51 protein-coding genes, 1 tRNA gene and 1 rRNA gene are annotated in these 54,135 nt (G+C 74.8%); 43 read left to right on the top strand and 10 right to left on the bottom strand.

The genetic code is table 11. The features are described 5' to 3' along the window. Positions 1 to 9: 9 nt before the first annotated feature. A 5S ribosomal RNA gene (gene rrf / locus ACI791_RS17235) occupies positions 10 to 126 on the top strand. A gap of 71 nt (positions 127 to 197) precedes the next feature. On the opposite strand, the gene ACI791_RS17240 is transcribed toward rrf, so the two are convergent. Continuing rightward, positions 198 to 1,748 carry a hypothetical protein gene (locus ACI791_RS17240; protein ID WP_456587159.1) on the bottom strand — a complete coding sequence of 517 codons (1,551 nt, stop codon included), beginning with the start codon at positions 1,746 to 1,748 and terminating at the stop codon, positions 198 to 200. A gap of 57 nt (positions 1,749 to 1,805) precedes the next feature. Here ACI791_RS17240 and ACI791_RS17245 point away from each other — a divergent pair, with 57 nt between their 5' ends. After that, positions 1,806 to 2,546 carry a hypothetical protein gene (locus ACI791_RS17245; RefSeq protein WP_456587160.1) on the top strand — a complete coding sequence of 247 codons (741 nt, stop codon included), beginning with the start codon at positions 1,806 to 1,808 and terminating at the stop codon, positions 2,544 to 2,546. A 99-nt stretch (positions 2,547 to 2,645) separates the two neighbouring features. Beyond that, the gene (locus ACI791_RS17250) at positions 2,646 to 3,005 is read left to right on the top strand and encodes a single-stranded DNA-binding protein (protein ID WP_456587161.1); all 360 of its coding nucleotides are present in this window, start codon (positions 2,646 to 2,648) and stop codon (positions 3,003 to 3,005) included. A gap of 17 nt (positions 3,006 to 3,022) precedes the next feature. On the opposite strand, the gene ACI791_RS17255 is transcribed toward ACI791_RS17250, so the two are convergent. Then, positions 3,023 to 4,333, bottom strand: a complete 1,311-nt coding sequence (locus ACI791_RS17255; protein WP_456587162.1) for a DUF1015 domain-containing protein — start codon at positions 4,331 to 4,333, stop codon at positions 3,023 to 3,025. Between the two features lie 108 nt (positions 4,334 to 4,441). On the opposite strand from ACI791_RS17255, the gene ACI791_RS17260 reads away from it, so the two are divergent. Then, a complete protein-coding gene (locus ACI791_RS17260) occupies positions 4,442 to 4,867 on the top strand; it encodes a tetratricopeptide repeat protein (RefSeq protein ID WP_456587163.1) in 426 nt (141 codons plus the stop codon). Beyond that, the gene (locus ACI791_RS17265; RefSeq protein WP_456587164.1) at positions 4,864 to 5,979 is read left to right on the top strand and encodes an HAD-IIA family hydrolase; all 1,116 of its coding nucleotides are present in this window, start codon (positions 4,864 to 4,866) and stop codon (positions 5,977 to 5,979) included. The genes ACI791_RS17260 and ACI791_RS17265 overlap by 4 nt, the downstream gene beginning before the upstream one ends. 10 nt (positions 5,980 to 5,989) lie before the next feature. Here the strand turns inward: ACI791_RS17265 and ACI791_RS17270 are convergent, their stop codons facing one another. Then, positions 5,990 to 6,307 (bottom strand): alkyl sulfatase C-terminal domain-containing protein, encoded by a 318-nt coding sequence (locus tag ACI791_RS17270; RefSeq protein WP_347060569.1) that lies wholly within the window; start codon positions 6,305 to 6,307, stop codon positions 5,990 to 5,992. A 199-nt stretch (positions 6,308 to 6,506) separates the two neighbouring features. Between ACI791_RS17270 and ACI791_RS17275 the strand changes: the two genes are divergently transcribed. The 5 genes from ACI791_RS17275 to ACI791_RS17295 all read left to right on the top strand — a co-directional run bounded on the left by ACI791_RS17275 (position 6,507) and on the right by ACI791_RS17295 (position 11,160). Beyond that, positions 6,507 to 6,779, top strand: coding sequence for a hypothetical protein (locus ACI791_RS17275; RefSeq protein ID WP_456587165.1), 273 nt, complete (start codon positions 6,507 to 6,509; stop codon positions 6,777 to 6,779). After that, the gene (locus ACI791_RS17280) at positions 6,779 to 7,576 is read left to right on the top strand and encodes a TlyA family RNA methyltransferase (RefSeq protein WP_347060571.1); all 798 of its coding nucleotides are present in this window, start codon (positions 6,779 to 6,781) and stop codon (positions 7,574 to 7,576) included. Before ACI791_RS17275 ends, ACI791_RS17280 begins: the two co-directional genes overlap by 1 nt. Beyond that, complete coding sequence (locus ACI791_RS17285) at positions 7,573 to 8,625, top strand: NAD kinase (RefSeq protein ID WP_347060572.1); 1,053 nt, start codon at positions 7,573 to 7,575, stop codon at positions 8,623 to 8,625. The genes ACI791_RS17280 and ACI791_RS17285 overlap by 4 nt, the downstream gene beginning before the upstream one ends. Beyond that, on the top strand, positions 8,600 to 10,378 hold the full coding sequence (gene recN, locus ACI791_RS17290) for a DNA repair protein RecN (RefSeq protein ID WP_456587166.1): 1,779 nt from the start codon (positions 8,600 to 8,602) through the stop codon (positions 10,376 to 10,378). The genes ACI791_RS17285 and recN overlap by 26 nt, the downstream gene beginning before the upstream one ends. 65 nt (positions 10,379 to 10,443) lie before the next feature. Beyond that, complete coding sequence (locus ACI791_RS17295; RefSeq protein ID WP_456587167.1) at positions 10,444 to 11,160, top strand: methylase; 717 nt, start codon at positions 10,444 to 10,446, stop codon at positions 11,158 to 11,160. A 144-nt stretch (positions 11,161 to 11,304) separates the two neighbouring features. Here the strand turns inward: ACI791_RS17295 and ACI791_RS17300 are convergent, their stop codons facing one another. Then, positions 11,305 to 12,288, bottom strand: coding sequence for a TetR/AcrR family transcriptional regulator (locus ACI791_RS17300; protein WP_456587168.1), 984 nt, complete (start codon positions 12,286 to 12,288; stop codon positions 11,305 to 11,307). 164 nt (positions 12,289 to 12,452) lie between these two features. Here ACI791_RS17300 and steA point away from each other — a divergent pair, with 164 nt between their 5' ends. The 19 genes from steA to ACI791_RS17395 all read left to right on the top strand — a co-directional run bounded on the left by steA (position 12,453) and on the right by ACI791_RS17395 (position 32,352). Beyond that, entirely contained in the window at positions 12,453 to 13,640 is a 1,188-nt protein-coding gene (gene steA, locus ACI791_RS17305) for a putative cytokinetic ring protein SteA (RefSeq protein ID WP_347060576.1), read from the top strand. Beyond that, positions 13,637 to 14,584 (top strand): copper transporter, encoded by a 948-nt coding sequence (locus ACI791_RS17310; RefSeq protein WP_456587169.1) that lies wholly within the window; start codon positions 13,637 to 13,639, stop codon positions 14,582 to 14,584. Before steA ends, ACI791_RS17310 begins: the two co-directional genes overlap by 4 nt. Further along, positions 14,581 to 15,420 (top strand): hypothetical protein, encoded by an 840-nt coding sequence (locus ACI791_RS17315; protein WP_456587170.1) that lies wholly within the window; start codon positions 14,581 to 14,583, stop codon positions 15,418 to 15,420. The genes ACI791_RS17310 and ACI791_RS17315 overlap by 4 nt, the downstream gene beginning before the upstream one ends. Then, the gene (gene murJ / locus ACI791_RS17320) at positions 15,417 to 17,042 is read left to right on the top strand and encodes a murein biosynthesis integral membrane protein MurJ (protein WP_456587171.1); all 1,626 of its coding nucleotides are present in this window, start codon (positions 15,417 to 15,419) and stop codon (positions 17,040 to 17,042) included. The genes ACI791_RS17315 and murJ overlap by 4 nt, the downstream gene beginning before the upstream one ends. Then, complete coding sequence (locus tag ACI791_RS17325) at positions 17,035 to 18,180, top strand: glycosyltransferase family 4 protein (protein ID WP_456587172.1); 1,146 nt, start codon at positions 17,035 to 17,037, stop codon at positions 18,178 to 18,180. Before murJ ends, ACI791_RS17325 begins: the two co-directional genes overlap by 8 nt. Beyond that, on the top strand, positions 18,177 to 20,567 hold the full coding sequence (locus ACI791_RS17330; protein WP_456587173.1) for a hypothetical protein: 2,391 nt from the start codon (positions 18,177 to 18,179) through the stop codon (positions 20,565 to 20,567). The genes ACI791_RS17325 and ACI791_RS17330 overlap by 4 nt, the downstream gene beginning before the upstream one ends. Beyond that, positions 20,542 to 22,266 (top strand): CTP synthase, encoded by a 1,725-nt coding sequence (locus ACI791_RS17335; protein WP_347060584.1) that lies wholly within the window; start codon positions 20,542 to 20,544, stop codon positions 22,264 to 22,266. The genes ACI791_RS17330 and ACI791_RS17335 overlap by 26 nt, the downstream gene beginning before the upstream one ends. 2 nt (positions 22,267 to 22,268) lie before the next feature. Then, on the top strand, positions 22,269 to 22,877 hold the full coding sequence (locus ACI791_RS17340; protein ID WP_456587174.1) for an NUDIX domain-containing protein: 609 nt from the start codon (positions 22,269 to 22,271) through the stop codon (positions 22,875 to 22,877). A 210-nt stretch (positions 22,878 to 23,087) separates the two neighbouring features. Then, positions 23,088 to 24,203: an alanine dehydrogenase gene (gene ald, locus ACI791_RS17345; protein WP_456587175.1), complete on the top strand. Its 1,116-nt coding sequence runs from the start codon at positions 23,088 to 23,090 to the stop codon at positions 24,201 to 24,203. Positions 24,204 to 24,211: 8 nt separating this feature from the next. Continuing rightward, positions 24,212 to 25,153, top strand: coding sequence for a site-specific tyrosine recombinase XerD (locus tag ACI791_RS17350; protein ID WP_456587197.1), 942 nt, complete (start codon positions 24,212 to 24,214; stop codon positions 25,151 to 25,153). A 212-nt stretch (positions 25,154 to 25,365) separates the two neighbouring features. Then, positions 25,366 to 26,271, top strand: a complete 906-nt coding sequence (locus tag ACI791_RS17355; RefSeq protein WP_347060587.1) for a ParA family protein — start codon at positions 25,366 to 25,368, stop codon at positions 26,269 to 26,271. A 76-nt stretch (positions 26,272 to 26,347) separates the two neighbouring features. After that, on the top strand, positions 26,348 to 26,860 hold the full coding sequence (locus ACI791_RS17360) for a hypothetical protein (protein ID WP_456587176.1): 513 nt from the start codon (positions 26,348 to 26,350) through the stop codon (positions 26,858 to 26,860). Between the two features lie 25 nt (positions 26,861 to 26,885). Beyond that, positions 26,886 to 27,728 carry a segregation and condensation protein A gene (locus tag ACI791_RS17365; protein ID WP_456587177.1) on the top strand — a complete coding sequence of 281 codons (843 nt, stop codon included), beginning with the start codon at positions 26,886 to 26,888 and terminating at the stop codon, positions 27,726 to 27,728. Next, positions 27,725 to 28,543, top strand: coding sequence for an SMC-Scp complex subunit ScpB (gene scpB, locus ACI791_RS17370; RefSeq protein WP_456587178.1), 819 nt, complete (start codon positions 27,725 to 27,727; stop codon positions 28,541 to 28,543). Before ACI791_RS17365 ends, scpB begins: the two co-directional genes overlap by 4 nt. Positions 28,544 to 28,571: 28 nt before the next feature. Then, positions 28,572 to 29,417 carry a pseudouridine synthase gene (locus ACI791_RS17375; RefSeq protein ID WP_456587179.1) on the top strand — a complete coding sequence of 282 codons (846 nt, stop codon included), beginning with the start codon at positions 28,572 to 28,574 and terminating at the stop codon, positions 29,415 to 29,417. A 282-nt stretch (positions 29,418 to 29,699) separates the two neighbouring features. Then, a complete protein-coding gene (aroH, locus tag ACI791_RS17380; RefSeq protein WP_347060595.1) occupies positions 29,700 to 30,062 on the top strand; it encodes a chorismate mutase in 363 nt (120 codons plus the stop codon). Between the two features lie 94 nt (positions 30,063 to 30,156). Further along, positions 30,157 to 30,846, top strand: coding sequence for a (d)CMP kinase (cmk, locus tag ACI791_RS17385; RefSeq protein ID WP_456587180.1), 690 nt, complete (start codon positions 30,157 to 30,159; stop codon positions 30,844 to 30,846). Then, positions 30,843 to 32,189, top strand: a complete 1,347-nt coding sequence (der, locus tag ACI791_RS17390; protein WP_456587181.1) for a ribosome biogenesis GTPase Der — start codon at positions 30,843 to 30,845, stop codon at positions 32,187 to 32,189. The genes cmk and der overlap by 4 nt, the downstream gene beginning before the upstream one ends. A gap of 89 nt (positions 32,190 to 32,278) precedes the next feature. Then, positions 32,279 to 32,352: transfer RNA gene (locus tag ACI791_RS17395), tRNA-Pro, on the top strand. A 341-nt stretch (positions 32,353 to 32,693) separates the two neighbouring features. On the opposite strand, the gene ACI791_RS17400 is transcribed toward ACI791_RS17395, so the two are convergent. Then, positions 32,694 to 33,662 carry a M48 family metalloprotease gene (locus ACI791_RS17400; protein ID WP_456587182.1) on the bottom strand — a complete coding sequence of 323 codons (969 nt, stop codon included), beginning with the start codon at positions 33,660 to 33,662 and terminating at the stop codon, positions 32,694 to 32,696. Between the two features lie 419 nt (positions 33,663 to 34,081). On the opposite strand from ACI791_RS17400, the gene ACI791_RS17405 reads away from it, so the two are divergent. Then, positions 34,082 to 34,942 (top strand): S1C family serine protease, encoded by an 861-nt coding sequence (locus ACI791_RS17405; protein WP_456587183.1) that lies wholly within the window; start codon positions 34,082 to 34,084, stop codon positions 34,940 to 34,942. A gap of 371 nt (positions 34,943 to 35,313) precedes the next feature. Here the strand turns inward: ACI791_RS17405 and ACI791_RS17410 are convergent, their stop codons facing one another. Both ACI791_RS17410 and ACI791_RS17415 read right to left on the bottom strand, forming a co-directional pair. Beyond that, positions 35,314 to 37,875 carry an HAD-IC family P-type ATPase gene (locus ACI791_RS17410; protein ID WP_456587184.1) on the bottom strand — a complete coding sequence of 854 codons (2,562 nt, stop codon included), beginning with the start codon at positions 37,873 to 37,875 and terminating at the stop codon, positions 35,314 to 35,316. 356 nt (positions 37,876 to 38,231) lie between these two features. Continuing rightward, positions 38,232 to 38,432, bottom strand: a complete 201-nt coding sequence (locus tag ACI791_RS17415) for a hypothetical protein (protein WP_456587185.1) — start codon at positions 38,430 to 38,432, stop codon at positions 38,232 to 38,234. Between the two features lie 56 nt (positions 38,433 to 38,488). Here ACI791_RS17415 and ACI791_RS17420 point away from each other — a divergent pair, with 56 nt between their 5' ends. The 12 genes from ACI791_RS17420 to gcvP all read left to right on the top strand — a co-directional run bounded on the left by ACI791_RS17420 (position 38,489) and on the right by gcvP (position 50,627). Then, positions 38,489 to 39,016 carry a DUF2243 domain-containing protein gene (locus tag ACI791_RS17420; RefSeq protein WP_456587186.1) on the top strand — a complete coding sequence of 176 codons (528 nt, stop codon included), beginning with the start codon at positions 38,489 to 38,491 and terminating at the stop codon, positions 39,014 to 39,016. Positions 39,017 to 39,157: 141 nt separating this feature from the next. Further along, complete coding sequence (locus tag ACI791_RS17425) at positions 39,158 to 41,239, top strand: elongation factor G-like protein EF-G2 (RefSeq protein WP_456587187.1); 2,082 nt, start codon at positions 39,158 to 39,160, stop codon at positions 41,237 to 41,239. A gap of 121 nt (positions 41,240 to 41,360) precedes the next feature. Further along, positions 41,361 to 42,029, top strand: a complete 669-nt coding sequence (locus tag ACI791_RS17430; protein ID WP_456587188.1) for a CDP-alcohol phosphatidyltransferase family protein — start codon at positions 41,361 to 41,363, stop codon at positions 42,027 to 42,029. 23 nt (positions 42,030 to 42,052) lie between these two features. Next, positions 42,053 to 42,928 (top strand): DUF881 domain-containing protein, encoded by an 876-nt coding sequence (locus ACI791_RS17435; RefSeq protein ID WP_456587198.1) that lies wholly within the window; start codon positions 42,053 to 42,055, stop codon positions 42,926 to 42,928. 4 nt (positions 42,929 to 42,932) lie between these two features. Then, the gene (locus ACI791_RS17440; protein WP_041775731.1) at positions 42,933 to 43,265 is read left to right on the top strand and encodes a small basic family protein; all 333 of its coding nucleotides are present in this window, start codon (positions 42,933 to 42,935) and stop codon (positions 43,263 to 43,265) included. After that, entirely contained in the window at positions 43,262 to 44,023 is a 762-nt protein-coding gene (locus ACI791_RS17445) for a DUF881 domain-containing protein (RefSeq protein ID WP_456587189.1), read from the top strand. Before ACI791_RS17440 ends, ACI791_RS17445 begins: the two co-directional genes overlap by 4 nt. A 56-nt stretch (positions 44,024 to 44,079) precedes the next feature. Then, complete coding sequence (gene gcvH / locus ACI791_RS17450; RefSeq protein ID WP_456587190.1) at positions 44,080 to 44,484, top strand: glycine cleavage system protein GcvH; 405 nt, start codon at positions 44,080 to 44,082, stop codon at positions 44,482 to 44,484. A 262-nt stretch (positions 44,485 to 44,746) separates the two neighbouring features. Further along, positions 44,747 to 45,262: an oxoglutarate dehydrogenase inhibitor Odhl gene (gene odhI / locus ACI791_RS17455; RefSeq protein WP_347060622.1), complete on the top strand. Its 516-nt coding sequence runs from the start codon at positions 44,747 to 44,749 to the stop codon at positions 45,260 to 45,262. A gap of 76 nt (positions 45,263 to 45,338) precedes the next feature. After that, positions 45,339 to 46,073, top strand: coding sequence for a transcriptional regulator FtsR (gene ftsR / locus ACI791_RS17460; protein ID WP_456587191.1), 735 nt, complete (start codon positions 45,339 to 45,341; stop codon positions 46,071 to 46,073). A 114-nt stretch (positions 46,074 to 46,187) separates the two neighbouring features. Then, entirely contained in the window at positions 46,188 to 46,679 is a 492-nt protein-coding gene (locus ACI791_RS17465) for a bifunctional nuclease family protein (protein ID WP_456587192.1), read from the top strand. Between the two features lie 236 nt (positions 46,680 to 46,915). Next, positions 46,916 to 47,491 (top strand): MerR family transcriptional regulator, encoded by a 576-nt coding sequence (locus ACI791_RS17470; protein ID WP_347060626.1) that lies wholly within the window; start codon positions 46,916 to 46,918, stop codon positions 47,489 to 47,491. A 109-nt stretch (positions 47,492 to 47,600) separates the two neighbouring features. After that, positions 47,601 to 50,627, top strand: a complete 3,027-nt coding sequence (gene gcvP, locus ACI791_RS17475; RefSeq protein WP_456587193.1) for an aminomethyl-transferring glycine dehydrogenase — start codon at positions 47,601 to 47,603, stop codon at positions 50,625 to 50,627. A gap of 93 nt (positions 50,628 to 50,720) precedes the next feature. Here the strand turns inward: gcvP and ACI791_RS17480 are convergent, their stop codons facing one another. Continuing rightward, entirely contained in the window at positions 50,721 to 50,924 is a 204-nt protein-coding gene (locus ACI791_RS17480; RefSeq protein WP_347060628.1) for a DUF5999 family protein, read from the bottom strand. Positions 50,925 to 51,128: 204 nt separating this feature from the next. After that, positions 51,129 to 52,091: a type I pantothenate kinase gene (gene coaA / locus ACI791_RS17485; protein WP_456587194.1), complete on the bottom strand. Its 963-nt coding sequence runs from the start codon at positions 52,089 to 52,091 to the stop codon at positions 51,129 to 51,131. Positions 52,092 to 52,204: 113 nt separating this feature from the next. Between coaA and ACI791_RS17490 the strand changes: the two genes are divergently transcribed. Then, complete coding sequence (locus ACI791_RS17490; RefSeq protein ID WP_456587195.1) at positions 52,205 to 53,017, top strand: GNAT family N-acetyltransferase; 813 nt, start codon at positions 52,205 to 52,207, stop codon at positions 53,015 to 53,017. A 15-nt stretch (positions 53,018 to 53,032) separates the two neighbouring features. On the opposite strand, the gene ACI791_RS17495 is transcribed toward ACI791_RS17490, so the two are convergent. After that, positions 53,033 to 53,947, bottom strand: a complete 915-nt coding sequence (locus ACI791_RS17495) for a serine hydrolase (protein ID WP_456587196.1) — start codon at positions 53,945 to 53,947, stop codon at positions 53,033 to 53,035. Positions 53,948 to 54,135: the final 188 nt, after the last annotated feature.

The raw sequence follows: 54,135 nt of genomic DNA on the forward strand, positions 1-54,135 counted from the left end.
TCACAGAGTTACGGCGGCCATGGCGAGAGGGAAACGCCCGGTCACATTCCGAACCCGGAAGCTAAGCCTTTCAGCGCCGATGGTACTGCCCTGGAGACGGGGTGGGAGAGTAGGACGCCGCCGGACATACTTCACCGAACGGGGGTCAGAGCTAGCGCTCTGGCCCCCGTTCGCTATTCCCATTCCGCCGCGAGCCGTCATGGCTGTGTGCGGCGCCAGCGAAGAGGTACCCAGGACACATGACTTCTCCGCGACGCGGTTCCGGCGACGGAGGACCGGCTTCCCGCGGCTCCCGCCCCGAGGGCAACCGCGGCTCCGGCGGCGCCGGCCAGCGCGGCGGTTCGCAGGGTGACCGTCCTCGTGGGGATTGGCAGGACCGGCGCCCGCAGGGTGATCGTCCGCAGCGGCCGCAGGGTGACCGTCCTCGTGGGGATTGGCAGGACCGGCGCCCGCAGGGTGATCGTCCGCAGCGGCCGCAGGGTGACCGTCCGCGTGGGGATTGGCAGGACCGGCGCCCGCAGGGTGATCGTCCGCAGCGGCCGCAGGGTGACCGTCCGCGTGGGGATTGGCAGGACCGGCGCCCGCAGGGTGATCGTCCGCAGCGGCCGCAGGGTGACCGTCCGCGCGGGGATTGGCAGGACCGGCGCCCGCAGGGTGATCGTCCGCAGCGGCCGCAGGGTGACCGTCCGCGCGGTGATTGGCAGGACCGGCGCCCGCAGGGTGATCGTCCGCAGCGGCCGCAGGGCGAGCGTCCGCGCGGGGATTGGCAGGACCGGCGCCCGCAGGGTGATCGTCCGCAGCGGCCGCAGGGTGACCGTCCGCGCGGTGATTGGCAGGACCGGCGCCCGCAGGGTGATCGTCCGCAGCGGCCGCAGGGCGAGCGTCCGCGCGGTGATTGGCAGGACCGGCGCCCGCAGGGTGATCGTCCGCAGCGGCCGCAGGGTGACCGTCCGCGCGGTGATTGGCAGGACCGGCGCCCGCAGGGTGATCGTCCGCAGCGGCCGCAGGGTGACCGTCCGCGCGGTGATTGGCAGGACCGGCGCCCGCAGGGTGATCGTCCGCAGCGGCCGCAGGGCGAGCGTCCGCGCGGTGATTGGCAGGATCGCCGTCCGCAGGGTGATCGTCCGCAGCGGCCGCAGGGTGACCGTCCGCGCGGTGATTGGCAGGACCGGCGCCCGCAGGGTGATCGTCCGCAGCGGCCGCAGGGCGAGCGTCCGCGCGGTGATTGGCAGGATCGCCGTCCGCAGGGTGATCGTCCGCAGCGGCCGCAGGGTGACCGTCCTCGTGGGGATTGGCAGGATCGCCGTCCGCAGGGTGATCGTCCGCAGCGGCCGCAGGGTGAGCGTCCTCGTGGGGATTGGCAGGATCGCCGTCCGCAGGGTGATCGTCCGCAGCGCCCGCAGGGTGACCGTCCTCGCGGGGATTGGCAGGATCGCCGTCCGCAGGGTGATCGTCCGCAGCGCCCGCAGGGTGACCGTCCTCGCGGGGATTGGCAGGACCGCCGTCCCCAGGGTGATCGGCCGCAGGGCGGCTGGCAGGGCCGTCGTCCATCGGGAGACGTTCCGGACCGGCGCCCGCCGGTGCCCGCCGGGCCGGAGATTCCCGAGTGGGCTGACCCGCGGGAACTGGACCCTGCGATCCGGGCCGCCTTGCGCGGACTGGACCCGCGTAACTCCGCGAAGGTCGCCGGCCACCTCGTCGTCGCCGGGACGCTCGTGGACGAGGACCCGGAGACCGCGCTCGCGCATGCCCGAGCAGCGCGCGACCGAGCTTCGCGCCTGGCCGTTGTCCGGGAGGCCGTCGGTGTGGCGGCGTACCACGCCGGTGACTTCGCCGAGGCGGCCAGGGAGCTGCGCGCCTACCGCCGGATGAGCGGGGACCAGGGATACCGGGCGGTGCTCGCGGACTGCGAGCGCGCGCTCGGCCGACCGGAGGTCGCCATCCGACTGGTCAACGAGGCCCTCAGCGAAGGTGTGGACGTGGCCGAAGAGGTCGAACTGCGACTGGTCGAGGCCGGTGCGCGGCAGGACCTCGGCGAGGACGCGGCGGCCCGGCTGGTCCTCGAGGCGGCCCTCGGTGGCCGTCCACAGCCTGCGGACCTCCGCGCTGGCGACGGGGGACGGCTCCGCCTCGCGGCTGCGTACGCCGAGCTCCTCGCCGCCCAGGGGGAGACCGAGCGCGCCGGCGCGTGGCTCGGCGTCATCGCGGAGATCGACCCCGAGTTGGCCGGTGAGGACCTCGGCGTCGAGTTCAGCGAGCTCGACGACGAGGAGGACCTCGAGTTGGACGACGACCGAGGCGAGGACGTCGGACGCCAGGTGTCCGAGCAGGAGTCCGAGCCTGAGGCGGCTGCTCTGGTCGGCGTCGGCGACGACGCCGAAGATTTCGATGACGTCGAGGAAGAGATCGACGCCCCGGGGGAGGGCCGCCCGAACTTCGACGAGGAGGTCGAGGCGGAGGTCGCCGAGCTGCTGGGCGAGCGCGACGACGTGGACGCGGACGGGGCCTCGAGCCCCGGGTCCGGGGAGACCGTCCCCGAGCACTGATCTCCGACAGGACGACCGCGGCCGTCCACACGCCGGCCCGGCGTCCACAGATCGCCACGACGAACTCCCGTCGGCACGGCGAGCCGACAGGCTTCGGCCATGACCGTGGCTGTGATCGATCGCAATGACGTGGTCCTGGGGGGGGGGGTGTCCGCCCCCGCAGAACTCCGAACCCTCCTCAGCGGTGACACGCTCCTCACCTTCCGCCTGGTGGTGCGCAGACCCGCCCCGAGGGTGCGGGGGCAGTCGGTGGACGTGCTCACCTGCATCACCTACGACCGCAGCCTGCAGCGACGGATCGCCGTGTGGCAGCCCGGTGACGTCGTCGAGGTCGAGGGCGCCCTGCAGCGGCGGTTCTGGCGGACCGGGTCGGGCACGGCCTCGGTGTGCGAGGTGAACTGCCGGCGCGGGCGCAAGATCCCACGGTCGGCCGCGCGCGTGGCGGAGGAGACCGCGTGACCGAGGCCGGGTGCCGGTCAGTCGGGCAGCGGACGCAGCACCAGACCGGTTCTGGGCTTCGGCACGAAGAGGGTCGACTTCCGGGGCATACGCGCGCCGGCCCGTGCGACGGCGGCGACGTCGGTCGGCGAGGGGGCCCGGAGCAGCACTGCCACGCCGGCCCGGTCGAGGGCCGTCCGCACGGCCTCGTCGAGGCTGTGCGCGATGAGGACGGAGTCCACCGTGTCGGGGCGACCCCACAGGTGCCCGACCAATCCGTGGTGAGCCAGCACCACGTCCAGGTTCCGCCAGGCGGGTGGGGCCTCCGCCGGCACCGCGGCCCGGATTTCGGGAGCCGCAGCGGTCAACCGCACCAGCCGGACGCCGTCGCTGAGGAGGATGCCTCGCTCCGCAGGATCGCCGAGCCAGGTGCGCGCGGCCGCGACGACGGACTCCGTGCCCGCGCCGCTCACCGGCAGCTCGGCGGCGACGAAACCGCGCCCGGCGGCGACGACGGCGCTGTCGAAGGGAAGTGCGGGAACCACCCGGTGGATCGGGTCCACCCGGAGGCCGCCCCCGCCCATCGGGGTGACCAGTGCGAGGACGGCGTCGGTACCCGAGGCGCACCGCTGGGCCCGGGCATTGGCGCGCGCGGCGGCGAAGCGGTGGTGGCCGTCGGCGATGACGGCCTGTGTCCGGTTCAGCGCCGAGGAGACCGCCTCGATGGTCGCCACGTCGGGCACGCGCCAGAGCCGGTGCACCACCCCGTCGTCGTCCCGGAGCTCCAGCGTGCCCGGCGTCCGGCGCACGGCCTCCGTCGCCCGGGACACCGCCGGCTCGGGATCGTGCGCCAGCACGATCGGCTCCAGGTCGGTCCGCGTCGCAGCCAGCAGCGCGCGCCGTTCCTCAACGGCCGCGGGATAGGTGTCCTCGTGCGGGAGGACGGCGGTCGAATCCGCCGGCGGCAGGGTGACGGCACCCAGCCAGCCCAGTGTGGCCGCCCCGCCGTCGGCCGGCTGCAGTTCGTACAACCACAGCGCGGGCAGCTCATCGCGCACGAGGACCCCCTCGGCCTCCCACGCCTGCAGGGTCCAGGCAGCCAGGTCCGCGGAGTCTCTGCGCCCACCCTGACCGGCGTCGGGTCCCGGCAGAATCAGGCGGACGACGTTGTGCGGGTCCGCATCGGCCAGCAGGTCCCGGCCGGCGGGCGTCACCAGGTCGTAAGCTGGCGAGCTGACGCGCGCTAGGTAACCGGAGGCGCGCTGCCGATACGTCAGTGCCCGGAACGGCCGGACGTCCAGCCCCGGGGCCGGTCGAGGGCTCCGGGGACCTGCCGAGGACGAGAGCACGACGAGAACTGTAGGAGCGGCGGCGCACGCCGCGGACGGCCGCTGGTGCTGAGCGGGACGAGCCGGTGTGCGTGGCCGACGGTGGAGCGGTCCAGGAAGGGAGCAGCGTTGCCCGAGGCCAGTTGTCCGGCGGAAGGTGCCGGGGCCCGCGACACGCCCAGCGGGGGCGTCTACGAGTGGTACCGCCGGGGCCTGGAGCTGCTGGCGGACCGGCATCCGGACGCTGCGGCCACCCTGCTGGCACGTGCCGCCGAGGCCGAGCCCGGCTCCCGCAGCATCAGGGAGGCGCTCGCACGCGCCCAGTACGACGCGCACCGCTACCGCGAGGCGATCACCAGTTTCGCGAGCCTCATCGCGACCAACCCGACCGACGACTACGCCCAGTTCGGTCTCGGCCTCGCCGCCAGCCGAGCCGGGGACCTCGCGCTCGCCGTCGAGCACCTCGCGCTCGCGGTGGCCATGCGGCCGGACTCGGCCCACTACGCGCGGGCGCTGCGCGAGGTGCGCGCCCGCCAGACCCGGGAGTCGGTATGACCGGACCAGCCCCCGCACGGCTGATGGCCGGCCTCGCCCTCGGCTGCCCGGAGCCACTCGCCCGGCGGTACGACGTGGCGCTGCTGGACCTCGACGGCGTCGTCTACCTCGGTCCCGACGCCGTTCCGGGCGTGCCGGCGGCGCTGGCCGCCGTGCGTTCCGCCGGCATGCGACTGGGCTTCGTCACGAACAACGCGGCCCGCACCCCCGAGGAGGTCGCCGACCACCTGACCGAGCTGCAGGTCCCGGCCGAGCCGACCGACGTCATCACCAGCTCCCAGGCGGCGGCGACCGTGGTCGCCGGGCTCCTCGGCGCCGGGGCGCGGGTGCTCCCGATCGGCGGCCCGGGGGTCGCGGCCGCTCTCGCGGCTGCCGGCCTCGCCGTCGTCGACAGTGCCGACGACCGACCGGACGCGGTGGTGCAGGGCTACGGCCGGGAGGTGGGCTGGGCCCAGCTCGCCGAAGCCGTGGTCGCCGTCCGCGACGGTGCCCGGCACGTGGCCACGAACGCCGACGCCAGCATCCCCTCGCCCCGCGGCCCGCTCCCGGGCAACGGCGCCATGGTCTCGGTGGTCCGGGGGGTCACCGGCCAGGAGCCGCTGGTGACCGGGAAGCCGGACCCCGCCATGCACGCCGAGTGCGTCCGGCGCACGGGTGCCCGGAGCCCGCTCGTCGTCGGCGACCGGCTGGACACCGACATCGAGGGAGCTCGACGTGCCGGGGCGGCCAGCCTGCTGGTGTTCTCCGGCGTCACCGACCCGTCGACGCTGCTCGCGGCGGGACCGCGCCACCGACCCGACCTCCTGGCGGCCGACTGCACCGGCCTGCTGCACGCCCATCCGCCGGTGACCGCGGAGGGGGCGGCCTGGCGGTGCGGCGGCTGGACCGTCCGGTCGGTCGAGGGCGGCCACGGGCTGGAGCTCGCCGGTCCCGACGGCGACGTGCCTGCTGCGGACGGGGAGTCCGACGGGCTGGACGGCCTGCGGGCGCTCTGCGTCGCCCACTGGGCCGCACATCCCGACGACGGCGCGCCGGTGCGCGTGGTCGGCACCGGCCGGGCGGCGGCCGACCTGGCGGCGAGCTGGGGCCTCGCGGCGCCGGAGGGCAGCTGACCTGCCGCCGTCAGAGCAGCTTGCGCAACCGCAGCAGGTCGCGCAGTCCCGCCTCCAGCTTCACCCGGCCGCTGGCCCACGCCGAGCCGAACGACAGCCGGCCGTCGGTCAGGGCCACCAGGTCGTCGCTGGTCATGGTCAGCCTGATGTCGGCCTTGGGAACAGCCGGCCCGTCGGGAACCGAGTGCAGATTGCGGACGGCACCGGAGCTCAGCCGGCCGAGCACCACCTGGTCCAGGTCGGTGAGCCGGCAGGAGAGGCTGCGGTCCAGCCCCGCGGCAGCCGGGTTAGCGGCGAGGTCGCCGAGGATCCCGGTCAGGGCGGTCATGCACTGATCCATCGTGGCCACGCGGGCAGGTCTCCCCTGGGGTCGGCGGCGGGCGGTCGTCCCGACGCTATCGCGCTGCTGCGTCCGGCCCGTCCGCGTCGCCCCCGGCCGGTAACCTCCGCAGGAGACCCCGGCACGGGCCGCAGCTCCGCCCCACCCCGCCGGCCGCCGCCCGACCCTGCATCCGAGAGGCGCACCCATGACCGAGCCGACCGCGTCGCGACCGGTACCCGGGCCGTTCCGGCCCGGACCCCGGCCGGTGCCGGTTCCGGCTCGTGACGCCGCCTCCGCCCCGGACGCGGCGCCCGAGGGCGAACCGATCGATGCCGCGGACGCGCCGACGGGGGAGGGCGCGGACACCCAGCGTGCGCTCGCCGGTCTCACGGAGCTGCCCGTGGCCGAGCACGTCGCCGTCTTCGAGGCCGAGCACGCGCGCCTGCAGCGCGAGCTCGGCACGATCGACCCCCGCTGATGGCCCGTCGCTCCCGGCTCGACGCCGAGCTCGTCCGCCGCGGCCTTGCCCGGTCCCGCGAGCACGCCGTCTCCCTCATCGCGGAGGGGCGGGTCGCGGTCGCCGGTCAGGCCGCCACCAAGCCGGCCACCGGCGTGGAGGCGGGCACCCCGGTCGTCGTGCGGACCGATCCCCACCAGCCGTCCTGGGTCTCGCGCGGGGCGCACAAGCTGCTCGGCGCGCTCGAGGCGTTCCCCGTCGCCGTCGAGGGGCGTCGTGCGCTGGACGCCGGTGCCTCCACCGGCGGGTTCACCGAGGTGCTGCTGCGTGGCGGCGCCGACGAGGTCGTCGCGGTCGACGTCGGGTACGGGGAGCTGGCGTGGTCACTGCGCACCGACGAGCGCGTCCGGGTGCACGAGCGCACGAACGTCCGCACGCTGACGCCGGAGGCGATCGGCGGGCCGGTCGACCTCGTGGTCGCCGACCTCTCGTTCATCTCGCTGCGGCTGGTGCTGCCCGCGCTCACCGCCTGCGCCCGGCCCGGTGCCGACCTGCTGCCCATGGTCAAGCCTCAGTTCGAGGTCGGCCGCGAGCGGCTGGGCGCCGGCGGGGTGGTGCGCGATCCCGAGCACCGCGTGCAGGCGGTGCTCGACGTGGGCAGAGCAGCGGCAGCGCTCGGCTGGGGAACCACCGGCGTGGTGGCCAGCCCGCTGCCGGGCCCCGCCGGCAACGTGGAGTTCTTCCTCTGGCTGCGGTCCGACGCCGGGCCGATCGAGGAGGACGCCGTCCGTCGAGCAGTTCAGGAGGGACCGCAGTGAGCAAGCCGAGCACGGCATCGCCCGACGGGCAGGAGGCCCGGCGGGTCCTGCTCACGGTCCACACGGGGCGGCGCGACGTCGTCGAGCTGGCCCAGACATCCGCGGCGCGGCTGCTCCGCGGGGGCATCGAGGTGAAGATTCTCGAGGAGGAGGCCCCTGGCCTGGACATCCCCGGCGCCGAGGTCGTCCCGTGCGACGAGGCCGCCGCCCAGGACGCCGAGATCGTCATGGTCTTCGGTGGCGACGGGACGTTCCTGCGCGCCGCCGAGCTGGCCCGGTACACCGACGCGGCACTGATGGGGGTCAATCTCGGCCGCGTCGGTTTCCTCGCCGAGACCGAGCCCGAAGCCGTCGAGGAGACCCTGGCCGCCATCGAGAACTGCGAGTACTCGGTCGAGGAGCGGCTGGCCATCCGGGTCGACGTCCTCGACGCCGCGGGCACGGTCGTCGGCGGCACGTGGGCGCTGAACGAGGTGTCGGTGGAGAAGGCCGAGCGCTCCCGCGTGCTCGACGTCGTCATCGCGATCGACGGGCGGCCGCTGACCAGCTTCGGCTGCGACGGTGTGCTGTGCGCCACCCCCACGGGGTCCACGGCCTACGCCTTCTCCGCCGGCGGCCCGGTGGTGTGGCCCGACGTCGAGGCGCTGCTGCTGGTCCCCACGAACGCGCACGCGCTCTTCGCCCGGCCGCTGGTCACCTCGCCGAACTCGGTGCTCACCGTGGCGGTCCCCGCCGACGGCAACCGGGCCCGGGTGTCGGCCGACGGACGGCGCACCGTGCAGGTCCCCGACGGCGGCCGGGTCGACGTGCGGCGAGCCAACCGGCCGGTGCGCATCGCCCGCGTGCACGCCGCCACCTTCGGCGACCGGCTGGTCGCGAAGTTCGGCCTTCCGGTGCGCGGTTTCCGCGATGCCCGGCACGCCGGACCGGGGCACGAGCTGTTCACCAGCCGCAACGTCCTGGCCCGCGACGTCCTCACCGCCGACGGCGCGGACGTCCCGGCCCCGGCGCGGGAGGTGAGCGGTGGCGGCACGCACGACGACGTCTGAGCGACCGACCCCGGCGACGACCGCCGCCGGCCGCCTCTCCGAGCTGCGCATCCGCGGCCTCGGCGCCATCGACGACGTCATGCTCGAGCTCGGCCGTGGGCTGACCGTGGTGACGGGGGAGACCGGCGCTGGGAAGACGATGGTGGTGACGGGCCTGACCCTGCTCTTCGGCGGCCGCGCCGACCCGGGGCGGGTCCGGTCGAGCGGGCGAGCGGGGGTCGAGGGACGGCTGGAGCTGCCGCCCGAGTCGCCGGCCTGGGCCCGCGCCATCGACGCCGGCGCCGACCCCGACGACGACGGCAGCCTCATCCTGGCGCGCACCGTCAGCGCCGAGGGCCGGTCCCGCGCCTACCTGGGCGGGCGCAGCGTTCCGGTCGGGGTCGTCGCCGAGCTGGCCGAGAACCTGCTGGCCGTGCACGGGCAGACCGACCAGCTGCGCCTGTCGCGGCCGGCCGAGCAGCGCCGGGCGCTCGACCGGTACGCCGGCGCCGACCACCTGGCCCTGCTGGAGCGGTACCGCCAGGCGCACCAGCGCTGGCGCGCGCTAGCGGCCGACCTCGAGCGCCGGCACGGCCAGGCCCGGGAGCTGGCGCAGGCGGCCGACGTGCTCCGGCACGGCCTCGAGGAGATCGAGACGGTCGCGCCGGAGCCCGGGGAGGACGAGGCGCTCGACACCCAGGCCAAGCGGCTCAGCGACGCCGACGCGCTGCGCGCCGCCGCCGACGAGGCGCGCATGGCGCTGATCGGCGACGTGACCGGCGACCTCGGTGGCGGCGAGCTGCCCCAGGACGCCACCGCCGCGCTGGCCATCGCCGAGCGGGCGCTGGCCGCCTCCGACGACCCCACCCTGGTCCTGCTCGCCCAGGATCTCGCCGACGCCGTCGCCGTGGTGTCCGACGTCGCCGGTCAGCTCGCCGGGTACGTCGCCGATCTGGACGCCGATCCGGGTCGGCTGGCCGAGGTGCTCGACCGGCGGGCCGTCATCACCGCGCTGGTCCGCAAGTACGCCGACGCGGGCGCGGGCGTGGCGGGGGTGCTCGCCTGGGCCGAGGACGCGCAGCGCCGGCTCGCCGAGCTCGACGTCTCCGACGAGGCGCTGGAGGCGCTGGCGGCCGAACGGGACGCCGCCCGTGCCGAGGTCGACCGGCTGGGCGCGGAGATCTCGGCCGGCCGCCGGGCCGCCGCGGAGGGCTTCGCCGCCGACGTGGGTGCCGAGCTGGCCGGCCTGGCGATGAAGAGCGCCCGGGTCTCCTTCAGCATCGACAGCCACCCCGACGACCCGGGCCCGGACGGCATCGACGAGGTGGCGCTGCTGCTCGCCGCCCACCCCGGCGCGCCGCCACGGCCGGTGCACAAGGGGGCCTCCGGCGGTGAGCTCTCCCGGGTCATGCTGGCCATCGAGGTCGTGTTCGCCGGCGCGGACCCGGTGCCCGTCATGGTCTTCGACGAGGTGGACGCCGGCGTCGGCGGTCAGGCGGCCGGGGAGATCGGCCGGCGGCTGGCCCGGCTGGCTCGGGACCACCAGGTCGTCGTCGTCACGCACCTGGCGCAGGTGGCGGCTTTCGCCGACACCCACCTCGTCGTGGACAAGTCGCCGGACACCGGCGCCGGGGTCACCGCCACCGACATCCGCTCGGTCGACGGCGAGGACCGGGTGCGCGAGCTCGCCCGGATGCTCTCCGGCCTGGCCGACAGCGACACCGGCCAGGCGCACGCCCGGGAGCTCCTCGCCGTGGCCGCGGCCGCCCGCTGACCCTGTGTCGCCGGGTCGGGGTGACCCGGGGAGTGCCGCGGTGCGCGGCGGGGTAGGGGGCGCCGGTGACCTGCTTCTCCTCCACCGACGAGTCCGCGCACTACGGGTTCTCGGTGTGCATGCTGCTCGACCGGTACCGCGACCAGCTGCCCTGGGCGGAGGAGGGCGTCGACGAGCTGGGCACCGGTGACGCCACCGCCATCGCCGACGTCGTGCGCGCGCTCACCGGGCTGCGGGTGCGCAGTTACGACATCAGCGCGCCGTCGGTCGAGCGGGCCCGCGCCAACATCGCCGAGCTCGGGGTCGCCGACCGCTACACCGTGGAGCTGGGTGACTTCTTCGACCAAGCTGACTCGGCCGGTGGGCACCAGGCGACCACGGTGATCTCCAACCCGCCCTACCTCCCGGCCCCTGACCGCGACATCCTGATGCCCGAGCTGTGGGGCGGCGTCCGCGGCAACGACCTGGTGCTGCAGCTGCTCAAGGCCGGGTACACCAACGTCATCTCTGCCGTGGCCAGCTACTCCGATCCGCAGGGAACCCTGCGCACCGCCGAGGACCTCGGCTACCGCGTCGTCAACTTCCTCGCCATGGGCCTGGACTACGGGCCCTACAGCAGCGAGCCGAAGGTGCGGGAGCACATCCGCCGGCTGTGCGAGGACGGCCACGGCTGGGCGGGGGAGGGCGGCTACATGGTCGCCGTCGCCCTCTTCACCCGGGACCCCGGCCTCCCGGGCGACCGCGCCGACCAGCTGCTGAACTCTCTTCAGATCACTCTGTGATCCGACCGCGGCCAGGTGCCGTGCCCCGGATGGGCTGAGCCGTTGTCCGCGCCCCCTCGGGGAGCCTCCGGCCCCCGCTCGGCGGCTCGCCTCGCGGGGGCGGCTCCGCGACCTCCTCGGGGACCCATCGGACCCCGTCGTCGGTCACCTCCGCTTGGCGTAGCCGGCGAGGCCGAACTGCAGGAGTGCGAGCCCGCGACGGCCCTGCCGGCGCAGCTCCGCGGACAAGTCCGGCCCGCTGATCCCGTCGAGCACCCGGTCCCGTGCCAGGTCGAGCAGGGAGGCGTACAGCCCCAGGATGGCGTGCGCGGCCAGCCAGGGCTCGATCTGGCCCGGCTTCGCGGCGGTCTCCTCGGCGATGAGATCGGCCAGCGAGCCGGTGAGCTCGCCGAGGATCTCCCGTTCACGGATCTGCAGCGTGCGGCTGCCCCGGATCACCCGCGCCATCTGCCCGACGCCGTCGGCCGCCTCGGGCGTTCCGAGCAGGCTGATCGCCGCGACGACGAAGCTGCCGGCGGCTGCGGCCACGGACTCACCGGCGGGGCGTCGGCGCACGGCATCCAGCAGGGCCGCGCGCATGGGCGGGTCGGTGTCGAAGACCAGGCCTTCCTTGACCGGGAAGTGGTTGAACACCGTCTTCTCCACGACCCCGGCGCGCTGGGCGATCTCCACCACGCTGACCGCGTCGAACCCACGCTCGGCGAACAGCTCGGTCGCGGCGTCGACGATCCGGTTGCGCGTCTGCTGGCGACGGCGTTCCCGCAGTCCGGATCCGCGCAGCGCCCGGCGACCGCGGCGCCGGTCGTCCCCGTCACCCTCCGTCACGCCGGCAGGACCGCCGCCGGCCGGCCCGCCCGTGGTCCCGGTGGCCGGCTCGGCGTCCGCGGCGGCCGCCGGCGGGGCGGGCTGGCCGGTCGGGGGAGTCAGCGCCACCGCCGGCCCGGCGGACGACTGCGCCGGTGGGGCGGGCGCCGTCGCGACCGGGTCGTCGACGTGGTCGGGCTCGGAACCGCCCAGATCAGGCGCGGGGACCGCCCGGATCACCGCGCCACCGACGGGCGCCACGGCGTCCTGGTCGGTCTGCGGGTAGGACGACGCAGTCGTCAGCGCACCTGCCACTCCAGTCACGCGGGCAACGTTAGTCACAACTCGGTAACGGTCCCGCGCAGGCGGCGCGCGGACGTCGCCGGCGTGTCGGCCGGACCCGGTGTCGGACACGGTCCGTGACCGGGACGTCGCCCATGCGCGTCGGACGAACGGCCGCGGAACTTCGCGTGGCAGCATGCGGTGTCATGCGCATCGGCACCGTTCGCCGCGGCCGGGCACAGGAGACAGGGTCCGGCGTCGCCGGCACCGTCCGTCTGGACCGCCGCACCAAGAACCTGACGAAACGGCTGCGCCCCGGCGACATCGCCGTCATCGACCACGTCGACATCGACCGGGTCTCCGCCGATGCGCTCGTCGGCTGCAAGGTCGCCGCGGTGGTCAACGCCGCCCCCAGCATCTCCGGCCGGTACCCGAACCTGGGCCCCGAGATCCTGATCAACGCCGGCATCCCGCTGCTCGACGACGTCGGCAAGGACGTGTTCGCCAAGCTCAAGGAGGGAACCCGGGTCCGCCTCGACGACGGCAAGCTGCTCGACGAGCAGGGCGCGGTGGTCGCGGAGGGCACCGTCCACGACAGTGCGACGGTGGCGGCCGCGATGGCGGATGCCAAGGCCGGTCTCTCGGTGCAGCTGGAAGCGTTCGCCGCCAACACCATGGAGTACATGAAGCGGGAGCGCGCGCTCCTGCTCGACGGTGTCGGCGTCCCCGACGTCACCACGTCCATCGAGGGCCGGCACGTACTCGTGGTCGTCCGCGGCTACGACTACAAGGAGGACCTGCACGCCCTCCGCTCCTACATCCGCGACTACCGCCCGGTGCTCATCGGCGTCGACGGCGGCGCCGACGCGCTGGTCGAGGCCGGCTACTCGCCCGACATGATCATCGGCGACATGGACTCGGTGAGCGACGACGTCCTGCGCTCCGGCGCCGAGGTGGTCGTGCACGCCTACGCCGACGGCCGCGCTCCCGGCCTGGCCCGGGTGCAGGACCTCGGCGTGGAGGCCATCACCTTCCCCGCCGCCGCCACCAGCGAGGACATCGCCATGCTCCTCGCCGACGAGAAGGGTGCCACGCTCATCGTCGCCGTCGGCACCCACGCCACCCTCGTGGAGTTCCTGGACAAGGGCCGCGGGGGCATGGCCTCGACCTTCCTCACCCGCCTGCGCCTGGGTGGCAAGCTCGTCGACGCCAAGGGCGTCAGCCGGCTCTACCGCAGCCGCATCTCGACCACCGCCCTCGTGATCCTGGTGATCGCCGCCCTCATCGCCATCGGATCGGCGCTGGCCCTCTCCGCAGCCGGGCGCGTCTACCTGGATCTGCTGCTCGACCAATGGAACAGCTTCATGTTCTGGCTGGAGAACCTCTTCTCGTGATCGACTTCCGTTACCACCTGGTCTCGCTGATCGCGGTCTTCCTGGCGGTGGCGCTGGGCATCGTGATCGGCACGACCGCGCTCAACGAGCCGATCCTGGCCGACATCGAGAACCAGGTCGCCGCTCTCGAGCGGGACAAGCGGAACCTCGAGGACCGCACCCAGGAGCTGCAGTCCCAGCTGGACACCTCGCAGGAGTTCGAGGAGGCCGTGGGCCCCGCACTGGTCGAGGGCACGCTCACCGACCGCAGCGTCCTGCTGGTCCCGACCAACGAGACCGTCACGCCGGAGACGGTGGAGGCGGTCACCGACCTGATCAGCGAGGCCGGCGGCTCGGTCAGCGGCGTGGTGCGTCTGGAGCCCGCGTACAGCGACCCGGCGACCGGCGCCGCCCTGCAGAGCTATGTGACCGGCTCCGGCCTCCCCGCGGGCGTGCAGCTGCCCGAGAGCGGCGACGCCGACGCGCTGGTGGCCTCGTTGTTGTCCCAGGTCCTGATGGTCCCGCCGGGCGGCCCGGTCCCCGACCCCGCCGCGGTCTCCTCGGTCCTCGCCGGCCTCAGCTCGCTGGACGTGCTTATCCCCGAGGGCGCGTCGGTCACGCCCGGCGACCACGCGGTGCTGCTCACCGGGAGCGGTTTCACCGGCGACGACGCCGAGCGCCGCAACGCCGCCCTCGTGGAGCTGGCCACGGCGCTGGACGCCCGCGGGCAGGGCGCCGTCGTGGCCGGCGACGCGACATCGGCCCGCCCGAACGGGCTCATCGGCACCATCCGTGCCGACCCGGCGCTCGCGACGGCGATCTCCACGGTCGACAACGTCGCCACCGTCGTCGGGCGGATCAGCACGGTCCTGGCGCTGGGGCAGGAGTCGCAGGGCACGTCGGGCAAGTACGGGACCGGCGAGGACACCCAGCCGGTGCCGCCGGTGCCCGCCGCCGCGCAGTGAGCGGCCGGCGCCCCGCGCTGCTCGCGCTGGCCGGCGCCGCGTCGGCGCGGGCCGCCCTCGCCGGAGCCGCCGCGCTGACCGACCGCCCGGCCGGCGCGCCGTGGCGGCGGACCAACTACGCCGGTCGTCCGGTGAGCCTGCTCGGGGGCCCCGTGCTGGCGTTCTCGGCCACGGCGGGCGCGGTGCTGGGCGCACCGCACGGTACCCGTGCCGCGGCTGCGCTCGTCGGCGCCGTGTCGGGTCTGGTGGGCGGTTACGACGACCTCGCCGGCGCCCGGCCGGAGCAGGCCCGCGACAAGGGGCTGGCCGGGCACCTGCGGGCGCTGCGGGAGGGCCGGGTCTCGGCCGGCGCGGTCAAGGTGGCCGGCATCGGTGCCGCCGCTGCCGCGGCCGCGTTCCTGACCCGCGACCCCGGCCGGGGGAGCGCGGCCCTGGTCGACGGCGTCCTCACCACCGGCCTGGTCGCTGGAACCGCCAACCTCCTGAACCTCCTGGACCTGCGGCCCGGGCGCGCGGCCAAGGCCGGGGCGATCGCCGCGGTCGCCGGCCTCGGCGGTCCGGCCGGCGGTCTGGTGGCCGGGCCGCTCGGGGCGACCCTCGCGGTGCTCCCCGAGGACCTCGGGGAGCGGATCATGCTCGGCGACTGCGGCGCGAACGCGCTGGGCGCCCTCCTCGGGCTGCGGCTGGCCGGAGCGCGCTCGCGCGGGGCCCGGGCCGGCGCGCTCGCCGCGATCACCGCGCTCACCCTGGCCAGCGAGCGGATCAGCTTCACCAGGGTCATCGAGGCCACCCCGGGACTCCGCGATCTGGACCGCCTCGGTCGCCGCTCGTCGTGAGCACCCGGCAGGTGGCGCGCGGGGTGGCCGGCGCCGCCGCCCTGATCGCGGCGCTCACCCTCCTGGCCCGGCTGGCCGGCTTCGGCCGCACGCTGGTGTTCACCAACACGGTGGGCGCCGGCAGCACCGGTGACGCCTACCTGGCGGCCAACAACGTCCCGAACATCGTCTTCGAGGTCGTCGCGGGGGGCGCGCTGGCCAGCCTGGTCGTGCCGATGCTCGCCGGCGGCATCGCCGCGGGCGACCGCGAGCAGGTGCGCCGCACCGCCTCGGCCCTGCTCGGCTGGACCCTCCTGCTGCTGATCCCGCTGGCGGTCCTGCTCGCGGTGCTCGCCGAGCCGATCGCCCGGCTGCTGCTCGGCGGGGGCGACGAAGCCGAGGTGGCGCTGGCCAGCCGCTTCCTGCTGGTCTTCGCGCCGCAGGTCGTCCTCTACGGGATCGGCATCGTCCTCACCGGCGTGCTGCAGGCGCACCGGCGCTTCGCCGGCCCGGCGCTGGCGCCGCTGCTGTCCAGCGTGGTGGTGGCGACGACGTACCTGCTCTTCGCCGCCATGGGCGGCGACCGGGACGTCGCCGGGCTCTCCACCCCGGCGGAGCTGGTGCTCGGCGTCGGGACGACGGTCGGCGTGGTCGCCCTCAGCCTGAGCCTGCTGCTCCCGATGCGGGGGCTGCGCCTGGGCCTGCGGCCCGCCCTGCGCTTCCCGGTCGGCGCGGCGCCCCGGGTGCGCCGGCTCGCCCTGGCCGGCGTGCTCACCCTCGCGGGGCAGCAGCTGCTGGCCGCCGTCGCCATCCGGCTGGCCAACGACGGGGCTCCCGACGGCACCCAGGTGATCTACGCGGCCGGCCTCACCGTCTTCCTCCTGCCCTGGGCCGCCCTGGCCGTCCCGCTGGCGACGTCGGCCTACCCCGGGCTGGCCGAGCGGGCCGAGAGCGGCGACGAGCCCGGTTACCGCCGTGCGCTCGCGCCGGTCACCGTGCTCACGGTCGCCGCCGTGGCCGTCGCCGCCGCGGCCCTGGTCGCGACCGCCGGGCCGATGGCGCGCGTCTTCCTCGGGTCGGGCACGGACGCCGAGGTGTCCGCGCTGCGCGACACCATCGTCGCCTTCGCTCCGGGCCTGCTCGGCTACGGGCTGGTGGCGCTGCTGACCCGGGCGCTCTACGCGCGCGGCGTGTGGCAGGCGCCCACCGTCTGCGTGCTCGGCGGGTGGCTGCTCGCCGTCGTCGCCGACATCGTGCTCGCCCGGGCCCTGCCCGCCGAGGACCGGGCGCTGGCGCTCGGGCTGGGGCACACCGTCGGCGTGACCGTCGCCGGGGCCGGGCTGCTGGTCGTGGTCGCCCGCGTCGCGGGCCGGGGGGCGCTGGGGGGCCTGGCCCGCACCGGCCCCGTGGCGGTCCTGGCGGCAGCCGCGGGCGGGGCCGCCGGGCTCTGGCTCGCCCGGGCCCTGGACGCGGACCCGGTGCCTGACGGTGGGCTGCTGGCCACGCTCGCCGCCGGCATCCTGGCCGGGGCAACCGTGCTCGTCGTGGCGCTGGCGGTCATGATGGGCACGGCCCGCGCGCAGCTGGTGGGGGCGATCCGGGAATTGCGGTCCACGGGCGAGCAGGAGGTACGCAGTGGCTGAGCCGGCCCTGCGGGACCGCCGGATCATCGAGGTGCTGGCCACCAGCACCGGCGGGGTCGGCACCCACGTGCGCTCGGTGCTGCCGGCGCTGGTCGCCTCCGGCGCCGCCGTCGCTGTCTGCGGGCCGCGTGCCACCGACGAGCTGTTCGGTTTCTCCGGCCGGGGCGCGACCTTCACCCCGGTGGAGATCTCCGCCGGGCTGGCGCCCGGGGCCGACGCCCGGGCGGTGCAGGCGCTCCGTGCGGCGCTGGCCGGCAGCGACCTGGTGCACGCCCACGGTCTGCGCGCCGGCCTGGTCGCCGCGGCCGCGCGGCGGCTGGGCGCACCCTCGACCCGGCTGGTCCTCACGCTGCACAACGCCCTGCCGGAGGGCGGCGGGCTGCGCCGCCGGGTGCTGGAGCGGGCCGAACGGGCCACCGTGCGCGCTGCGGACGTCGTGCTGGCCGCTTCGGCGGACCTGGCGGAGAACGCCCGGCGGCTGGGCGCCGGGGACGTGCGCCTGGCACCGGTGTCCGCTCCGCCGCTGCCGCCGGCCACGCGCGCCCCCGGCGAGGTCCGCGAGGAGCTCGGGCTCGACGACGACCGGGCGCTGGTCGTGGCGGTCGGCCGGCTGCACCCGCAGAAGGGATACGACGTCCTGCTGGACGCGGTGGCCCGCTGGTCGGCCGACCAGCGCCTGCGCCCCGCGCCCCTGGTCGTCGTCGCCGGGAACGGGCCGCTGCACGACGAGCTGACCGCGCGAATCCGTGCCGAGGCGCTGCCGGTGACCCTGCTCGGCCGGCGGGACGACGTCCCCGACCTGCTCGCCGCCGCCGACCTCTGCGTGCTGCCCTCCCGCTGGGAGGCGCGGTCGCTCACCGCCCAGGAGGCACTCCGCGCGGGCGTCCCGCTGGTGGCCACCCGCACCGGCGGGCTGCCGGAGCTGCTCGGCGACGCCGCCGAGCTGGTTCCGGTGGGTGACGCCGACGCGCTGGCGGAGGCGGTGGTGCGGGTGCTGTGCGACAGGGCGCACGCCGCCGAGCTCACCGCGGCGGGGCTCCGGCAGGCGGCCAGCTGGCCCGACGAGGAGGGCACGGCCGCCCAGCTGGTCGGGATCTACCGCGAGCTGCTGGGGACGACGGCCCGGCCCGGGGCATGAACGGCCCGGCGGTGCGGACCGCGCGCCGGGCCACCGCCCTCCTGGTGCTCCTCGTGCTGCTCCTGGTCGGCCTGCCGGCCCGGGCCGGCGCGGCGGCGGACGGGAGCCCCTACCCGGCCGACCGGGTCGTGGTGGTGGGCGTGCCAGGGTTGACCTGGGCCGACCTGGACCCGGGTACCACCCCGGAGCTGTGGTCGCTGGCCGAGGAGTCGGCCATCGGTGCGACCTCGGTGCGGGCCGCCCGCTCGACCAGCTGCCTGCTCGACGGCTGGGCGACGCTGGGCGCGGGCAACCGGGCACGCTTCCCGGGCACCGACGACGGGCTGCCCCCGGTGCCGCTGCCCACGGTGCCCGTGCCGGACGGCGAGGGCGCCGAGCAGCCGGAGGCCGCCGAGGAGCCGCGGCTGGACACCTCGCTCACGCACTGCGGCCTGCAGGAGCGGGTGGCGGGAGTCGCGCTGGGCGATCCGCAGGCCACCGTGGCCCGCATCGCCGAGGACGAGGGCACCGTCCGCTTCGGCGCCGAGCCCGGTGCCCTCGGGGAGTCGGTCGGGTGCGCCACGGTGGTCGGCCGGGCCGCGGCCCTGGCCGCCGCCGCGCCGGGCGTGCCGCTCACCGCGGCGCCCACCCTGCCGGGCGATCCGGAGGAGCTCGCCGAGCTGCTCACCGCCTGCCCGCTCGGCCTGGTCTCGCTGGACCAGCTCACCGACGCCGGGGTGCCCGGCGCCGAGCCCACCGACGACGGCACCCGGCCCGAGCCCCGTGCCGCCGCGCTCGGCCGGATCGACGAGGCCGTGGGGCGGGTGCTGACGGCAGTCGACCAGCTGCCGGGGGACACCCTGCTGCTGCTCGCCGGCATCTCCGAGGTCAACGACGGCCGTCCCCAGCTGCACGTCGGGATCGCCACCGGCCCCGGGTTCGGCGCGGGCTGGCTGACCTCCGCGAGCACCGGGCGGGCGCCGTTCGTGCAGCTGATCGACGTCGCCCCGACGGCCCTGCGGGCCCTCGGCCTCCCGACGTCACCGTCGATGAACGGGCAGCCGTGGCGCAGCACGGGGCAGCGGCCGGCGCTGGCCGAGGCGGTGGCCGAGCTGGAGCGGGTCAACACCGCGGCGATCACCCACCACCGCAACACCGGCGGTTTCTTCTGGACCTTCGTGCTCGTCGGCGCCGCCGTCGTCGGGCTGGGGATCCTGGTCGTCGGCACCGGCCGGCGGCACCGGCCGCCCGGCACGTGGACGTGGGCGCGCCGGGCGGTGCGCCTGCTCTGCCTGGCGGCGGCCGCGCTGCCCGCGGCGACCTACCTGGCGGGGCTCGCCCCCTGGGAGCGGGCCGGCGCACCGCTGGCCGCACTCGTAGCGGCGGTCGTCGTCGCCGACCTGGTCGTGCTGGCCGTCGCCGCCTTGGGACCGTGGCGCCGGCGCCCGCTGGGTCCGCCGCTGGCGGTCCTGGCCATCACGCTCGGCACCCTGGTCGCCGACGTCCTCACCGGCTCACCGCTCGAGCTCAACGGGCCGCTGGGCTACGACGCGGTCGTCGCCGGGCGGTTCACCGGCTACGGCAACCTGACCTTCGGGCTGCTCTCGGTGAGCGCGCTGGCGGTCACCGCCGCCCTGGCCACGGCGGCGGGCCGGCGGGCCGCCCCGGCGCGTCGCCGGGTCCGGACCGGGGCGGTCGTCCTCGCCGCGGGGCTGCTCGCCGTGGGGCTCATCGGGGCGCCGCCGCTCGGCCGGGACTTCGGCGGGGTCCTGGCGGCGTTGCCCGGGTTCCTGCTGCTGGCCATGCTGCTCACCGGGGTGCGGGTCACGGTCGTCCGCCTCGCCGCCATCCTGGCCGCCGCCGTCGTCGCCGTGGGGACGGTGGCGGTCCTGGACTGGCTCCGTCCGGCCGGCGAGCGCACCCACCTCGGTCGCTTCGTCGAGCAGGTCCAGAGCGGCGAGGCGTGGACGGTGGTCAGCCGCAAGGCCTCGGCCAACATCGGCATCCTGCTCGGCAGCCCGCTGGCCTGGATGCTGCCGGTGGCCCTGGTGGCCGGGGTCTGGCTGCTGCGGCGCGGCGGACCGCTGCGCAGCGCCGCAGCCGGTGCCGGTGCCCCGGCGCGCGGGCCGGGCGGTCTTCCGCCGGCGGACACCGCCGTGCTGCGCGCGACCCTGCTGGCGATCGCGCTGAGCCTCACGATCGGGGCGGCGGTGAACGACTCGGGCGTGGCCGTTCCGGCGACCGCGGCGGCGCTGCTGGTCCCGCTGCTCGTGTGGCTCGCGGTCGTTCCGGACGCCCGGGCCCCCGGAACGGAGGAGGCGCCCGGTCGCGGCCCCGATTCCGGTCGGGCAGACGGCGCCGGTCGTGTTACGGTCGTATCCCGTGGGTCGACCGTCTGGAACACGTGATCGCGGGCTTCTGCACAACTCCCAGCCGACGAAGTTCGTCTTCGTCACCGGCGGGGTTGTCTCCTCTCTGGGCAAGGGGTTGACGGCCAGTTCGCTGGGCGCCCTCCTCGCCAGTCGTGGCCTCCGCGTCACGATGCAGAAGCTCGACCCGTACCTCAACGTCGACCCCGGGACGATGAACCCGTTCCAGCACGGCGAGGTGTTCGTCACCGAGGACGGGGCCGAGACCGACCTGGACATCGGCCACTACGAGCGGTTCCTCGACACCGACCTCTCGGGCAGCGCGAACGTCACCACCGGCCAGGTCTACTCCGACGTGATCGCGAAGGAACGCCGCGGCGAGTACCTCGGCGACACCGTCCAGGTGATCCCGCACATCACCAACGAGATCAAGGCCCGCATCCTCGCCGGCGCCGACAGCGCCGAGCGTGTGGACGTGGTGATCACCGAGATCGGCGGCACGGTCGGCGACATCGAGTCGCTGCCCTTCCTGGAGGCCGCCCGCCAGGTGCGGCACGAGATCGGCCGGGACAACTGCTTCTTCCTGCACATCTCGCTGATCCCCTACATCGCGCCGTCGGGCGAGCTGAAGACCAAGCCGACGCAGCACTCGGTCGCCCAGCTGCGCAGCATCGGCATCCAGCCCGACGCGCTGGTCTGCCGGTCGGACCGGGAGATCTCCGAGGGCCTCAAGCGCAAGATCAGCCTGATGTGCGACACCGACGTCGAGGGCGTGGTGTCGTGCCCGGACGCCCCGTCGATCTACGACATCCCGAAGGTGCTGCACCGCGAGGGCCTGGACGCCTACGTCGTGCGCCGGCTGGGGCTGCCGTTCCGGGACGTCGACTGGACGGTGTGGGGGGATCTGCTCGACCGCGTGCACGCGCCCAAGCAGACGGTCACCATCGCGCTGGTCGGCAAGTACATCGACCTGCCCGACGCCTACCTCTCGGTCACCGAGGCGCTCCGGGCCGGCGGCTTCGCCCACCGCAGCCGGGTGCAGATCCGCTGGGTGCCGTCGGACGACTGCGAGACGCCCGAGGGCGCGGAGAAGGCGCTGGCCGGCGTCGACGGCGTCTGCATCCCCGGTGGGTTCGGCGTCCGCGGCATCGACGGCAAGCTCGGCGCCATCCGGCACGCGCGCGTCAACGGCGTCCCGGCGCTGGGCCTGTGCCTGGGCCTGCAGTGCATGGTCATCGAGTACGCCCGCAACGTCGCCGGCCTGGAGCGGGCCAACTCGGCGGAGTTCGACCCCGAGACCCCCGACGCGGTCATCGCGACCATGGCCAGCCAGGTCGACGTCATCGCCGGTGAGCGGGGCCTCGGCGGCACCATGCGCCTGGGCAGCTACCCGGCCGCGCTGCAGGCCGGCTCGGTCACGGCGGCGGCCTACGGCTCGACCGAGATCACCGAGCGGCACCGGCACCGTTACGAGGTCGCCAACGCCTACCGGGACCGGCTCAGCGACGCCGGGCTGGTCTTCTCCGGCACCTCGCCCGACGGGCTGCTGGTCGAGTTCGCCGAGCTGCCCCGCGAGGCCCACCCGTTCTTCGTCGGCACCCAGGCTCATCCCGAGCTGAAGAGCCGGCCCACCCGGCCGCATCCGCTGTTCGCCGCGTTCGTGCAGGCGGCGGTCGACCACCAGGAGGCCGCGCGCCTGCCGGTGCCGGTCGACGAGGCAGAGAAGGTCGGTATCTGACGATGACCACCCCGAGCTCGGACGACGCCCCGCACGAGTACCGCGTCCTGGACACCCGGCCGGTCTACGAGGGCCGGGTCATCCGCCTGGTCGCCGAGACGGTGGCCATGCCCGGCGGCGGGGACAGCGTTCGCGAGGTGGTGTGCCACCCGGGTGCCGTGGCCGTCGTGGCGCTCGACGACGACGGCAACGTGGTGCTGATCCGGCAGTACCGGCACCCCGTCCGTGGCTATCTCTGGGAGCTGCCGGCCGGTCTCCGGGACGCCGACGGCGAGCCGCCCCTGGAGACCGCGAAGCGTGAGCTGGCCGAGGAGGCCCTCCTCGCCGCGCAGCGCTGGTCGCTGCTGACGACCCACTACAGCAGCCCGGGCTTCTGCGACGAGATGGTGCTGGTCTACCTCGCCGAGGAGCTCAGCGAGGTAGGCCGCCCCGAGGGGTTCACCGTCGAGCACGAGGAGCTGGACATGACCGTCGAGCGGGTGCCTCTCGGCGACGCCGTCCAGCGGGTGTTCGACGGCGAGATCCGGAACTCCGCCGCCGTCGTCGGGCTGCTCGCCGCGGCGCAGGCGCGGGCTACCGGCCCGCGACTGCGGCCGGTCGACGCCGGGTAGGACGCGCCCGCGAGCCCGTCGGACGGCGCGGCGAGCTCGTCGCCCACCACGGGGACGGCAGGCGCGCGGAACGGTCATGAATCGATGCTCGGCCGGGGCCGGTCGCCGTGCCTACACTCCGGCCGAGGTCCGTCCCGACCGGGCGGCCCACGACGCGGTGGGGTGCCCCGTCACACCCGGAAGCGGCCCGCCGGGACCAGGAGTGAGTCGATGCGGGTCGGGGTTCCCCGAGAGGTCAAGAACCGGGAGTACCGGGTGGCGCTGACCCCTGCCGGGGTGACGGAGCTGACCCGGGCCGGGCACACGGTGCTGGTGGAGCAGGGGGCGGGCGAGGGGTCCTCGATCCCCGACACGGACTTCGCCGCCGCGGGCGCGCGGATCGTCGCCTCGGCCGACGACGTCTGGGCCGACGCCGACCTGCTGCTCAAGGTCAAGGAGCCGGTGGCCGAGGAGTACGGCCGCCTGCGGGCCGGTCAAACGCTGTTCACCTACCTCCACCTGGCCGCGTCGAGGGAGTGCACCGACGCCCTCGTCGCCTCCGGCACCACCGCGATCGCCTACGAGACGGTGCAGACCGCCGACGGGGCGCTGCCGCTGCTGGCGCCCATGTCCGAGGTCGCCGGCCGCATGGCGCCGCAGGTCGGTGCGCACTGCCTGGAGCGGGTGCACGGCGGCCGCGGGGTGCTGCTCGGTGGGGTCTCCGGGGTCCACGCCGCCAAGGTCGTCGTCATCGGCGCCGGCGTCTCCGGCATGAACGCCGCGGCGATCGCCCTCGGCATGCAGGCCGAGGTCGTCGTCCTCGACCGGGACATCGACAAGCTCCGCGCCGCCGACCGCATCTACCGGGGCCACCTGCAGACCGTGGCCTCCAACGCCTACGAGGTCGAGCGGGCGGTGCTGGACGCCGATCTGGTCATCGGCGCGGTGCTCGTGCCCGGCGCAAAGGCGCCCACCCTGGTGAGCAACGAGCTGGTGTCCCGGATGAAGTCCGGCTCGGTGCTGGTCGACATCGCCGTCGACCAGGGAGGCTGCTTCGCCGACACCCGACCCACCACCCACGACGAGCCGACGTTCCGGGTGCACGACTCGGTGTTCTACTGCGTGGCGAACATGCCCGGAGCGGTTCCCAACACCTCCACCCACGCGCTGACCAACGTGACGCTGCCCTACGTGATGGCGCTGGCGGCCGAGGGCACCGCGGCCGCCGTCCGCCGCGACCCCGCGCTGGCGCACGGGGTGAACGTGGTCGACGGCCGGGTGGTCCTGCCCGAGGTGGCCGAGGCCCACGGCATGGACACCGTTCCCCTGCAGGAGGTGCTCCTCTGAGCAGCGCCCTGTCGGCCGGTCCCGACGTCGAGCGCGTCGTCACCGGCTACCTGGACCACCTGACCGTCGAGCGGGGTCTGGCGACCAACACGATCGCCTCCTACCGGCGGGACCTGCGGCGCTACACCGAGTACCTGGCCACGGCCGGCGTGCGCGGGCTGCGGGAGATCGCCGAGTCCGACGTCGCGGGCTTCCTCACGGCGCTGCGCCGGGGCGACGACGAGCACCCGCCGCTGTCGGCGACCTCCGCGGCGCGGGCGGTCGTGGCGGTGCGCGGGCTGCACCGGTTCGCGCTGCTCGACGGGCTGGTGCCCGACGACGTGGCCCACGAGGTGCGGCCGCCCACACCGGGCCGGCGGCTGCCGAAGGCGGTGCCGGTGGAGTCGGTGGTGGCGCTGATCGAGGCGGCGGGGGGGATCGAGGGGCCGCGCGGGCTGCGGGACCGCGCCCTGCTCGAGGTGCTCTACGGCACCGGTGCGCGCATATCCGAGGCGGTGGGCCTGGCCGTCGACGACCTCGACCGCGGTCAGCACACCGTCCGGCTGGCGGGCAAGGGCGGGAAGGAGCGGGTGGTGCCGGTCGGCAGCTACGCGCTGCGCGCCGTCGAGGAGTACCTCGTCCGGGCCCGCCCCGCGCTGGCGGCCGCCGGCAAGGCCGGTGTCCGGGGCGGCGCGCTGTTCCTCAACGTGCGCGGCGGCCCGCTGTCCCGGCAGAGCGCCTGGTCGATCCTGCGGACGGCGGCCGAGCGGGCGGGGCTCACGGGCGAGATCTCCCCGCACACGCTGCGGCACTGCTTTGCCACCCACCTGCTCGACGGCGGCGCTGACGTCCGCGTCGTCCAGGAACTGCTCGGGCACGCGTCGGTGACCACCACGCAGGTGTACACGCTGGTCACGGTCGACCGGCTACGCGAGGTCTACGCCACCAGTCATCCACGCGCTCTCACCTGACAGCTTTCCGGTCGGTCGTTCAGCAGAAAGTACGACTGTTTCGACTTGAGTGGTCACAGTGGTTGGCATTCGTCGCCATGTCGACACGTCGACGGCGTGCCGCCTTGGGAAGACCTGCGCGTCTCCCTAGCGTCCTCCTCACCCGAGCGGACAGGACGGCTGGCCGCATCCGGAACGTCCGGACCGGGGCACGAGCTGGAGGCGACAGAACCATGGCGATCCGAGCGGACGCGGCCTCTGCCGTCGCGCGCCCGCACGACACCGACCCCGAGATGGGGGCGGCCGCGCTGCGGCTGGACCCGGCACGGGCGCGTCAGCGCCGCCTGCCGGACCCCAAGCCGCTGACCCAGCACGGCCCGGCCCGAGTCATCGCGATGTGCAACCAGAAGGGGGGCGTCGGCAAGACCACGTCCACCATCAACCTGGGCGCCGCGCTGGTCGAGTTCGGCCGCAAGGTGCTGCTCATCGACCTCGACCCCCAGGGGGCGCTGTCGGTGGGACTGGGCGTGCCGGCGCAGAACCTCGACCGGACGATCTACAACGTGCTCATGGAGCGGCGGACCAGTCTGCGCGACGTCCGGGTGGCCACCGACATCCCGGGCCTGGACCTGGTGCCCAGCAACATCGACCTGTCGGCCGCGGAGGTTCAGCTGGTCAGCGAGGTGGCGCGCGAGCAGACCCTGCTGCGCGTGCTCGCCGACGTCGTCGACGAGTACGACTACGTCCTGATCGACTGCCAGCCGTCGCTGGGCCTGCTGACGGTCAACGCCCTCACCGCGGCCCAGGGCGTGGTCATCCCGCTGGAGTGCGAGTTCTTCTCGCTGCGCGGCGTGGCCCTGCTCGTCGACACGATCGACAAGGTGAAGGAGCGGCTCAACCCGTCGCTGGAGATCAACGGCATCCTCGCCACCATGTACGACTCCCGGACGGTGCACTGCCGGGAGGTGTTCAGCCGGGTCGTCGAGGCGTTCGGTGACACCGTGTTCCAGACCGTCATCCAGCGCACCGTGCGGTTCCCGGAGACCACGGTCGCCGGCCAGCCGATCACCACGTGGGCTCCCACGTCGACGGGTGCCGCAGCGTACCGCGACCTCGCCAAGGAGGTGCTGGCGCTGTGACCGGGCCAGCGAGGGCACACACGGACACGGCGACTCTGGTCGTGCAGCACACGAGCGCCGGCCAGGAGGTGTCGGCATGACTCGCCGGCCCGTGCTGCCCGGCGCCTCGGAACTGTTCCGCCGCACCGACACCGCGGCGGCCCCCGAGGTCACCGAGCTGCCCAGCCTGCCGACGCCGGCGAGCTCCCCGGCGCTGCGCAGCGCCCGGCGCGCCGGCGAGTCCGTGGCTGAGGCGGCAGCGGCGCTGACCCTCGTCCCCGGGGGCGCGCAGCCGGCCGACGATCTCGCCGCCTTCCGCGGGGCGCCCGCCGAGCCGGCCCCGGCCCCGGTGCTGCAGCCCAGGGTCGCCACCCGCGGGCGGCCCGCCCGGGGGCGCGCGGAGCGGACCAAGCACGACGAGAAGATCACCGTCTACATCTCCGCCGACGAGCTGCTGGCGCTGGAGTCCGCCCGGCTGACGCTGCGCGCCCACCACGGGGTGGCCGCCGACCGCGGCCGGATCGTCCGCGAGGCGATCTCGGTGCTGCTGGCCGACCTCGCCGAGCGCGGCGAGGACGCCGTCCTCGTCCGTCGCCTCCAGGGCAAGTGACCCGGGCCGCCTACTCTCGGCGACCGTGAGCGAGACCTCCGGAGCGGTTCCGCCGGCCGACCAGGCCGCCGGGGCCGCTCCGGCTCGTTTCACCGTCCGGCTCACGAACTTCGAGGGCCCGTTCGACCTGCTGCTGCAGCTGATCGGCAAGCACAAGCTCGACGTCACCGAGATCGCGCTGTCGACGGTCACCGACGAGTTCATCGCCCACCTGCGCGCGCTGGGCGATGTGCTCGACCTGGACCAGGCCAGCGAGTTCCTGGTGGTCGCCTCCACGCTCCTCGACCTCAAGGCCGCCCGGCTCCTGCCGGCCGCGGAGGTCGACGACGAGGACGACCTCGAGCTGCTGGAGGCCCGCGACCTGCTCTTCGCCCGGCTGCTGCAGTACAAGGCCTACAAGCAGGCCGCCGCCTTCTTGCGGGCCCGCGAGGCGGAGGCGGCCCGGCGGTTCCCGAGGCAGGCGGGGCTGGAGCCGCGGTTCGCCGAGCTGGTGCCGGAGGTCCTGCTGGACCTGACCCCCGCCCAGTTCGCTGCGCTCGCCGCCCGGGCGCTGGCGCCCAAGGTTCCCGAGACGGTGAGCGTCTCCCACCTGCACGCGCCGCCGGTCAGCGTCTCCGAGCAGCTGCTCCTCGTGCGCAACCAGCTGCTCCGCTCGGGCACGGCGAGCTTCCGCTCCCTGACCGCCGACTGCGGGCACACCCTCGAGGTGGTGGTGCGGTTCCTGGCCCTGCTGGAGCTGTACCGGCAGCAGCGGGTGGTCTTCGAGCAGCTGACCCCGCTGGGCGAGCTGCACGTGCGGTGGACCGGCGACGCCGTCCCCGATCCGGCCGGGTCCCCGGCCGCACACGCCGACGAGGAGTACCGGTGAGCGACGAGCGCCCCGACCAGGACCACGCCCCCATCTCGTGGGACGCGCTCGCCGCGGAGCTGGCCGCCACCCGGGAGGAGGCGGCGCGGCGGGGCGACGCCGACCCCGCCGCCTGGGACGCGGTGGCCGCGGAGCTCGCGGCCCGGGTCGCCGACCGCCCGGTGGAGGAGCAACCGGTGCCCGCCGTGCCGGCCGAGGACGAGCCGGCGCCGGCGCGGGAACCGGCACCCGCGCCGGAGCCCGAGCCCGAGCCGCTGGAGCTGCTGGACCCGGAAGAGCTGCTCGGCGGACTGGAGGCGCTGCTGTTCGTGATGGACGACCCGGTCGACGAGGAGACCCTCGCCGCCGCGCTGCGCTGCCCGCCGGACCAGGTGCGGGGCGGGCTGGCCGAGCTGGCGGCAGGCTACGACCGGCGGTCGGCCGGGATCACGCTGCGCCGGGTGGGGGAGGGGTGGCGGCTCTACACCCGCGAGGAGCACGCCGCCGTCGTCGAGCGGCACCTGGTGGACGGCCAGCGCAGCCGGCTGACGCAGGCCGCCCTCGAGACGCTCGCGGTCATCGCCTACCGGCAGCCGGTGACCCGTGCCCGGGTGTCGGCCATCCGCGGCGTGGGCGTGGACGGCGTGATGCGCACCCTGATCTCCCGCGGGCTCGTGCACGAGGTCGGCAGCGACCCCGACAGCGGCGGCGGGCTGTACGCGACGACGCCGCTGTTCCTGGAACGGCTGGGGCTCACCGGCCTGGACCAGCTGCCCGAGCTCGCCCCGCTGCTGCCCGAGACCGCCACGGTGCTGGACGAGCACCCCGACGTCTGACGCGCGGTCGGTGGGAGACTGGGCGGCGATGAGCGACACGACCCCGAACGACGAGAGCAGCACCGCGGCGGGCGACGGCTGGTCCGAGGACATGGAACTGGCCCCGGAGCACCCGGGGGACCGGCCGGCCCCCGATCCCGGCGACGACCGGCAAGGGGAGCGGCTGCAGAAGGTGCTCGCCCGGGCCGGGGTCGCCTCGCGCCGCGTGGTCGAGGACATGATCGACGCCGGCCGGATCGCGGTGAACGGCCGGCAGGTGCGGGTGCAGGGCATGCGGGTCGATCCGCAGCACGACAAGATCGCCGTCGACGGCGTGCGCCTGGAGATCCGGGACGACCGGGTGAGCTACGCGCTGAACAAGCCGCCGGGCGTGATCACCGCGATGAGCGACGACCGGAACCGCCCGTGCGTCGGGGACATGGTCGGTGACCTGGCCAAGGGGCTGGTGCACGTCGGCCGGCTGGACCAGGACACCGAGGGGCTGCTGCTGGTCACCAACGACGGCGAGCTCGCCCACCGCCTGGCCCACCCGAGCTACGGGGTGCGCAAGACCTACCTGGCCCAGGTGTCGGGCTCGGTGCCCCGCGACCTGGCCAAGCGGCTGCGGTCGGGGATCGACCTCGAGGACGGGCCGGTGACGGTCGACTCGTTCCGCGTGGTCGACACCCACGCCGGCCAGTCGGTCGTGGAGGTCGTGCTGCACGAGGGCCGCAAGCACATCGTCCGACGCCTGCTGGCCGCGGTCGGCCTGCCGGTCTCGCGGCTGACCCGCACCGCGGTCGGCCCCATCGAGCTGCGGGCCATGCGGTCGGGCACCATCCGCCGGCTCAGCCGGCAGGAGGTCGGCGCCCTCAAGGAGCTCGTCGGGCTCTGAGCGGGGTCCCCCGCCTCAGCCGTCGAGCGCGGACGGGGTGGTGCCGACCTGAGTCGGTCTCTGCCTTCCAGAAGAAGCACCGACCGACCGTCGGGAGCACCGTGGCCGGGGCCGCCGGGCGGCGACCGCCTGCGGGGTGGCGGCGGCTCCCTAGAATCGTCCGAGGTGCCCGGGCAGCGGTGTGCCGACGGAGCCGCCGGGTCGCGCGCTCCGCTCTCGCGGACCGGGCGAGCGGCGGACCGACCGGGCCGGCACCGGAACCGACCCGAAGGAGGAGCGCGCATGGCCGTCCGAGCCGTCCGGGGAGCGACCCAGGTCGACGCCGACGACCGCGACGAGGTGCTGGCGGCGACCCGCGAGCTGGTCGCCACGGTCATGGAGCGCAACGAGCTGACCTCCGAGGACCTGATCAGTATCCTGTTCACGGCCACGCCCGATCTCGTGTCGGAGTTCCCGGCGCTGGCCGCGCGGGAGCTGGGGCTCGGCGACGTGCCGCTGATGTGCGCAACGGAGATCGCCGTGCCGCACGCGCTGCCGCGGGTCCTGCGGCTGATGGCCCACGCGGAGACCGACCGGCCGCGCGCCGAGATCCACCACGTCTACCTCCGGGGCGCAGCCGCGCTCCGCCGCGATATCGCCCAGTGAGCGAACACCGCAGGTCGGCCCCGCCAGGATGCGGTGGGCCCGGCCGCGACGACAGTGCCCGCGGATCCGGGCACGGAGAGCAGTGAGTGAGCAGATGACGTTCCGAGGCCAGGTGACCCTCGACGGACCGTCGGGCACCGGCAAGTCCAGCGTGGCGCGCGGCGTCGCCGTCCGCCTGGGCGCCGCGTACCTCGACACCGGCGCCATGTACCGGGCGGCCACCGTCGCGGTGCTCGATGCCGGGGTCGACCCGGCCGACGCCGACGCCGTGGCCCGCACGGTGGCCGGGGCGCGCATCGAGGTCGGCACCGACGCCGCCACCGAGACCGTCGTCGTGAACGGCGTGGACGTCGCCACGCGCATCCGGAGCGCCGAGGTGACCCGGTGGGTGTCCGCCGTGTCGGCGGTGCCGGCCGTCCGCCGTCAGCTGGTCGACCAGCAGCGCGCGCTGGTCGCCGCGGCCGATGCGGTCGTCGTCGAGGGGAGGGACATCGGCACCGTCGTCCTCCCCGAGGCCGCGGTGAAGGTGTACCTGACCGCCGCGCCGGAGGCCCGCGCCCAGCGCCGGGCCGCCCAGCTGGGCATCGAGGAGCCGGAGGAGATCGCTGCGCTCGCGGCGGACCTGCGCCGCCGCGACGAGTTCGACAGCAGCCGCGCCGACAGCCCGCTGCGGCCCGCCGCCGACGCGGTGGTCGTCGACAGCACCGAGCTGGACCAGCAGGGCGTCGTCGAGCGGGTCGTCGACCTGGTCGCGACCACGGTGCCGGCGGGGGAGCGGGCATGACCGAGGAGAGCGCTGGGCCGCTGCCCGTCGTCGCCATCGTCGGCCGGCCCAACGTCGGCAAGTCGACCCTGGTCAACCGGATCCTCGGCCGCCGCGCGGCGGTCGTCCAGGACACTCCCGGCGTCACCCGGGACCGCATCGCCTACGAGGCGTTGTGGAACGGCAAGCGGTTCACGGTCGTCGACACCGGTGGCTGGGACCCCAAGGCCGCCGGCCTGGGCGCCTCCATCACCCGGCAGGCCGAGTACGCCATGAAGACCGCCGACGTCATCGTGTTCGTCGTCGACAGCCAGGTGGGAGCCACCGAGACCGACCTCGCGGCGGCCCGCGTGCTCCGGCGCAGCGACCGGCCGGTGCTCCTGGTGGCCAACAAGGTCGACGACGAGCGCAGCGAGGCCAACGCCGCCGAACTGTGGAGCCTCGGCGTGGGCGAGCCGCACGCGGTCAGCGCGCTGCACGGCCGGGCCAGCGGTGACCTGCTCGACCTCATCCTCGACGCGATGCCCGAGGCGCCGCGGGAGCAGGAGGAGGAGGGTGGACCCCGCCGCGTGGCGCTGGTCGGCCGGCCGAACGTCGGCAAGTCCAGCCTGATCAACCGGCTCGCCAAGGAGGAGCGCTCGGTCGTCGACTCCGTCGCCGGCACCACGGTCGACCCGGTCGACTCGATCGTCTCCCTCGGCGGCGAGGACTGGCGCTTCGTCGACACCGCCGGTCTGCGGCGCAAGGTCAACACCGCCAGCGGCATGGAGTACTACGCCAGCCTGCGCACCGAGGCCGCCATCCAGGCCGCCGAGGTCGCGGTGGTGCTGCTGGCCGCCGACGAGGTCATCAGCGAGCAGGACCAGCGGGTGATCAGCCAGGTCGTGGACGCCGGCCGGGCGCTGGTCATCGCGATCAACAAGTGGGACACCCTCGACGAGGACCGGCACTACCAGCTGGAGAAGGAGATCGAGCGGGAGCTGGCGCGGGTGCGCTGGGCCACACGGGTCAACATCTCCGCCGCGACCGGGCGCGGGGTGGCCAAGCTGGCCGACCACCTGCGCGCCGCGCTCGCCTCGTGGGAGACCCGGGTGCCCACCGCCGAGCTCAACACGTTCGTGCGGTCCCTGGTGCAGGAGACGCCACCGCCCGCCCGGGGCGGCCGCGCACCGAAGATCAAGTACGTCACCCAGGCCGATATCCGCCCGCCGCGGTTCGTCGTCTTCTCCACCGGCTTCCTGGAGGCCGGCTACCGCCGCTTCCTGGAGCGGAAGCTGCGCGAGCAGTTCGGCTTCCACGGCACCCCCATCGAGATCTCGGTGAAGGTGCGCGAGGGCCGGGAGAAGGACGGCAGGCGCGGCTGACCACCGTCGAGGCCGGCCATCCTCGTGCGGTAACCTTCCGGGGCGGTCATCACGCGGTCCGGGGAAGAACCTGGCACGCGGGTGGCACGCGGGCTGTAGCGCAGCTTGGTAGCGCACTTGACTGGGGGTCAAGGGGTCGCAGGTTCAAATCCTGTCAGCCCGACAGTGAAAGAGCTGGTCAGAGGCGGGTCGGCCGTGAGGGTCGGCCCGCCTCCCGCATGAGTGCAGCAGCGATCCGGCCGCCAGCAGGAAGCGCGCCGCGGTGGACGGCTCTGCATCGGACCCGGTGCGGAGGTCTCTTCCGCACCGGATCCGTCGTCGACCTGCCTGCCGGCCGTCGATGGGAACCCGGCTGCTCTCCTCGTCGGCCGCTGGCTACGCCGGCGACGAGGGCTGCCCGAACGGGTCCCTTGCCGCTGCTCGAGTACTCGCGTGCCTGCTCGACGTGGGCGCTCGACCGGCTGGTGACGGTCGCTCACCCCTGGCGCGGGCCCGGGGCGTGGCTCACACGCGCGAACCGGTGAGTCGGGCGATGCGCTCGGCGGTGGGCGGGTGGGTCATGAACAGCACCGAGAGCGAACGCCCGTGGCCGGTGAGCGGGCTGACGATGTACTTCGAGGCCTGCGCCGGCTCGACGCGCATGGGCGTGCTGCGGGCGACCTGCTCGATCTTGGCCAGGGCGCTGGCGAGGGCGTGCCCGTCGCCCAGCAGCGCGGCTCCGGTTCGGTCCGCCTCGAACTCCCGGCTGCGGGAGAGCGCCAGCTGCAGCAAGGCCGCGACGAACGGAGCGACCAGCGCGGTGACGAGGGTGGCCAGCAGTCCCGGGTCCTCGTCGTCGTCCGACGCGCCGAAGAAGGGCAGCCAGCCGATCAGGTTCGCGAAGAAGCTGATCCCGGTGGCCAGAGCCGCCGCGACCGAGGTGAGCAGCACGTCCCGGTTACCCACGTGGGCCAGTTCGTGGGCCAGCACCGCCTTGAGCTCCCGCGGGGTGAGCAGGTCGAGAAGTCCGCGGGTGACCGCAACGGCCGCATGCCGCGGGTTGCGTCCGGTGGCGAAGGCGTTGGGCTGCCGGTCCGGTGTCACGTACAGCCGTGGCATCGGCAGGCCCGCCTCGGCGGACAGTTCCTGCACGATGCGGTGGTAGACCGGCATCTCCCGGGCAGTCACGGGGACGGCGCCGGCGGCCATGAGGGCCAGCCGGTCGGAGAACCAGTACGAACCACCCACGGTGGCCAGACCGAGCAGCAGACCGACGAGGGCGCCGACCCGGCCGAACAGCGACCCGAGGCCGACCAGCAGCCCGCCGAGGCCGGCCAGGAGCACGGCCGTCTTGACGCCGTTCCAACCCCGGCGCGCGGGCGAGAAGAACCGGCGGCGCGGCACGGGCCGGGTGGGGGGGAAGTGCCGGCCCACGCCCCGTGTGCTCGGGGGCGCGGTCCGGGAGTGGGTGAGCGGCGGTAGCACTGTGGTCATCGTTGTCCCTCCCTCCTCCTCAGGGGGGCGTCCGGGCCGCATCTCTGCGGCGATCGTGTGTGACACCCGGAGAGACGCACACGCCGTAGGGTGTTGTTCCCGCACTCTCCGACGCCGGATGCCGTTTCCAGGTCCGACGCCCCGAAAAGCTGAGGCATGGGTGGTCCGAGGCGCCGGGCGCGGCGAGGAGTGGTCGACCGTGGCCATGGTCGGTGGACGGGGAGGTAGCGGTGGCGGTCCGGAAGAGCCGGCGAATCCTCTGGTCCCTGCTGGCCGTCGTGCTTGTCAGCGGTGGGTGCACGGGCACTGACGACGCTCCGGACGATGCCGCTCCCCCCACGACCCATCCGGCGGGGCAGGCCGGGCCCGCCACGTTGGATCTCGTCCCGGAGGTGGCCGCGCGGTTGCAGCCGAGCGTGGTGACCATCCTGACCGCCGGCGGCAGCGGCAGCGGGGTCGTCTACGACGCGGACGGCTTGATCGTCACCAACGAACACGTGGTGCGCGGTGCGACGGCGGTCGAGGTCGCCTTCGCCGACGGGCAACGTGTGGCCGGCACCGTGCTCGCCACCGACGTCGTCACCGACCTCGCACTGGTCGAGGCAGACCGGACCGGACTGCCTGAGGCGCGTTTCCAACCCGGGCTGCCCCGGATCGGGGAGCTCGCCATCGTGATCGGCAGTCCGCTGGGGTTCGAGAGCACCGTGACGGCCGGAATCATCTCTGGGCTGCACCGCGAGATACCCGGGAGCGCCAGGCAGAGTCAGGCCCTGGTCGACCTCATCCAGACCGACGCCGCGATCAGCCCCGGCAACAGTGGTGGGGCTGTGGTGGACCGGGACGGCAACGTCGTCGGGATCAGCGAGGCCTACATCCCCCCGCAGGCCGGGGCGGTGTCCCTCGGCTTCGCCATCCCGTCGGCGACGGTGATCGACGTGGTCGAGCAGTTGCTCGAGGACGGGCAGGCAGAACACGCCTTTCTCGGTGTGGAGCCGGCCCCGATCACTGCTCAGATCGCCGAGCATCTCGGGCTACCCAGCAGCCAGGGGGTCATCGTCGCGGCGGTGGTTCCCGGAGGTCCCGCGATGGCCGCCGGGATACGCCCCGGTGACGTGATCCTGGCCGTGGACGACGAACCCACCACGAGTCCCGAGGAGTTGCTGGCGGTTCTGCGCGCCCGCGAACCCGGCGACACCATCACCATGACCGTCCGCTCCACCGACGGCGAGGAGCGTGAGGTGGACGTCGTGCTCGACGCCCGCCCAGGGTCCACCGACTAGGGATCCCGTCCCCGCGGGCGTGCGGCGCCGGGTGCGGTGGGGCCTCCCTTCCCGCCAGGGGCCGTCCCACCGCGTCCAGAACCTGCTGCCGATGCCTGTTCGTGAGGTATATGGGCGGGGAACATCGCCTCGGCGACGGCGAGTCAGGGACGCCAGCGCGACCCTCGACGCCGGGGACCGGGTCCCCGCCGACGGCTCGGAGCCGAACGCGGCGTTGTACAGCGCCGCGGACCTGACGGGGCACCGGTCGCATGAGCCGACCTGCGGATCGGGGAGCGCACGTGCGCACGAAGCTGATCGTCGCCACGACCGCCGGGGCGCTGGCCCGCGGCGGTGCCCCGGCCGTCGCGGGCCCCGCGCCGGTGCCCGGGTCAGCGGCGGGTGGTCCGCGGAAGGTCGTCCAGGCCGAGCACCCGGTCCAGCAGCCGGAACCGGTAGACCGCGGTCAGCACGAGAAACCACAGCACCAGGGCCGGCAGCACCGTCTCGAACACCGGCCTCGCGGCGGCGGTGAGCCCGAAGTAGCCGGTGAACCACGGGACGAAGAGCAGGCCACTGAAGGCCACCACGAGCACGACGACCAGAACCGCGGGGCGCCGATCGCCGTCCGGGCGGGTCCACGACGCGAACAGCCGGTTCGGCGGCTTCAGGAAGAGGATCAGCAGGAAGGCCGCGTAGGAGACGAACGTCGACAGCGCGGTCTGCGCGCCGATGGTGGCGACCGCCTCGGCGAAGCCCGCGTCGTGGGCCGACACCCCGGTGTAGCCCTCGAAGTCGGCGACGAAGCCGTCGGGGACGTCGGTCCGGCCGGACCCCTCGAGCAGGAACGTGTAGTGCCAGGCGTAGAGCGCGACACCGCCGGCCGCCGTGACCACCGCGGCCGGGACGACGAAGCGCCCGAGGGTGGCCAGCAGGTGCGGGTCCGGCGGGGTCGGGCGGGCCCAGGCGGTCAGGAAGAGGGTGGGCAGGCCGACGGTCAGCAGCGTCAGCCCGACCTGCGCGGGGGAGTAGGGGAAGCCGAGACCCAGCATCGTCACCGCGACGATGACCAGCCCTTGCGTGGCGACCCGCGCCAGGAAGACCTGCATCGAGGTGCCGATCCCGGCGATGATCCGGCGGCCCTCGTGCCGCGCCGGCGCCAGGGCGCCCAGGGCGTCGTCGGTCAGCACGATGTCGGCGACGTCCCTGGTGACCGCGCTGCCGCTGCGCATCGCCACGCCGACCTGCGCCCGCTTGAGGGCCCGTGCGTCGTTCACGCCGTCCCCGACCATGGCGACGTAGCGGCCCTGGCGGCGGAGCGAGTCGACCAGCGACTCCTTCTGCTCCGGCGCGATCCGGCCGAACACCGTCGTCCGGGCGACCAGCCGGTCGAGCTCCGGTTCCGGCAGGCCCTCGAGCGTCGTGCCGCTCACCGGCTCACCCGCGTCGAGGCCCGCCGACCGGGCGAGGGCGGCGACGGTGCGCGGATCGTCGCCGGACACCACCTTCACCGCGATGCCGTCCTCGGCGAACCGGGCCAGCGTCGCACGGACGTCGGGGCGCAGCTCGTCGACCAGCGACACCACCGCGAGCGGCTCGAGCCCGGGCAGCCGCGGCCGGCCGGCGTCGTCGCGCAGCGGTGCCTCAGGGTCGATCGCGCGGGCGACGACGAGCACCCGCAGCCCCTGCGACGCCAGGTCGGCGACGGCCTCGGTGAGCGGCGGTCCGGACAGCTGCGGGGCCAGCGCCTCGGGGGCACCGAGGACCAGCACGCCGTCGTCGGTGCGCAGCGCGCTCCACCGCAGCGCGGAGGAGAAGGGGATCTCCTCGTGCACCCGCCACGCCTTCCCGGGCAGCGCGGCGGCCAGCGCCGCGGTCGTGAGGTTGGCGCTGCCGGCGCTGCGGGCCAGCGACCCGACCAGCTCCTCGGCTTCCGCCGCGGGCAGGGGCCCGACCGGGTCCACCGACGCCACGGTCAGCCGCCCGGTGGTGAGCGTGCCGGTCTTGTCGGTGCAGACGACGTCCACGTTGCTCGTCGACTCGACCGCGTTGACCCGCTGGACCAGCGCGCCCCGTCCCGCCGTCCGCGCGGCCCCGGCGGCGTAGGCGGCCGCGACGAGGAAGAACAGGCCGTAGGGCACCAGCCCCGACAGCACCGCGGTGGTCTGCACGGTGCGGACGAGCGAGAACCCCTCCAGCGCCGCCTGGAGCAGGATGGTGGCGCTCATCAGCGCGACGAGGAGCATCACCAGCCGGATGACGAACCCGATCCGGCGCTGCAGGGGGGTGGCCTCGGTGGTCGCGCGGCGAGCCTCGGTGGTGAGCCGGTTGGCGTAGCTGGCCGCACCGACGTCGCGGGCGAGCTGGGTGCCTCCGCCGCCGACGCAGAAGCTGCCCGACAGCAGGTCGTCGCCCGGATTCTTCAGCAGCGGCTCGGACTCGCCGGTGAGCAGCGACTCGTCCACCTCGACGGGCCCTTCCAGGACCGGCCCGTCCACCACCACCTGGCTGCCGGGACGCAGCCGCAGCACGTCGCCCCGGACGACGGCCTCGGACGCCAGCTGCACGTCGCGGCCGTCGCGGACCACGGTGACCGGGTCGCGGGCCAGCAGCTGCAGCCGGTCGAGCTTGCGCTTGGCCCCGATCTCCTGGACGGCGCTGATCGCGGCGTTGACCAGGCCGAGGCCGACGCTGACGAAGGCGTCGTTCCAGCGGCCGAGCGCCAGCAGCGCCGCACCGATCGTGAACAGGATCGAGTTGTAGAACGAGAAGACGTTGGTGCGCAGAATCCGGGTGTAGCCGCGGCCGGACCGGAACCCGGACGTGTTGCCCTCGCCGCGGCGCTGCCGGGCCTCGGCCTCGGCCTGGGTCAGCCCCGACGGCGGGCGGGCGGAGAGCACCCCGCCGTCCTCCCGCACGCCCACCGGTCCGTCGCCCAGCACGCCGCCCGCCACGGCCCGGAGTCTTCTCCGTCGGACGGACGGGCGCTCTCCGGCGGAGGGGATCGTCGGCCGACGTCCGGCCCCGGACGCCGGCCGACGAGGGTGCGGTGACCATGCCGAAGAGGTCCTCGGGGTCCTCGGCCTCCGCCACGAGGTCGAGGTCGTCGACCCACGGCGTGGCACAACGCCGCGAGGTCCGCCACGGCGAAGCGCACCGAGTCGAACACCGTCAGCTGGTCCGCCGAGACGCGCCCCGGACGGCGGCCGACCACGACCTCGCGGCGACGTCCGGTGTCGACCGTTATCCCCAACAAGGGAACACCAAACAGGAAAGCAGAAGAAGAGCAGCAACCGGACGACGCGGACCCTCAGGTGCCGGTGATCCGTCGGCAGTCGGGGCAGAGATCGGCCGAGCCCAGGCCCCGGGGACCGTCCCAGCGGCCCTGGACCACGTCGACGGAGGCGCCGCACACCGCTGCCCACGGTGCGGGCAGGTCGGCCGTGCTGCGGAGGACGGCGTGCGCCCGACCGGTCTCCTGGTCGCGGCCGGCCGCGTGGTCGGTGGTCATGCCGCCCAGCATGCGTCCTGCGCGTGCGGCCGGAGCGACGGGGTAGGCCAGCGGCCATGGCGAGCGCGCGCGACACCACCGTCCAGAGACCCCGGCGGATGCCCACCCGGGTGACCGGCCTGCTCTACGGCCTGGGCTTCGGCGGGTTCGTCGACGGGATCGTCCTGCACCAGATGCTGCAGTGGCACCACATGGTGAGCGCGGTGGAGGGCCAGGAGCCGACGACGCTGGCCGGGCTGGAGGTCAACACGCTCGCCGACGGCTTCTTCCACGCCGGCGCCTGGGTGCTGGCCTTCGCCGGGACCGTCACCGCGCTGGTCGCGTGGCGGCAGGACCGCCTGGCGCCCAGCTGGAGCTTCCACTTCGGGCTCGTGCTCGTCGGCTGGGGGTTGTTCAACCTGGTGGAGGGGCTCGTCGACCACCAGATCCTGGGCATCCACCACGTGCGCGACGACCTGGGCGGGCCGCTCAGCTGGGACCTGGGGTTCCTGGGGGTCGGCGTGCTGCTGATCGCGGGCGGCTGGCTGCTGCACCGGCGGGGCGCCCGCCATCTCCAGGAGCGGGCAGCCGTGCGACAGGGTTGAACCGGCTCACCGGGGTCTTGTCCCCGCTCGCACTCCCCGGCAGGCTGTGGCGCAGGACACAGCAGCGAGCAGGGAGTCGCCGTGGCAGCCCACGCAGCGCATCCGTTTCCGGCCCTCGCCAGGCGCGGCTGAGGAGGACCGATGGTCAAGGACGTCCCGCCGGCCCCGGCTCCGCGGCCGGCCGCGAAGGTGCGCAACGTGGCGCTGGTCGGCCGCGCCGGGGCCGGGAAGACGACGCTCGCCGAGGCCCTCCTCGCCGCGACCGGCGCGGTGACCCGGGCCGGCCGGGTGGAGGACGGCACCACCTGCCTCGACACCGAGGAGATCGAGATCCGCCAGCAGCGGTCGGTCTCGCTGGGCGTGGCCGCCGTCGAGCACGCCGGCCACCGGCTCACCCTGCTGGACACCCCCGGCTCGCCGGACTTCGTGGGAGAGCTGCGGGCCGGGCTGCGCGCCGCCGACTCGGCGCTCTTCGTCGTCTCCGCGGTGAGCGGGGTCGACGCCGCCACGGTGCAGCTGTGGGAGGAGTGCGCCGCAGTCGGGATGCCGCGCGCGGTCGTGCTCACCCAGGTCGACCGGCCGCGGGCGGACGTGGACGAGGCGGTGCGCCTCTGCCAGCTGATGCTGGGGGAGGGGGTCTACCCGATGCATCTGGTCGACCGCGGGCCCGACGGTGCGGCCCGCGGGCTGGTCTCGCTGCTGGAGCCCGACGTCGACGCCACCCGGGCGGTCAGCGACGACGCCGATCGGCTCCGGGCCGAGCTGATCGAGGGCATCATCGGCGAGAGCGAGGACGAGACGCTCATGGAGCGCTACCTGGCCGGCGACGAGCTGGCCGTCGCCGACCTCGTCGCCGACCTGGAGACCGCCGTCGCCCGGGGGCACTTCCACCCGGTGCTGTGCGTCTCACCCCTGACCGGCGTCGGCATCGGCGAGCTGCTCGACCTGCTGGTCTCCGCCTTCCCGTGCCCCCTGGAGCACGGCTGCCCGCCGGTCACCCGGCCCGACGGCTCCCCCGCGCCCGTGCTCGCCTGCGACCCCGACGGCCCGCTGGTCGCCGAGGTGGTGAAGACGACAACCGATCCCTACGTGGGCCGCGTCTCCCTGGTGCGGGTCTTCTCCGGCACGCTGCGGCCGGACATCGCGGTGCACGTGTCCGGGCACGGCATGGCCGACCGCGGGCACCCCGACCACGACGCGGACGAGCGGATCGGCGTGCTCTCCGCGCCGCTGGGTGCCATCCTGCGGCCGGTCGCCGCGTGCCCGGCAGGTGACGTCTGCGCGGTCAGCAGGCTGTCGACCGCGGAGACCGGCGACACCCTCAGCTCACCGGAGGACCCCCGCCTCGTGCCGCCGTGGGACCTTCCCGTGCCGCAGCTGCCCGTCGCGGTCGAGGCGGCCTCCCGGAGCGACGAGGACCGCATGGCGACCGCGCTGGCCCGGCTGGTCGCCGAGGACCCCACGGTGCGGCTCGAGCGGCGCTCCGACACCGGCCAGCTGCTCCTGTGGTGCGTCGGGGACGCCCACGCCGAGGTGCTGCTGGACCGGTTGCGGACCCGCCACGGGGTCGCCGTCGCGACCGTGCCGGTCCGGGTGCCGCTGGTGGAGACGCTCTGCGGCCCCGGCCGGGTCACCGGCCGGCACGTCAAGCAGTCCGGCGGGCACGGGCAGTACGCCGTCGTCGTCATCGAGGGGGAACCGGGGCCCCCCGGGTCGGGCATCGTCTTCGAGCAGCGCATCGTCGGCGGCACCGTGCCCAGCCAGTTCCACGGCAGCGTGGAGAAGGGCATCCGCGCACAGGCGCAGCGCGGGGTCAACGGTGACCGGCCGCTCGTCGACCTCCGCGTGACCCTCGTCGACGGCAAGGCCCACTCGGTCGACTCCTCCGATGCCGCCTTCCAGGCCGCCGGGGCGCTGGCGCTGCGCGAGCTGGTGGCCGCGGTGGGCACCCGCGTGCTCGAGCCGTGGTGCGAGATCGAGGTCCGGGTGCCCGGTGAGTACGTGGGGGCGGTGATGAGCGACCTGTCGTCCCGGCGGGCCCGGGTCACCGGCAGCGAGGCGGATCCCGAGCGGGACCGCACCACGGTGCGGGCGGAGGTCCCCGAGGTCGAGCTGCTCGGCTATCCGGGGGTGCTGCGCTCGGTCACGCACGGCACCGGCAGCTACGACCGGCGGCCCCTCGGCCACGAGCCCGCCCCGGCGGCGATGGCGGTTCCCGCCTGAGGTGAGGCCCGTCCGGGGAGCCGGGGACCACCGCCGCGGGCCGCGGCGGTGCGCCGCCGACGAGGGCCCGGCAACGGGCCACTAGCCTCGGCCACGGTCGGGTGCAGGGGCTGGAGGGAACGTGACGTCGTCGAACGGGTCGTCGGCTGCCGCACCCGTACCCCGGGCCGGCGCCGCGACGCCGGCCGTGGGTGACCGGGAGGGCCTGCCGGACCGCGTCTGGACCCTGCCCAACGCCCTGTCGGTGCTGCGCCTGCTCGGTGTGCCGCTGTTCCTGTGGCTGCTGCTGGGGCCCGAGGAGGACGGCTGGGCCCTCGTGGTCCTCATGGTCTCCGGGTTCACCGACTGGCTCGACGGAAAGCTCGCCCGGTGGCTGGACCAGGGCAGCAGGCTGGGCGCGCTGCTGGACCCGGCCGCCGACCGGCTCTACATCGTCGCCGCCCTCGTCGCGCTCGCGTTGCGGGGGGTCGTGCCGGTGTGGCTGGTGGCGCTGCTGGTCGCCCGGGAGCTGGTCCTCGGCGTGACGTTGCTGGTCCTCCGGGCGCACGGCTACCCCCCGCTGCAGGTGCACTACCTGGGCAAGGCCGCCACCCTCCTGCTGCTCTACGCCTTCCCGGGGCTGCTGATGGCGAGCGGGGACGGCGCGCTGGCCACCGTCGCCGCGCCGTTCGCCTGGGCGCTCACCATCTGGGGCACGGCGCTGTACCTGCTCGCCGGCGTCTTCTACGTGGTCCAGGCCGCCGGACTGGTCGCCGCCGAGCGGTCGGCGCGCTCCCGGAGCCCGCGGTGACCGGTGGGCGGCCGGCCGCGGGAGTGCGCTCGTTGGGCGCCTCCCTGCTGGACGACGTCCTCGCCGAGACCCTCGACCCCGCGTACGCGCAGGCCGCCGCCGCCCGCGAGGAGCGGGGCGAGCCGCCCCGCCGCGGCCGGGGCCGGGTGCTCGTCGCGCTCACCATGGCCGCGGCCGGCCTGCTGGCGACGGTGACCTACGACCAGGCCGCCGCCAAGGCGCAGGGCCGCCAGGAGATCCGCGAGGCGCTCGTCCGCGACATCCAGGACGAGTCCGCGAGCAGCGATGACCTGGCCGCGCAGCTGGAGGAGCTCCGGGCCGAGGTCAGCCGGACCAGCGACGAGCTGCTCGCCGCCACCGCGGTGGGCCAGCGGGCGCTGGACGCCCTGGCGCGCGCCGAGCAGGGCACCGCCGCGGTGGCCGTCACCGGGCCGGGGCTGCTGGTGACGCTGGCCAACGCCGAGGCCGCCGCCGACGACGACCCGCTCGGCGGGACGGCGGGGGAGGGGCGGGAGGTGCGGGTGGCCGACGGGGACCTGCAGCTGGTGGTGAACGCCCTGTGGGCGGCCGGTGCCGAGGCGATCGGCATCAACGGCCAGCGGCTGGGCCCGACCAGCGCCGTCCGGTTCGCCGGTGAGGCGGTGCTCGTGGACTTCCGCCCGGTCACCAACCCGTACCAGGTCACGGCGATCGGCGATCCCGACGCACTGGCCAACGCCTTCCTCGCCAACCCGGAGGTGGTGTCCCTCGCCAGGTTCTCCGCCAACGCGGGCCTGCGTTTCGAGTTCGCCAAGGAGGAGGAGCTGTCCCTGCCCGCCGCCAGCCCGCCCGAGCTCCGCTACGCCGAGCCGGTGGGCCCCCACCGCGCCGCCGGCACCGATCCCACCCCCGGAGGCTGACGCCGTGATCCCGATCCTCGGTCTCGCGGCAGGCGTCCTCCTCGGCCTCCTCTTCGACCCCACCGTCCCGCTGTGGCTGCAGCCGTACCTGCCCATCGCCGTCGTCGCGGCCCTCGACGCGGTGTTCGGCGGGTTCCGTGCCCGTCTGGACGGCATCTTCGACGCGAAGGTCTTCGTCATCTCCTTCGTGTCCAACGTGGTCGTGGCCGCGCTGATCGTCTTCCTCGGCGACCAGCTGGGCGTGGGCGCGCAGCTGTCGACGGCGGTCGTCGTCGTCCTCGGCATCCGCATCTTCGGCAACGCCGCGGCCATCCGGCGGCACGTGTTCCGGGCATGAGCGACCCTCGCCCGCCCGACGGGCCGCCCGAGGACGCCGGCGCTGCGGCCGCGCCGCCCCCCGCCGTGCGGCGGCGCCGGGACCCGCTGGCCGCCGCCCTGATCGGCGCGCTCACCCTGCTGCTCGGATTCGCCCTCGCCGTGCAGGTGCGCAACGCCGACGAGGCTCAGATGCTGGCCGGCGCGCGGGAGGAGGACCTGGTCCGGATCCTCGACGAGCTGGGCAGCCGGGAGGAGCGGCTCCGGGCCCAGCTCGCCGAGCAGCGGGCGGCGCTGCGCGAGCTCAGCGGCTCCGGGAGCCGGACCGGAACGGCGCTGGAGGAAGCCCGCGGGCGCGCCCAGGCGCTGGGCATCCTGAACGGCACGTTGCCCGCCCAGGGGCCTGGGTTGACGCTGGCGATCAGCGACCCCTCGGGCGAGGTCCGGGTGTCCGACCTCATCGACGTGGTGCAGGAGCTGCGGGGGGCGGGAGCGGAGACCATGCAGATCGACGACGTCCGCATCGGCCTGTCGACCGCGGTCACCGGCACGCCCGGCGACCTGCGGGTCGACGGCGCGCCGCTGAGCTCACCGTACGAGTTCGTCGTCCTCGGCGACCCGCAGGGCATGGAGACGGCGATGAACATCCCCGGCGGGGTCGTGCAGCGGATCGAGCGCCGCGGCGGCACCGTCCGGATCACCCAGTTCCCCGACCTCGTCGTGGACGCGTTGCGGCCCCTGGACCGTCCTCAATACGCTTCGCCCGATCCCGGCGGCTGAACCCGCCGTCCACCGCACCGACCACCGGCCCCGCCGGTTCTGGAGACGACCGCCGCATGAGCACGCCCGACGACCGCCGCTACACCGACCAGCACGAGTGGGCGCTGGTGCAGGGCACCGACGGCACGTCGACCGTCGTCCGGGTCGGCATCACCGACCACGCGCAGGACGCGCTGGGGGACATCGTCTTCGTGCAGTTGCCCGAGGTGGGCGCCGAGGTGGCGCCCGGAACCGCCATCGGCGAGGTCGAGTCGACCAAGTCCGTCTCCGATGTCTACGCGCCCGTGACCGGTGTCGTGGCGGCGGTGAACGAGCGCCTCGCCGACGCCCCCGAGACCATCAACGCCGACCCCTACGGGGACGGCTGGCTGGTCGACATCGCCGTGCCGGGGGAGGGCGGCGACCCGGTCGGGCAGCTGCTCGACGCCGACGCCTACCAGGCCCTGGTCGAGGGCTCGTAGCGGGGCCGCCGGGAGGCTGACTCCCGGCATCGATCACTATGATCGCGCTGGGCCGGGAACAGCGGGTACCCGTCGGGAACCCGCCCGTCCCGGACCCGCACGTCCGGTTGACCCTCGGGCCGACCGGCTGGTTCCATGACCCACGGTCCGCCGCCCTTCCGCGGCGGCCGACCCGCGGCGGGCCACCCGGCCCGCCGTCCGCCGGCCGCCCGCGGCCCGTTCGAGGGCCGCGGCGGGCCCCTCGCACCGGAGGAGACGCAACGTGCACTGCACTCGATGTGGCCACGAGAACCCCGAGGGCAGTCGCTTCTGCGCGCAGTGCGGTGCGGCGCTCGCCCCCGAGCGCATCGGCGAGGCCACCAGCGTGATCCCGAAGGTCGGCGGTGAGGACTCCGGCGAGCAGCCCGAGGTCACCGAGGCCGCCGACGCGCACGCCGGGGCGGTGGAGTCGCTGCCGGCGGGTTCGGCGCTGCTGGTGGTCAAGCGCGGCCCCAACGCCGGGAGCCGCTTCCTGCTCGACCAGGACGTCACGACGGCCGGCCGGCACCCCGACAGCGACATCTTCCTCGACGACGTCACGGTCAGCCGTCGGCACGTCGAGTTCCACCGCGAGGGCGGTGGCTTCTCGGTGCACGACGTCGGCAGCCTCAACGGCACCTACGTCAACCGGGAGCCGGTCGACGTCGCCAACCTCGCCGGCGGCGACGAGGTGCAGATCGGCAAGTTCCGGCTCGTGTACCTCACCGGCCCGCGCACGGGCGAGCCGGCCGCTCGCTAGTGCACCGACCGGCGATCTTCCGCATGTGGGGACCGCGGCCGGTTGCACCGGAACGGTGCTCCGGCGGGAGAGGGGCGTGACCGCCGTGCCCGAGCGCGAGCGTGCGCTCAGGGACGCCGGCGACCAGCACGCGCCGCGCCTGACCATCGGCGAGGTGCTGGCTGTGCTTCGCGACGACTTCCCCGACGTCACGATCAGCAAGATCCGCTACCTGGAGTCCGAGGACCTGGTCCACCCGCAGCGCACGCCGTCGGGGTACCGGAAGTTCTCGCGGGCCGACGTCAGCCGGCTGCGGTACGTGCTCACCGCGCAGCGGGACCACTACCTGCCGCTGCGCGTGATCAAGGACCACCTGGACGCCCTCGACCGCGGTGAGCCGCTGCCCGGCACCGGCAACGCCTCGGCGCCGCTGCCCCCCGCCTCCACCGAGGAGGGGGCGGCGGCGCCGCTGACCGCCGAGCAGTTCGCCCGGGCCGCCGGGCTGGAGCCGCAGCAGCTGGCCGACTGCGTGCAGTTCGGTCTGCTCACGACCGATGCCGACGGCCGGCACGCCGCCGCGGACCTGCCCATCGCGCGGGCGGCGGCGGGGCTGGCCCGGCACGGCATCGAGCCGCGGCACCTACGCGTCTACCGCAGCGCCGTGGAGCGCGAGGCCGGGCTCGTCGAGCAGGTCGTCGCCCCGGTCCTCAGGGCGCGCTCGGACGAGGCCCGCACGCGGGCCACCGAGAAGCTGCAGGAGCTGACCGCGCTCTCCGCACAGCTGCACACGGCTCTGCTCGAGACTCGCCTGCGGGACCTCCTGCGCCCCTGAGCGGGCGTACCGTGGACCCGTCGCCGCCGGCCCGACCGCCCGGGCCGGCGAGACACCGGCCGCCTGACCACACCGTCCCGCCCGAACCCGGGCCGCAGCCGAGGGAGCCGCACCGTGCAGGAGCTTCGAGTCGTCGGCGTCCGCGTCGAACTGCCCGGCAACCAGCCCATCCTGCTGCTGAAGGAGACGCAGGGGGAGCGCTACCTGCCGATCTGGATCGGCGCCGTCGAGGCGGCCGCCATCGCCTTCGAGCAGCAGGGCGTGCGCCCGGCCCGCCCCATGACCCACGACCTGCTCCGCGAGGTCGTGCGCACGCTGGGCGCCGAGCTGGAGGCGGTGAACATCACCGAGATGCGTGACGGCATCTACATCGCCGAGCTGGTGTTCGGTGACGACCGGACCGTGAGCGCCCGGCCGTCGGACGCGGTGGCGCTGGCCGTCCGCACCGGGGCGCCGATCTTCGGTGCCGACGACCTGCTCGACGAGGTGGGCATCGAGATCCCCGACGAGCAGGAGGACGAGGTGGAGAAGTTCCGCGAGTTCCTCGACCAGATCTCGCCGGAGGACTTCGGGGCCGGCTCGGGCTCCGGCGGCGGCCCCGCGTAGCAGCGGACCTGCCGCCCTCGACGGGGTCGAAAGCCACCATCAGATCCCTATCGGCAGGCCGCTGCCGCATCTTCACCCGAAATGGGGCAGGTGTGACGACACGCCGCCCCGCTCAGTTGACCGGCCCCCTGGCCCGGCTTACGGTCGGCGAACAACAACGGTGTGACACCTGAGGTCGCGGGTGCCGAGCCGTCGACCTGCCGCAGTACGTGGCGGGGATGAGGAGGACGCTGGACGTGAGCGACGAGGAGAACGGCTCGCAGGGTCAGCTGTTCAGCGACGCCGCAGTCGGGGCGCCGTCGTACGACGCAGTGGACACCGACCTCGTGGGCTACCGCGGGCCGACCGCCTGCGCCGCCGCCGGCATCACCTACCGGCAGCTGGACTACTGGGCCCGGACCGGTCTGGTGTCCCCGTCGGTGCGCAGCGCGACCGGCTCGGGAACCCAGCGGCTCTACTCCTTCCGCGACATCCTCGTGCTCAAGGTCGTCAAGCGGCTGCTCGACACCGGCGTCTCCCTGCAGAACATCCGCAAGGCCGTCGACCACCTCCGTCAGCGCGGGGTGAAGGAGCTGGCCAACGTCACGCTCTTCTCCGACGGCGCGACGGTCTACGAGTGCACCTCCGCCGAGGAGGTCGTCGACCTGCTCGCCGGCGGCCAGGGCGTCTTCGGGATCGCCGTCTCCGGCGCCCTCCGCGAGCTCTCCGGTGAGCTGGCCGAGCTGCCGGCCGAGCGGCTCGACGGCGGCCAGGTCGTCCCCTCCGACGATGAGCTCTCGATGCGCCGCCGTCGCCGGGCGCGGACCGCCTAGATCGCCCGGACGGTGTGCGCTGTCGCGCAGCTGCGGGGCTCGGAACCGCGCATCAGCGCACACCCGCACGGGGCCGGGCGTCCGGCCCAGCGCTGGTAGCGTGCCGGTAATGGTCGACGGTTCCGAAAACCTCCCGCCGCTCGCCGGGCCGCTGCCCTCCCTGAACGCGCTGGACACCGCCGGCTCCTTCGCCGGCCGCCACATCGGGCCACGCCCCGGCGACACCGCCGCGATGCTCGCGGCCGTGGGCCACCCGTCCCTGGAGTCACTGGTCGACGCGTGCGTTCCCGAGGGGGTGCGCGACCGCGCCGCCCTGGACCTGCCTCCGGCCCAGGACGAGGCCGCCGTGCTGGCGCTGCTGCGCGAGCGGGCGGCCGCGAACGAGGTCTTCACCTCGATGATCGGCCTGGGCTACCACGGCACGTTCACCCCGCCGGTGATCCAGCGGACGGTGCTGGAGAATCCGGCCTGGTACACCGCGTACACGCCCTACCAGCCGGAGATCAGCCAGGGCCGGCTCGAGGCGCTGATCAACTTCCAGACGACGGTGGCCGACCTCACCGGCCTGCCGGTCGCCGGTGCCTCGATGCTCGACGAGGCCACCGCCGCCGCCGAGGCCATGACGCTGGTGCGCCGGGCCGGGCGTGCCAAGGCCGCCGCCGTGTTCGTCGTCGACGCCGACACGCTGCCGCAGACCCTCGGGGTGCTGCGGACCCGTGCCGAGCCGCTGGGCATCAGGCTGCACGTCACCGACCTCTCCGCGGGCTGGCCCACCGACCTGCCCGAGGCCGGCGCCTTCGGCGTCCTGCTGTCGTACCCGGGGGCGAGCGGAGCGGTCCGGGACCACCGGGCTCTGGTGGCGGCGGCCCACGAGGCCGGCGCGTCGGTCGTGGTGGCCGCCGACCTGCTCGCGCTCACGCTGCTCGAGGCCCCGGGGGAGTGGGGGGCCGACGTCGCCTGCGGAACGACCCAGCGCTTCGGCGTCCCCATGGGCTACGGCGGTCCGCACGCCGGGTACCTCTCCGTCCGCGAAGGCCTGGCCCGGCAGCTGCCCGGCCGCCTGGTGGGCGTCTCGGTGGACGCCGACGGTGACGTCGCCTACCGGCTGGCGCTGCAGACCCGCGAGCAGCACATCCGTCGCGAGAAGGCGACCAGCAACATCTGCACCGCGCAGGTGCTGCTGGCCGTGATGGCCGGCGCGTACGCCGTCTACCACGGTCCCGAGGGGCTGGCTGCGATCGCGGCGCGGGTGCACCGCAGCGCCACCGCGCTGGCCGGCTGGCTGACCGCCGGCGGCCTGCGTGTGGTGCACCAGCGGTTCTTCGACACCCTCACGGTCGCCGTGCCCGGCCGGGCGGCGGACGTGGTTGCCGCGGCTGCGCAGCGCCGGATCAACCTGCGCCAGGTCGACGCCGACACGGTCGCCGTCGCCTGCGACGAGACGACGACGCCGGCGATCCTGCGCGACGTCGCCGCGGCGTTCGGCGTGGCCGTCGACGAGGCCGCCCTCACCGACGACGGCGCCGACGCGCTGCCGCCGGAGCTCCGCCGCCGGACGCCGTTCCTCACCCACCCGGTCTTCTCCGCGCACCGCTCGGAGACCGCGATGCTTCGCTACCTGCGCATGCTCAGCGACAAGGACCTGGCGCTGGACCGCACGATGATCCCGCTGGGCTCCTGCACCATGAAGCTCAACTCCGCCACCGAGATGGCCGCCATCACCTGGCCGGAGTTCGCGAACCTGCACCCGTTCGTGCCGGCGGAGCAGGCACGGGGCTACGCCCAGCTGATCGAGGAGCTGTGCGACGGGCTGGCCGAGATCACCGGGTACGCCGCGGTGAGCGTGCAGCCCAACGCCGGGTCGCAGGGTGAGTTCGCCGGCCTGCTGGCCATCCGGGGCTACCACCGCAGCCGGGGCCAGGAGCAGCGCGACGTCTGCCTCATCCCGAGCTCGGCGCACGGGACCAACGCGGCGAGCGCCGTCATGGCCGGCATGCGGGTGATCGTGGTCGCCTGCGACGAGGCGGGCAACGTCGACCTCGCCGACCTGCGGGCCAAGGTGGACCAGCACGCCGAGCGGCTGGCGGCGATCATGATCACCTACCCGTCGACCCACGGTGTCTTCGAGACCGACATCCAGGACATCTGCGCCGCCGTGCACGACGCCGGCGGGCAGGTCTACGTCGACGGCGCCAACCTCAACGCCATGGTCGGGCTGGCCCGGCCGGGGCGGTTCGGCTCCGACGTCAGCCACCTGAACCTGCACAAGACCTTCTGCATCCCGCACGGTGGTGGCGGTCCCGGTGTCGGGCCGGTCGCCGTCCGCGAGCACCTGGTGCCGTTCCTGCCCAACCACCCGGTGGTGCCGGCCGCGGGGCCGGAGACCGGCCCCGGACCGGTGTCGGCCGCGCCGTGGGGATCGGCGGACATCCTGCCCATCTCCTGGGCGTACATGCGGCTGATGGGCCCCGAGGGGCTCACCCGGGCAACGGAGCACGCCATCCTGGCCGCCAACTACCTGGCCGCCCGGCTGCGGGAGCACTACCCGGTGCTCTACACCGGCAAGGACGGGCTCGTGGCCCATGAGTGCATCCTCGACATCCGGCCGCTGACCAAGGCCACCGGCGTCACCAACGACGACATCGCCAAGCGCCTGATCGACTTCGGCTTCCACGCGCCGACGATGAGTTTTCCGGTGGCGGGCACGCTGATGGTGGAGCCCACCGAGAGCGAGGACAAGGCCGAGCTCGACCGGTTCGTCGAGGCGATGGTCACCATCCGCGGCGAGATCGACAAGGTCGCCACGGGGGAGTACGACCGCACCGACAACCCGCTGCGCAACGCGCCGCACACGCTCGCGATGCTGGCGGGGGAGTGGGACCGCCCCTATCCCCGGACGACGGCGGTCTACCCGGTGCGCGGCCTGCAGGGGCGCGGCTACCTGAGCCCGGTCCGACGGATCGACCAGGCCTTCGGCGACCGCAACCTGGTCTGCTCGTGCCCGCCGCCCGAGGCGTTCGCCGACCACGACTTCGACGGGCACGCACCGACCGACGACGGGCAGGTGCCCACCCGGGGTGCCGGGGCACCGGACGACATGGGCACGGCCGCCGACGTGGTGGGCGCTTCCGCCTGAGGCCGACCGCGCGGCTCCGCCTGGTGGCGCGCGGACCACGACCGGCTGGAGCAGGCCGCCCGCGGCGTCGCGCGGCGAGCCGCGCCAGTTCCTTCAGGCGCTGACGAGCTCGGGGGCCAGCCACACGTGGTGGTCGGGGAACGACCGGCCGTCGGGGAGGAGCTCGCCGTCGTCGTCGAACAGGACGACGCCGTTGCAGAGCAGTCGCCACCCCTGCTCGGGATGGCTGCTCACTACCGCGGCGAGATCCCGGGCCTCGCTGGCGGCCTCCGGGCAGGTGGTGCGATGGGTGCACATGGGAACTCACATCCGTCATGCCGGGGAGAAGCCGGCAGCGCTGGCCGTACTCGTCCGATCACCGGACTAGGGACAGTGTCGGCACGTGCACCGGGTCCGTCACGTGACCTGGGTCACCGGGTCACCCGTCCGGGTCGTCAGTTCCTGCCATGGCGGCCGGGACGACGGCGTGGGTGACCGGGTGCCCGCGGCGTGTCGCCGGGCTCAGAGCTTGCGGAGGAGCACCCGGCGCACCGAATGGTCGGCGGACTTCTGCAGCACCAGCCGGGCGCGCGATCGTGTGGGGGCGATGTTGTCCCGCAGGTTCGGCCCGTTCACCGCCGACCAGATGCCCAGTGCCGTCTCCCGGGCCTGGTCGTCGGTGAGGGCGGCGAAGCGGTGGAAGTAGGCGGTGGTGTCCTGGAACGCCGTCCGCCGCAGCGCCAGGAACCGCTCGACGTACCACCGCTGGATGTCGGCCTCGGCGGCGTCGACGTAGACGGAGAAGTCGAAGAAGTCCGACAGGAAGATCTCCGGCGCCGACCCGTCGGTGCGGCGCCCGGCCTGCAGCACGTTGAGCCCCTCCAGCACGAGGATGTCGGGGCGGTCGACCGCCTGCACCCGCCCGGGCACGATGTCGTAGGACTGGTGGTCGTACACCGGCGCGAACACCTCCTCGCGGCCGGATTTCACGTCGGCGAGGAAGCGCAGCAGCGCCCGGCGGTCGTAGCTCTCCGGGAACCCCTTCCGACCGAGCAGGCCCCGCTCCTGCAGGACCGCGTTGGGGAGGAGGAAGCCGTCGGTGGTGACGAGGTCGACCCGGGGGGCGCCGGGCGTGGCGGCCAGCAGCGTCTGCAGCAGGCGGGCGGTGGTGCTCTTGCCCACGGCGACGCTGCCGGCGACGGCGATGACGAACGGCACCTTGGCGGTGGCGTCGCCCAGGAACTCGCTCTGGGCCGCCCACAGCCGGCGGCTGGCCGTGACGTGCAGGCTGAGCAGGCGCGCCAGCGGGAGGTAGACGGTGGCCACCTCGTCGAGGTCGATGCGGTCGCCCAGGGACGCGAGGGTGTCGAGCTCGGTCGCGTCCAGCGGCAGGCTGGAGCCGGCCGCGAGCGCTCGCCACGAGTCGCGGTCGAACACCGCGTAGGGCGAGATGGAGCCACGCGTCCCAGCTGTCACGCGCCCCATCGTGCCGTCTGGCCCGGGTGGTACGTGCGCGCGGGTCAGCCGGGTGGGTGCCGGGACCGGGTCCGCGGGTCGGGAAGCACCCCGTCGGGACGTGGCCCGTCTAGGGTTCCCCCGTGCCTTCCCGCCCGGGACTGCTCGAGTGCATCGAGCGCTACTTCGCCGCCGCGCCCCTGCCGGACGCGCGGATCGAGCGCGCCGGGGCCCTGGACGTCCCGATCGCCGACGCCGCCTGGCCCTATCCGGCGCGACCGCGGAAGGACGCCGGCACGGTCACCGCCGACGACGTCCGCGGCGCGATCGCGCTGCAGCAGGCCGCCGGGCTGCCGGCGGCGCTGGAGTGGATCCTCGAGCGCTCGCCCGGGATCGGCGGCGCGGCCCGGGCCGCGGGGATGACGGTCGAGGAGCTGCCACTGCTGATGGCCGACGACCCGGTCGACGTGGTGCTGCCGGCGGGGGTGCGGCTGTTCCTGGTCGGCGCGGAGGACCCCGAGCTGCCGCACTACCAGCAGCTCGCCGTCCTGGCCTTCGCCCACCCCGGTGGGCCGGCCGACGTGCACGACGTCCCGGCCGACACCTCGCCGGAGGCGGCCGCGCGCACCGCCGTCCTCCGGGAGCGGATCGCCGAGGGGCGGACCGTGATGATGGTGGCCATCGAGAGCGGGATGCCGGTCGCGGTCGGCTCACACCAGCCGGTGAACATCGACGGCACCGAGGTCAGCGAGATCGTCGGGGTGGCGACGCTGCCCCGGCTGCGCGGCCGCGGGCTGGGCGCCGGCATCGCGTCCGCGCTCGCCGCGCACGCCCGGGAGACCGCCGACCTGGTGTTCCTGGCCGCCGGTGACGACGAGGTGGCCCGGGTCTACGAACGCATCGGCTTCGCCCGGGTCGGGACCACGGGCGTCGCGGAGCTCCCTCCGAGGGAGTGACTTCCGGCCGGCGGCTCACCTGCCGCCGGGGACGCCGACGCGGGCGGCGACCGCGGCCCCGGCCGCGTCGAGGGCCACGCGTGCCGAGCCGTAGCCGACCGTCCGCGGGACCTCGCTGAGCAGCACGATCACCCGGGAGCCGAGCACGGCGACCGAGTGGAGGTGCCGCTGACCGTCGACGCAGCACATCCACCCCTGCTTCAGGGCCGGCTCGCCGGGCAGCGTGCCGAACAATCCGAACCGCTGGTCGAAGCCGTCGGCGGCCCGGGGCGTCGCCTCGCGCATCCAGCTCAGCACCGCCGCCGCGTCGTCGGGGTGGGCGACCACGGGCAGCAGCGCGAGGAACCGGGCGACGTCCTGCGCCGTCGTGACCGCCTGCCCCCACTGACCGGGGATCCGCGCCGACGGGGGACCGGTGCCGGGGAGGTCGTAGCGGGCGGCCACGTCGCGCACCATCTGCCCGCCGCCGAACCGTACCCACAGGGTGGAGGCTGCCGGATCGTCCGAGCGGCGGATCATCTCGCGCAGCAGGTCGCGCTCGGCGGCCGTCAGCCCGATCGAACCGTCGCGCGCGCGGGTGAGGATGTCCTCGGCCATGAACAGCTTGACCATGGAGGCGGTCGGGAACGGTCGCTCGGCCACCGGGCCGTTGTCGGAGTTGTACGCGGCCCGGCGCGCGGCCCGGGCCTCGGCGGCGCGGATGCTGCCCTCGGTGGCGCGGGTCTGCTGGCGGGCGACCGCGACCGCGACCGTGCCGACCGCGCCGTAGCCGTGCACCGCGTCGGCCACGATGCCGGCCGGAGGCGGACCGCCGGCCACGGCGCGGCCCGGGCGGGCCGCGCCGAGCGCGAGCAGCTGGACGACGGCGAGGGCCGTGACCAGCGGAACCGCCACGATCCCGGACCGGTGCCGGGCAACCGGATGGGACACGCCCCGGAGTCTTCTCCGGCCGGCCGGCGGCTTTCCCGGTTCCGGTCGGCTCTCCGGGGGCGGAACGGGGTGGCCTGGGGGGGGGGGGGGGGGGGGGGGGGGGGGGGGGGGGGGGGGGGGGGGGGGCGGGGCGGGGGGGGGGGGGGGGGGGGGGGGCGGCCGGCGCGGGGTCTGGTGGGGGCTGTTGG

This window comes from Blastococcus sp. SYSU DS0973, from assembly GCF_054051055.1.

Coding starts and splice junctions, on each gene's coding strand:
- ACI791_RS17250 (WP_456587161.1), top strand. CDS start 2,646: ATGACCGTGGCTGTGATCGATCGCAATGACGTGGTCCTGGGGGGGGGG.
- coaA (WP_456587194.1), bottom strand. CDS start 52,091: ATGGGGCGCGTGACAGCTGGGACGCGTGGCTCCATCTCGCCCTACGCG.
- aroH (WP_347060595.1), top strand. CDS start 29,700: ATGGCCGTCCGAGCCGTCCGGGGAGCGACCCAGGTCGACGCCGACGAC.
- ACI791_RS17480 (WP_347060628.1), bottom strand. CDS start 50,924: ATGTGCACCCATCGCACCACCTGCCCGGAGGCCGCCAGCGAGGCCCGG.
- ACI791_RS17280 (WP_347060571.1), top strand. CDS start 6,779: ATGGCCCGTCGCTCCCGGCTCGACGCCGAGCTCGTCCGCCGCGGCCTT.
- ACI791_RS17340 (WP_456587174.1), top strand. CDS start 22,269: ATGACCACCCCGAGCTCGGACGACGCCCCGCACGAGTACCGCGTCCTG.
- ACI791_RS17445 (WP_456587189.1), top strand. CDS start 43,262: ATGAGCGACCCTCGCCCGCCCGACGGGCCGCCCGAGGACGCCGGCGCT.
- ACI791_RS17355 (WP_347060587.1), top strand. CDS start 25,366: ATGGCGATCCGAGCGGACGCGGCCTCTGCCGTCGCGCGCCCGCACGAC.
- ACI791_RS17420 (WP_456587186.1), top strand. CDS start 38,489: ATGGCGAGCGCGCGCGACACCACCGTCCAGAGACCCCGGCGGATGCCC.
- ACI791_RS17240 (WP_456587159.1), bottom strand. CDS start 1,748: ATGCGCGAGCGCGGTCTCCGGGTCCTCGTCCACGAGCGTCCCGGCGAC.
- steA (WP_347060576.1), top strand. CDS start 12,453: ATGCGCATCGGCACCGTTCGCCGCGGCCGGGCACAGGAGACAGGGTCC.
- gcvH (WP_456587190.1), top strand. CDS start 44,080: ATGAGCACGCCCGACGACCGCCGCTACACCGACCAGCACGAGTGGGCG.
- ACI791_RS17415 (WP_456587185.1), bottom strand. CDS start 38,432: ATGACCACCGACCACGCGGCCGGCCGCGACCAGGAGACCGGTCGGGCG.
- ACI791_RS17400 (WP_456587182.1), bottom strand. CDS start 33,662: ATGACCACAGTGCTACCGCCGCTCACCCACTCCCGGACCGCGCCCCCG.
- ACI791_RS17330 (WP_456587173.1), top strand. CDS start 18,177: ATGAACGGCCCGGCGGTGCGGACCGCGCGCCGGGCCACCGCCCTCCTG.
- cmk (WP_456587180.1), top strand. CDS start 30,157: ATGACGTTCCGAGGCCAGGTGACCCTCGACGGACCGTCGGGCACCGGC.
- ald (WP_456587175.1), top strand. CDS start 23,088: ATGCGGGTCGGGGTTCCCCGAGAGGTCAAGAACCGGGAGTACCGGGTG.
- ACI791_RS17375 (WP_456587179.1), top strand. CDS start 28,572: ATGAGCGACACGACCCCGAACGACGAGAGCAGCACCGCGGCGGGCGAC.
- gcvP (WP_456587193.1), top strand. CDS start 47,601: ATGGTCGACGGTTCCGAAAACCTCCCGCCGCTCGCCGGGCCGCTGCCC.
- ACI791_RS17360 (WP_456587176.1), top strand. CDS start 26,348: ATGACTCGCCGGCCCGTGCTGCCCGGCGCCTCGGAACTGTTCCGCCGC.
- ACI791_RS17275 (WP_456587165.1), top strand. CDS start 6,507: ATGACCGAGCCGACCGCGTCGCGACCGGTACCCGGGCCGTTCCGGCCC.
- der (WP_456587181.1), top strand. CDS start 30,843: ATGACCGAGGAGAGCGCTGGGCCGCTGCCCGTCGTCGCCATCGTCGGC.
- ACI791_RS17425 (WP_456587187.1), top strand. CDS start 39,158: ATGGTCAAGGACGTCCCGCCGGCCCCGGCTCCGCGGCCGGCCGCGAAG.
- ACI791_RS17270 (WP_347060569.1), bottom strand. CDS start 6,307: ATGACCGCCCTGACCGGGATCCTCGGCGACCTCGCCGCTAACCCGGCT.
- ACI791_RS17265 (WP_456587164.1), top strand. CDS start 4,864: ATGACCGGACCAGCCCCCGCACGGCTGATGGCCGGCCTCGCCCTCGGC.